Below are 55741 nucleotides of genomic sequence, written 5' to 3' on the forward strand. Positions count from 1 at the left end.
CGTAGAAGCCCTCGAAGACTCCGGGGTGGCCGAAGGACGACTCGGGCGCGCCGGGTGCCGGCTCGTCCAGGTCGGTCAGGATGTTCGTCATTCTCGGGCCTCTCGTCGAGGGACGTCAGGTGCTGGGGAACGCACGGACCGGGTCCGTGCGGTGTGCGACGAGCGCGGGCCGCCGAGCCCGTCGCACACCGGTTCAGAGCGTCAGGAGCTGCAGGGCGTCAGGAGTTGCACCGGCGTGTGCACGCGGACGTCGGGCAGCCTCCGGCGTTGGCCGTCACCGTGACGGCACCGATGATGCACGGCCAGCTCGACGGCGTGAGCGTCCCGCCATAGCGGTCCTCCTCGCCGGCGACGAGTTCTTCGAGCTCGTTCTCAGGGATAAAACCAGTGATGTCGTTCATGCAGATCTCTCCTCGAAAAGGTCGTGAGAATGCGCGTTCTTTGACTGGTCTTCCGGCCTAGCCGCCGTTGTTCGGGCGCCTCGGTCGCGCGTGCGTCCTCGCTTTTCACCGTCGAGTGCCGTCGAGAGTGCTGCGAGATACGCCGGGACCTGGTGTCGGCTCTTTTCTTTTCCTTTCCGATCGCGTTCTCGTGGAGATGGCTGGTCTCTATTCCAGCCACAAGACGGAGGGTGGGCGCACGGCGGAGACGTGCCGCAGGATCGCGTACCCGATCCCCGAGGTCCCCACCATGAGGCTGGTGCTCGCCGCGTACTTGCTCGGCGAGCTCTCGCCGTACCGCTCGAGCACCGTGTCGAACAGCCCGACGAAACCAGCGGTCACGCGGTCCGCGAGGTCGGCGTCGCCCAGCCTGTCGGCCGCGAGCCCGAGCACCTCGAGGTTGGCCAGGTCGCCGTGGCAGTACGTGACGTTGTGGCCGAACGAGCGCTCGACGGTGAGGTCGACGAGCTCGCGGACGACCGCGTCGAGCGAGCCGTGGTCGAGGTGGGGCGCGGCGAGGAGCAGCCCGAGGAGGATCCCGGTGGACCCGTGGCACCACGCGAAGGACTCCGCGTCGGAGACCGTGCTCCTGCGCCACGTGCCGTCGTGCGGGTCACGCATGCTGAGCAGACGCTCAAGGAGCCGGTCGGCCGTGGCGCGCACCCGCGCGTCCCCCGTCACGGCACCGAGCTCGGCGACGAACGGCACCATGCCCGCCAGCCCGTGCCCGAACCCGCTGTAGATCCCGGCTGCAGGTCCGTCGCCGCCCAGGACGTGCGGGCTCGCCTGGGCGATCCGCTCGTACGCGCGGACCGCGTGGTCCAGGGACGTGCCACGCTGCTCAGGTGTCGTGGCGGAACGGTAGAGGCTCAGGCACGTCGCCAGCGCGCCGGCCGACCCCGCCATGAAGTCGAAGCTCGGGTCCCGGTCGATCGCGTCGACGAGCAGCGGCAGCGCGTCGTACGTGGCGTCGACCATGTCCGCCGAGCCGAGCAGCCGGCCGCCGACCGCGGTCGCGTGGAACGCCCCCGCGAGGCCCGTCATCCCACCCAGCGTGATCATCGAGCTGTCCATGACTCCGGGGCGGAGCTGTGCCGAGAGCCGGGCGAGGACGCTCCGGGCGGCGGCTGACGTGCGCTCCTCGCCGGTCTCCGCCGCGAGCGCCGCGAGGTAGAGCCCGATCCCCGGGACACCCCCGTAGAGGTCGTAGCCGAGCGTGCCCGGGACCCACTGGCTGTGGTCGGACGTCGTGACGAGCGGCGCGAGCCACGTCGAGGGCTGGATGCCCGAGGAGCTCTCGACCATGGTCTCCTCGAGGCGGTCACCGAGCCGGCGGGCCTCGGCGAGCATCCGCCCGCGGGGCACGTCGACCGGCGGTGCACCGGCCGCCGGGAAGGAGAACCCGGTCGGGTCGCCGGACCGCGGGAGCCGGTGGACGAAGGTCATCGCGACGAGCCGCAGCTGCTCGGCGACGTCCTGCTCCGTGAGCGCGTCGAGCTTGGCGAGCACCGACCCGAGCGGGCTCCGCCGGAAGGCGGGTCCGGTCGGGGCGTCGCGCGAGTCGAGGAGCCGCCGACCGTCGGCGTCGTACTGGAAGTAGGGGACGTCGCCGTTGCACAGGTCCACGACCTCGGACCGGGCGATCCCCTCGCCGAGGTCCTGTCGGCGCAGGCCCACGCGGTGCATGAGGACCCAGAGATCCTCGTCGCGCACCATGAAGTCGGGGTGGGTGCCCATCCGTAGGAGCTGGGAGTAGAACATCGTGGGGTTGTGGACGTAGCGCGCCCTGACGTGCGCGAACGTCGCACCGAGCAGCTCGCCGAGCTCGTCCTTGTGCCCGAGCACCCAGTCGAACAACCGGCGGAAGCCCACCTGGATCGACGTCCGGTCGGCGATCGCCGTCTCGGCCTCGTCGTCCTGCGCGTTCTCGTTGCCGGTGCCCGCGACCTGCGTGTCGAAGCTGATCCGCATGTCGTCGCGACCGACGTCGACGAGTGCGAAGCCCTTGAACGGGGAGGCCTGGCCGCGTCGGAAGCCGACTCCACCGACGTCGATCCCCACGTCCTCGTGGGCCCGCTTGATGACCATGGGAAGGATGCCGATGGTGCACACGGACGTCTCGAGCTGCGTGACCGCGATCTGCGCGGCAGACCCGTCGGCGTAGCCCGGCGTGGCACGGAACTGCGGGCGCAGGAGCGTCTCGAGGTCGACGACGACCGGACGCCCCTCCACCGTGAGCAGGTTCTCGTGGTGGATGTCCCACCCGTTGAGGAGGTAGAGGATCCCGGTGAGGGAACCGACCTCCTCGTAGTACCGGCGCCGGTCCGGGACGTGCTCCGAGTGCTCGACGAACTCCGCCCACCCGAACTCCGTCGCAGACAGCGTCCTGATGGTCCTCAGGTCGATGCCCGCGCGGTCACGGAGTGCGCGCACGAGCGTGTTGAACGCGCCCTCGATCGTCATCGACCGCGGCTTGTAGACGAGCCGCGCACCGGACTCGAACGTGAGGATCGCGACGGAGCGGCCGTCCCGGTGGGTGTCTCCGTTGTTCGTGGAGACGCTCGCGACGAGCCCCTCTCCCACCACGTCCGGGAAGGTCGCGGCGAGCTCGGCGAGGTGGCCCTCGGTGTGACGCAGGACCTCGACGACGAACTCGAGGTGCCGCTGCGTGCGCTCCTGCAGGGTCCGGGCCAGCACCGGGTACCTCTGGCGCAGGTCCGCGCGCCCGTCCGGCGAGCTGATCCGTCGGACGAAGTCGGCGTACCGGTCCTCCGAGGTCTCGCCCTCGAGGAGGCCCGCGTCCCGCTGGCGGTGCAGCTCCGCGACGACCGTGCGCACCCCGAGCGCGGCGCACATCTGCGCGACCGCGACCACGGCGACGGCGACGACGTCGTGGGAGCTGCTCAGGACGGCGACCCGGGCGATCTCGGCCCGGAAGCGCTCGACGATCGGGGCGACCTCGTGGAGGAAGTACGCGCCGAGGTGGACGTGGTCGACGTCCGGCACGGCCTCGTCAGCGAGGTCGCGCTCGGGGTTGTCGCGCTCGGGGTTGTCGCGCACGGGCCTGTCGGTGCGCGCGGTGCCCGTCTCGGCGTCGTGGGCGTCGTGGTCGTGCGTGCGGTCCTGGTCGAGCCAGAGGTCGCAGGCTTCCCTGACGAGCCGCTCGTACTCGTCGTCCTCGGTGATCTCCGGAAAGAGGTCCCGCCATCGTGCGACGTCGTCGATCGTGCGCATCGTGCCCCCTCGAGCGTGTTCTCTCCTGCCGGACATGACCGGTCCCCGGCGGCCCGGGGACCGGTCATGCGGTGCAGCGGCAGCTAGCAGTTGGACTGGCACTCCGTCGTCGCAGTGCAGAAGTTGCCGTTGTTGCCCAGGACCCAGCTGACCCCGTAGCAGCTGAGGCTGGTGATGGTGGTGCCCCAGCCCTGGCCTCCGCCGCTCCGGTCCTCGAGGTTCTGGTCGACGATCTCGTCGAGGACGGAGACGCTGGGGTCGGATGTCCGGTTGCTGTTCATCGCAATTCCTCTCGTCAGCACACTGAATTGTTGGTCGGCGCCTTTTGTCGACACCGTTCTCTCGGCACTTTCGATCAGCATCTTCGACGAGCAGGCTAGTCCTCGCCCCCTTGTGACCGCAGTCACAGACGCTACGTGTGATTGCGCCGGATGTACAACGGAAGAGGTCCCCGTACCGCCCAGGTGTCGAACTCGCACGAGCCACCTATAATCAATTGAACCGGGGTATCTGAAATCCCACAGACTCGTGTTCGGTGAATGCTCGGTTGAATGTCGACATACCTTTGGTCGGCTCGCGCCGGACCGCCCAGCACGGTCGCCGGTCGCGACGGCAGCCCCTGCCGCTAGCCTGGATGCCATGCGCCTCACCACCTGGAACATCAACTCGATCCGCGCCCGTGCCGAGCGGGCGGTGGCCTTCCTCGAGCGGAGCGGCACGGACGTGCTCGCGCTGCAGGAGACCAAGTGCAAGGACGAGCAGTTCCCCTTCGACGTGTTCGAGGCGGCGGGCTACGAGGTCGCTCACTTCGGCCTGAGCCAGTGGAACGGCGTGGCGATCGTGAGCCGGGTGGGGCTCGAGGACGTCGAGCTCGGCTTCCCGGACCAGCCCTTCTTCGGCGAGGAGCCGGCGCTCGAGGCGCGGGCGATCGGGGCGACGTGCGGCGGCGTGCGCGTGTGGAGCCTCTACGTGCCGCACGGGCGCGCGCTCGACAACCCGCACTACGCGTACAAGCTCGACTGGCTGTCGACGCTCCAGGAGAAGGCCCAGGGCTGGGTGGAGGCGGACCCGGCGGCGAAGGTCGCGCTCGTCGGCGACTGGAACGTGGCTCCGCAGGACACGGACGTGTGGGACCTGGCCGTGTTCGAGGGGTCCACCCACGTGAGCCGGCCCGAGCGGGACGCGTTCGCGGCGTTCGAGGAGGCGGGCTTCACGGAGGTGACGCGCGTCCACGTGCCCGAGGACCGCAAGTACACGTATTGGGACTACCAGCAGCTGCGCTTCCCCAAGAACCAGGGCATGCGGATCGACTTCGCGTATTTCTCCCCGGCTCTCGCCCCGCTCGTGACGGGTGTCGAGATCGACCGGGACGAGCGCAAGGGCAAGGGCGCGTCCGACCATGTCCCCGTCATCGTCGACATCACCGGCTGAGGGAAGGGCACGGCGCGGAGGACGCCCGGCGCGACCGGTCGAACGCCCCGCCGAAGACCTACCGCGTGGTAGGTGTCCACGCTACGATCGGCGGAGACCGCGCCGAGCAGCGAGACCGCCGACCCGAGGAAGTGCCGCATGACCGTCCCCGAGCACGCCGGAACCACTCAGCACGCCGAGGCGAGCCTCGACATCGAGCAGATCGTCGCCACGCTCACCCTCGAGGAGAAGGCGTCGATGACGTCGGGTCGTGACTTCTGGACGACGCAGCCCGTCGAGCGGGCCGGCGTCCCGTCGATCATGGTGGCCGACGGACCCCACGGCCTGCGCAAGCAGCCGGAGTCGGCGGACAACCTCGGGATCGGGGGCAGCGTCCCCGCCACGTGCTTCCCCACCGCCACGGCACTCGCCTCGACGTGGGACACGACCCTCCTGCGCCGCGTCGGCGAGGCCCTCGGTCGCGAGACGCGCGCGAACGACGTCGCGGTGCTCCTCGGCCCCGGCATCAACATCAAGCGGTCACCCCTGTGCGGGCGCAACTTCGAGTACTTCTCCGAGGACCCGGTCGTCTCCGGCAACCTGGCGGCGGCGCTCGTCCAGGGCATCCAGAGCCAGGGCGTCGGCACCTCGCTCAAGCACTTCGCCGTGAACAACCAGGAGACGGACCGCATGCGCGTCTCCGCCGACGTCGACGAGCGCACCCTGCGCGAGATCTACCTCAGCGGCTTCGAGCGCGTCGTCACGCAGGCCGCGCCGTGGACCGTCATGTGCTCCTACAACAAGATCAACGGCACCTACGCGTCGCAGAACCGATGGCTGCTCACCGAGGTCCTCCGTGACGAGTGGGGCTTCGACGGCGTCGTCATGTCCGACTGGGGTGCGGTGAGCGACCGCGTCCCCGCCCTCGCCGCGGGGCTCGACCTCGAGATGCCGAGCTCCGGCAACCTCACCGACGCGGAGGTCGTCGCCGCGGTGCGCGCCGGCGAGCTCGACGAGGCCGTGCTCGACACGGCCGTCCGACGACTCCTCACGCTCGTCCGGCGCGCCCTCCCCGCCGTGCAGAGCACCGACGCGTACGACGTGGCCGCGCACCACGCCCTCGCCCGCGAGGCCGCCGCCGACGGTGCGGTGCTCCTCAAGAACGACGCCGTGCCCTCCCTCGTCGCAGGTCAGCCCGACGCGCCCCTCCTCCCCCTGCGTGCTGCCGACGCCGGCGGCGTCGCCGTCCTCGGCGAGTTCGCCCGCACGCCGCGCTACCAGGGAGCCGGCTCCTCGCAGGTCAACCCCACCCGCATCGACGAGGCCCTCGACGCCGTCCACGAGCTCACCGGCGCGGACATCGCCTTCGCGCCCGCGTTCACGATCGACGAGACCGCCGCCGACGAGGCCCGCGACCGTGCGCTCCTCGACGACGCCGTCGAGACCGCACGGACGGCACACACCGTGGTCCTCTTCCTCGGGCTGCCTGCCTCCGACGAGTCCGAGGGCTACGACCGCCAGCACCTCGACCTCCCCGCCAACCAGCTCGCCGTCCTCCGTGCGGTGGCCGCCGTCAACCCTCGCGTCGTCGTCGTCCTCGCCAACGGGTCCGCCGTCACCGTCGCCGGGTGGGAGCAGGACGCCCCCGCGATCCTCGAGGCGTGGCTCGGCGGCCAGGCCGGCGGCGGCGCCGTGGCCGACCTGCTCTTCGGCGCCCGCACGCCGTCGGGCCGGCTCACCGAGACCCTGCCGCTGCGCCTCGAGGACACCCCGTCCTTCGGGTCGTTCCCGGGCGAGCTCGGTACCGTGCGCTACGGCGAGGGCACCCTCGTCGGCTACCGCTACTACGACACCAAGGACGTCGCGGTGTCCTACCCGTTCGGCCACGGGCTGTCCTATACGACGTTCGACCACTCCACGCCCACCGCGACCGTCTCCGGCACCGGTGCGGACACGACGGTGGAGGTCACCGTGACCGTGACGAACACGGGAACCGTCGCAGGGGCGGAGGTCGTCCAGGTCTACGTCGGTGACCCGGCGGCCCAGGTCCAGCGACCGGTGCGCGAGCTCAAGGCGTTCAGGAAGGTCACCCTCCAGCCGGGCGAGTCCCAGGAACTGTGCTTCGACCTCGTCGCGCGCGACCTCTCCTACTGGCACACGGGTCTCGGCCGCTGGGTGCTCGAGGGCGGCGACTTCGTCGTCTCCGTCGGTGCCTCCTCCCGCGACCTCCGCGGCTCCGTGACCGTCGACGTCGTCGGTGAGAGCCTCGCCGGGACCCTCACGCACTCCTCGACGTTCGGCGAGTGGATGGCTCACCCGGTCGGCGGCCCGCTCATGGGAGCCGAGCTGGCCCGGCCCGAGACGATCGGCGCCGACGCGGACGGCACCCTCGCGCTCGACGAGACGATGACGAGGATGATCGTCGACATGCCCGCGCGGGTCATCGCCGGCTTCGAGGGGATGCTCTTCGGCCGCGACGCCCTCGACCGCCTCGTCGACGAGGCGGCAGCAGTGCGCGACTGACGGGCCCCATCAGTGCTTCCGCCAGAGCGCTCGGTCGCCTGGTCAGCCCAGGAGGGTCGCCACGTGGGCGCGCAGGACAGCAGCCATGTCGACCTGCGCACCCTCGTCACCGCTCTCGAAGAGCCACTGCACCTGCAGACCGTCCATGAGCGCGACGACCGTCCGCGCACCGTCCACCGGTGCCGTCCCGGGGGGCAGCGCCCCGGCAGCGGCGCGCTGCTCGAGCTCGCGCGTGAGCCGGCCCAGGAGGTCCGCGTAGCGCCTCCGGAAGTACTCGTGGGCCGGGTGGTCCGGGGACGTCGCCTCGGCCGAGAGCGCGGAGAACAGCTCGACGATCCCGGGCCGGGCGGCGTTGCGCTCCACCACCCGTGCGAGCGCCTCGAAGAAGTCCATGCCTGTCGCGAGGTCGGCGTCGATCGCTGCCTCGTCGACCTCGTCGCGGTGCGCGAGGACAGCGGCGAGGAGGGACTCCTTCGTCGGGAAGTGATGGAGCAGCCCTGGGTGGGAGATGCCGACGCGGGCCGAGATCTCGCGCAACGACGCGGAGCGGTAGCCGAGCTCACCGAAGAGCGTCGTCGCCGTCTCGAGGATCTCGAGCCGCGTGGCGCGCCCCTTCGCGTAGCCCCCGGACCGTGGCGATCGCGCCACGGGTGCGGGTTCGCTGGTCATCGTGTCCTCCCGGTCTGCCGGGCGCTCGTCGCCCGGTCGACTCTATCGCTCGACCGGGGCACAGGGAGGACCCTCGGTAGGGTGTGCCCATGACGCCCATCGGCTCCTCGGGGCCGCCGTACAGCGCCCCGGCGTACCCGCCAGACCCCGTGTCCCCGCAGGCCGGGGCCGCTGCACCCAGGACGCCCGGCACCGACCCCGCCCTGGGCACAGCTGCGCCCGCCTCGGCCGGCGCACGTCCCGGTACCCGCAACGGGCTGGCCGTGGCCGCTGCTGCCGTACCGGTCGCGACGCCCGTCGTCGGCGGGATCCTCGGCGTCGTCCTCGGGACGGTCGCGCTCCGCCAGGTCCGACGCGCACGGCGGACCGGCGCTCCCCAGCGCGGGACAGCCCTGGCGATCACAGGGATCGTCCTCGGCCTCCTCGTCACCGCCGCCTGGGTGGCCGGCACGTGGTACGTCGTCTGGGCCGTGCAGCTGAGCGACCGGGGCGAGGACAACGCCGACCCCGCCGACGTCACCGAGCCCGTCGAGATCCTCTTCGTCGACGTCAACCCCGGCCACTGCCTCGAGCTCCCGACGTTCGGGGCGGCCCGCGTGACGATCATGCCGTGCGACGTCCCGCACGACGCCGAGCTCCTCGCGATGCTCCCGGTCCAGCTGGGCCCCGACGGCGGCTACCCCGGGCAGAGCTCGATGCAGCGCGAGGGGAACGCCCGGTGCGAGGCCACCCTCGCAGCCCTCCCGCCGACGTCCGCCGGTCTCTTCAGGCCGTTCGCGCTCGCCCCGCCGGAGGGCATGTGGAACGACGACCACCGTGAGGTCTGGTGCTTCGTGACCTCCCGGCACGGACCTGTCACCGGACGGATCGCCGACGACGACGTCGCGCTGGCCGACTGACCCGGGCCCCGTACTAGTCTTGGGCTCGACCTGGCCGGTCCGCGCACCGACGGACACCGATCGAAGGCGGAAAGCGAAACGTGAGCTCAGTCCCCCCTCCCCCGCCCGGACCGTCCGACGAGCAGCCCGATCCCGGGACGCCCGACGAGCAGCCCGCACCTGCCGACCCGCCGGCTCCGGCCGTGCCACCGGCACCCGACACCCCTCCCGCGGCGCCTGCCCCGCACGTCCCCCTCGCTCCACCCACGCCACCCGGCCCGCCGGTGCCCCCCGCGCCCGACGCACAGCAGCCCGGGGCGTCCGAGCAGCCGCCGGGCGCACCGGCGCAGCCCGGGTACGACACGTCGACGTTCCACGCACCGGCGTGGGACGGTCACGCCGGCCCCCCGCCGTCCATCCCGTTGAGCAGCTACGGCGCTCCGACGACCGGCCCGGTCCCCACCGGACCCGCACCAGGACAGGGGTATCCGCAGGGCCAGGGGTACGCAGCGGGGCCGGGCTACGCACCGGGTCCCGGTCATGCGCCCGGTCAGGGCTACGCACCGGGTGCCGGCTACGCGCAGGGGCCTGGTCAGGCCGGGCCGATGCCGTCGTGGGGCGCCCCGCCGCCGGTCAAGGCGGGGTCGCGCGCGGTCCTGTTCAGCGTCCTCGGGGTCGTCGTCCTCGCTCTGGTCGCCGTGGGCGCCTACTTCGCGTTCTTCGCCGGAGACGGGGCTGAGCCGCTCGAGGCGGACGTCGAGGAGAGCGTCGAGGCCTACGCCCAGCAGGTCGTCGTGGGCAACTGTCTCGAGGAGCTGCCGGGAGACGGTGACGTGGACACGGTCGTCGTCGTGCCGTGCGACGAGGACCACGAGGCGCAGGTCATCGCCGCGAAGAAGTTCTCGTCGAGCAGCGACTTCCCGGGCGCGGCGGACGTCAAGGCCGACTCGGTGGAGAAGTGCACGGTGGACGCCATCGTGGCCGAGGACGTCGACCTCAGCCTCGTCGAGCTCAGCGTGTGGACTCCGACGGAGGAGTCGTGGGAGCAGGGTGACCGTCAGGGCCTGTGCATCGCGGCCGTGCCGGACGGGCTGGACTCGAGCCTCCTCGACTGAGCGGGTCGACCACCGGGAGAACTGGACATACGAGACCTCTTGCCACCGTTGTTGCTTTTTGCAACCATGGGTGTGGTGTCGCACCGCCGCGGCACCACACCACCCGAGAGGACCGATCATGACCACGAACATCTTCGTCAACCTGCCCACGAGCGACCTCGATCGAGCGAAGGCGTTCTACACAGGGCTGGGCTGGCGCATCGAACCGAACTTCACGGACGAGAACGCCGCCTGCATCGTCATCGACGACAACATCTTCCTCATGGTCCTCACCCGGGAGTTCTTCGCCACGTTCACCGACAAGCCGATCGCGGACCCTCACACCTCTGCCCAGGTCGAGACCGCTCTGAGCCGTGACTCCCGCGAAGAGGTCGACGCGCTCCTCGAGCGGGTGCTCGCCGCCGGGGGCGCCGAGCCGCGCCCCGCGCAGGACTACGGGTTCATGTACGCCCGCGACTTCGAGGACCCGGACGGGAACCACTTCAGCGCTCTCTACATGGACCCCGTCGCCGCGCAGAACGGCCCCGAGGCGTTCTTGGCCCAGCAGGAAGCGAGCGCCTGAGCCCCCATGGCCGCACGGAACTACGGGCAGCACTGCGGGATGGTCACCGCCCTCGAGCTGGTCGGCGAGCGGTGGGCGCTGCTCATCGTCCGCGACCTGCTCGTCGGCGCCCGGCGGTACACCGATCTCAAGACCGGCCTCCCGCGCGTGCCGTCCAACATCCTCAGCACGCGCCTCAAGGAGCTGCAGGAGGCGGGCGTCATCCGGCGCGTCCCGCTCGCCCGGTGCGGGATCGTCTACGAGCTCACCGCGCTCGGGCGCGGCCTCGAGGACGTGGTCCTCGCGCTCGGCAGGTGGGGCTTCCAGTCGATGGGCGACCCGGCCGAGGGCGACGTCGTGACGCCTGACTCGATGACGACCGCCTTCCGGACGGCTTTCCGCCCCGAGGTCGCCGCCCAGCACCCGACGACCCGCTACGCGGTGCGGATCGGCGAGATCGACCTCGTCCTGGACGTCAGCGGCGCAGCGCTCACCGTCACGCAGGGACGCCCGTCCGCGGACGACGACCGCCGCACCGACCTGGCCCTGACGACAGGGCCGGGCCTCCGCACCATCATCTCGGGCGAGACGAGCCCCGGCACCGCGCTGCGCGACGGGACGGTCGAGGTGGTGTCCGGCGACGCCGCTCTGCTGGAGCGCTTCGCCACGACCTTCCACCTCGACCCCGGGCCGGGTCGCGGTCCGGCGGTCGACCGCGACCCGGACGCGCCGAGCACGGCCCAGGGGCTGCTCGCTCAGACCGGCGCGACGGGCAGGTAGACGCGGGAGCCGTTGTCCTCGAACTCCTGGGACTTCTCCGCCATGCCTGCCTCGATGGCCTCGACCGACGTCAGGCCGTTCGCCTCGGCGTACGCGCGGACGTCTGCCGAGATCCGCATGGAGCAGAACTTGGGCCCGCACATCGAGCAGAAGTGCGCCGTCTTGGCGGGCTCGGCCGGGAGCGTCTCGTCGTGGAACTCGCGAGCGGTGTCCGGGTCGAGGGACAAGGCAAACTGGTCGTGCCACCGGAACTCGAAGCGCGCCCGCGACAGCGCGTCGTCACGCTCCTGCGCGCGGGGGTGCTCCTTGGCGAGGTCGGCGGCGTGCGCGGCGATCTTGTACGTGATGACCCCGGTCTTCACGTCGTCCCGGTTCGGCAGGCCCAGGTGCTCCTTGGGCGTGACATAGCAGAGCATCGCGGTGCCCGCCTGAGCGATCATCGCCGCCCCGATGGCCGAGGTGATGTGGTCGTAGGCGGGAGCGATGTCGGTGGCGAGCGGGCCGAGCGTGTAGAACGGCGCCTCCTCGCAGAGCTCCTCCTCGAGCCGGACGTTCTCGACGATCTTGTGCATGGGCACGTGCCCCGGACCTTCGATCATCACCTGGACGCCGTGGGCCTTGGCGATCCTCGTCAGCTCTCCGAGCGTCCGGAGCTCCGCGAACTGCGCGGCGTCGTTCGCGTCCGCGATGGAGCCGGGGCGGAGCCCGTCGCCGAGGGAGAACGTCACGTCGTAGCGGCGCAGGATCTCGCACAGCTCATGGAAGTGCGTGTAGAGGAACGACTCGCGGTGGTGCGCGAGGCACCACGCCGCCATGATCGACCCGCCGCGCGAGACGATCCCCGTGACACGACGTGCCGTGAGCGGGATGTAGCGCAGCAGGACGCCGGCGTGGACGGTCATGTAGTCGACACCCTGCTCGCACTGCTCGATCACCGTGTCGCGGTAGATCTCCCAGGTCAGCGCGGCCGGGTCGCCCTTGACCTTCTCGAGCGCCTGGTAGATCGGCACCGTGCCCACCGGGATCGGGGAGTTCCGCAGGATCCACTCGCGCGTCTCGTGGATGTCCTTGCCGGTGGAGAGGTCCATGAGGGTGTCGGCGCCCCAGCGCGCGGCCCACACCATCTTCTCGACCTCTTCCTCGATGCTCGACGTCACCGCGGAGTTGCCGATGTTCGCGTTGATCTTCACGGCGAAGGCCTTGCCGATGATCATCGGCTCCACCTCGGGGTGGTTCCGGTTCGCGGGGATGACGGCGCGACCGCGCGCCACCTCCGAGCGGACGAGCTCGACGTCCACACCCTCGCGGGCGGCGACGTACCGCATCTCGTGGGTGACGATCCCGGCCTTCGCCCAGGCCAGCTGGGTGCCGGCGCCCTCCACGGGCTCCGGCCGCGACCACGTCTCCCGTGCTCGCGGCAGGCCCGCGAGGAGGTCGATCGGCGCCGCGTCGGCCGAGTCGTCCGTGTACGGGCCGGACGTGTCGTAGAGATCGAGGTGCTCGCCGTTGCTGAGGTTCACACGGCGGACCGGGAACGCGAGACCGGGTGCGTCAGGGACCGGCGCGTAGTGCTTCGTGGACCCGGCGATGGGGCCCATCGTCACGGTGCTCGCCGACGTGACGGTGCTGCTGGTGGTGGCCGTGCTGCTGGTGGTGCTGGGTGCTGAGGACGCGCGTGCGTCGTCGACGATGCTCATCGATTCTCCCTACGCCGGCATGATCCGGACAGGTTCGAACGGTCGGCGGCGCGTGAGCCGCCCTCTCAGCTCGCTGCTGCGAGCTCCCGTGGGTATGTGGTTGTCGGGCCAGGCTACCCCACACGCACGACCTGCCCAATCGTGACAAAGCTCTCACTCTGCGGCGTGTCCACGGATCGGGTGCAGGTCCGCGACCCTACGGTCGTCCTGAGGCCCGACGACGTGCCTCGTCCGACGAGCAGGGGGAAGAGATGCAGAGAAGGAGCCTGATCGCAGCACTCACGGTCGTCCTCGTGGGGTTCTCGACAGTGGTGGCGTCGAGCGCGAGCGCAGCGGCCTGCACGGTGGCGGCGTCCCGGTCGTCGACCTGGACGAAGGTCCAGGCCGGCACCGGTTGCCTCGCCGTCCAGGCGCGGATCGACAAGTACGTCCAGGGCACGGGCATCCGCAGCACGCTCGGCTATGCCGGTCCGACGCTCTCGGTCGCCGTGGACAACTACGGCATCTGGTCCGGGGCGTACTACCGCACCCGCAGCTCGGCGGGCACCTGGAGCGGGTGGTCGCCGGTCTGACGACTCCCTCCCGGCCGCCCGCCGAGGCTGCAGGTCGGCGCTGCGCGGCTCAGCGCACGGTGAGCGTCAGCCGGGCCGTCCCGTCCTCGGACTCCGCGCCGAGGTCGGGGCGGTCCACGAGCACGGTCGCGCCGTCGACCACCTCGCCGGAGAGGATGGACCGCGCGAGGCGGTCCCCGATCTCACGCTGGACGAGCCGGCGCAGGGGCCGGGCACCGTAGGCGGGGTCGAAGCCCTCGATCGCGAGCCACTCGCGCGCCGGGAGCGTCACCTCGAGGGAGATCCGACGGTCCGTGAGCCGTGCCGCGAGCTCCTTGACCTGGATGTCGACGATCCGTCCGAGCTCGTCGAGGCCCAGGGGGTCGAAGAGCACGACCTCGTCGAGCCTGTTGAGGAACTCGGGCTTGAACGCTTCGCGGACGGTCGACATGACTGCGGCACGCTTCGCCCCGTCGTCGAGCAGCGGGTCGACGAGGAACTGCGAGCCGAGGTTCGACGTGAGGACGAGGATGACGTTGCGGAAGTCGACCGTGCGCCCCTGGCCGTCGGTGAGGCGGCCGTCGTCGAGCACCTGGAGGAGGATGTCGAAGACCTCCGGGTGTGCCTTCTCCACCTCGTCGAGCAGCAGCACCGAGTACGGACGCCGACGGACCGCCTCCGTGAGCTGGCCGCCCTCCTCGTAGCCGACATAGCCCGGAGGGGCTCCGACGAGGCGCGAGACGCTGTGCTTCTCCGAGTACTCCGACATGTCGATGCGCACCATGGCCCGCTCGTCGTCGAAGAGGAAGTCCGCGAGCGCCTTCGCGAGCTCGGTCTTGCCGACGCCGGTGGGGCCGAGGAAGAGGAACGATCCGGTGGGGCGGTTGGGGTCGGACACCCCGGCGCGGGCGCGACGGACGGCGTCGGACACGGCCGCGACGGCGGTCTTCTGGCCGATGAGCCGCTGACCGACGACGTCCTCCATGGAGAGGAGCTTCTGGCTCTCGCCCTGGAGGAGTCGGCCGGCGGGGATGCCGGTCCACGCGGAGACGACCTCGGCGATCTCGTCGGCGTCGACCTTGTCCCCGACGAGGCGTGGCGGGCGGCCCTCGGCGGAGGACTCGGCGTCCTCGTCGCGCTCTGCGCGCTCGGCGTCGGCGAGCTCGCGCTCGAGGGCGGGGAGCTCTCCGTACCGGATGCGCGACGCGGTCTCGAGGTCTCCCTCGCGCTCGGCGCGCTCCTGCTGGGACTGGAGCTCGTCCTTGCGCTTGCGCAGCTCACCGACGCGGTTGAAGCCGCCCTTCTCGGACTCCCACCGCGCGTTGAGGGCGGCGAGCTCCTCGCGGCGGTCGGCGAGGATGGCCCGGAGCTCGACGAGGCGCTGCTTCGAGGCCTCGTCGTCCGACTTGTCGAGCGCGAGCTCCTCCATCTCGAGGCGCGTGACCGCGCGCCGGAGCGTGTCGATCTCGACCGGCGAGGAGTCCATCTCCATGCGCAGGCGCGACGCGGCCTCGTCGACGAGGTCGATGGCCTTGTCCGGGAGCTGACGACCGGAGATGTACCGGTCGGAGAGCGTCGCGGCGGCCACGAGGGCCGCGTCGGAGATGGTCACGCGGTGGTGGGCCTCGTAGCGGGACTTCAGCCCGCGCAGGATGGCGACGGTGTCCTCGACGGACGGCTCGCCGACGTAGACCTGCTGGAACCGGCGCTCGAGTGCGGGGTCCTTCTCGATCCGCTCTCGGTACTCGTCGAGCGTCGTCGCGCCGACGAGGCGGAGCTCGCCGCGCGCGAGCATGGGCTTGAGCATGTTCCCGGCGTCCATCGAGCCGTCGCCGCCGCCACCTGCGCCGACGACGGTGTGCAGCTCGTCGATGAAGGTGACGACCTCGCCGTCGGACCCCTTGATCTCCTCGAGGACGGCCTTGAGGCGCTCCTCGAAGTCGCCGCGGTACTTCGCGCCGGCGACCATGGCTGCGAGGTCGAGGGAGATGAGGCGCTTGCCCTTGAGAGAGTCGGGGACGTCGCCGTCGACGATGCGCTGGGCGAGCCCCTCGACCACGGCGGTCTTGCCGACGCCGGGCTCTCCGATGAGGACGGGGTTGTTCTTGGTGCGGCGGGAGAGGACCTGCACGACGCGGCGGATCTCGGCGTCGCGGCCGATGACCGGGTCGAGCTTGCCGTCGCGCGCCGCCTCGGTGAGGTCGACGCCGTACTGGGTGAGCGCCTTGTACGTCCCTTCGGGGTTCGGCGAGGTGACCCGCTTGTCTCCGCGGACTGCGGGGATCGCGGCGGCGAGCGCGTCACGCGTCACGCCTGCGCGACGGAGGATGTCCGCCGCGGGGGACGGGGCTGCGGCGACACCGAGGAGGAGGTGCTCGGTCGAGAGGTACTCGTCGTCGAGCGTGGCGGCCTCGGTGCGGGCGCGCTGGAGGACTGAGGACAGCGAGGTCGAGACGGTCGGCTTGGTCACGGCGGTGCCGCTGACGGTCGGCAGCGCGACGAGGGCGCGGCGGACGTCGGCGCCGACGGCCTGGGCGTCCGCCCCGACCTCCGCGAGCAGGCCGGGGGTGGTGCCCTCGGCCTGGGAGACGAGGGCGGCGAGCAGGTGCAGGGGCTCGACCTGCGGGTTCCCGGCGGCGGTGGCTGACTGGATCGCGTCGCCGAGGGCCGCTTGGGAGAGGGTCGTCAGATTTCCGTCCATGGAACCTCCAGATGGCGTGCGGGTGATGTCGCGTCGGGGCTCCAGCACGCAAGCCCCGACGGTCTGTCCAAAGTTGAGTCTAGTCCACTCAACTCCGGATTTCTACGGATCAGATGTCCCGTTTGGCCGCCTTCACGGTGGGGACATGTCCCCGTTCACCCGTCGCGACGCACCACGCCGCGTCGTGCTGTGAAACAGTTCGGGGAGGGTCGCGCAGCCCGCCGGGCGCGCTGGAGGACCCACAGGTCACACCGAGGGAGAACCACTCGTATGAGCAGAAGACGACTGGCGCTGGCGGCAGGAGCAGCACTCCTTGTTGCAGCGCTCACCGGGTGCGGGAAGGTCACCGCCGAGTCCGTGGTCTACGACGACGCGACCTACGACATGACGCTCTACATGCTCGGCGAGGACGAGCAGATCGAGCTGTCCGGCGCCACCCCGACGGAGCTGTCCGAGACCCTCGTCTCGACCTTCGAAGGTGCACCCGGCACGGAGGACTGGACGTTCACCCCCTACTCGGCAGACGGCTACTCCGGCGTCGAGGCGGTCGGCACCGGCATCCCGGGCGACGACATCGCCATGTTCGGCACCGGGCTGTTCGAGTCCGACGACGAGACGATCACCTTCGACTTCCAGTACCCGATGAGCCTCGTCACCGAGCAGTCCGGCCTGCCCGCCGACCAGGCGGTCGAGGTCACCGTGAGCATGGTCGTCGAGTTCCCCGGAGACGTCATCGACCACAACGGCACGCTCGTCGACGACCGCACGGTCGAGTGGAGCTCCGCCGCGGACACCGATCCCGACTTCACCGCGACCTCCGCGACCTCGAGCGCCGAGCCGTCCGAGGAAGCGAGCGACGAGGCGACCGAGGAGAGCGACGAGCCGGCAGCTGCAGACGACGACTCCTCGGACGCCGACGAGGACGAAGGTGTCAACTGGCTCCTCTGGATCTCCGTGGCGGTCGGTGTCCTCGCCCTCGCCGGCCTGATCGCCTGGTTCGTCATGCGCGGGCGCGGCTCCAACGGACCCGGTGGACCCACCGGTCCTGGCGGACCCGGCGCCCCCGGCACGCAGCAGCAGTGGGGACAGCAGCCGCCCCCCGGCGGCGCCACCCCGCAGCAGTGGGGACAGCCGCAGGCGCCGCAGGGCGGTGCACCGCAGCAGCCCTGGGGACAGCAGCCCCCGCAGGGCGGTCAGCCGCCCCAGGCCGGTCAGCCGCCCCAGCCGTGGGGCCAGCAGCCGCCTCCGGCGTGACACGGTCCCGCTGAGCAGCCCGACGGCTGCTCAGCGGGGCGCTCACCCGAGCTCAGCAGGGCGCTCGAGCGTCCAGCACCACCGCGGACGACCAGGAGGATGCACCATGAGCGACGACTGGCAGCCTGACGTCCTCGGTCCTGACTGGGTGGCCCGGACGCTCGTCCTCGCGCCGGACGCCGAGGGCGAGGTCGTCGCGACCCTCGTCCGGCGCGCAGGCACCCCTGGCTCACGGCGCGCGGTGCTCTACGTGCACGGGTTCGTCGACTACTTCTTCCAGGCGCACATGGCTGACGAGCTCGCCGCGCACGGGTACGACTTCTACGCGCTCGACCTCCGCAAGTACGGCCGCTCGCTCCGGCCCCACCAGACGCCGAACTACGTCATGGAGCTCGCCTCGTACGCCGAGGAGCTCGACCGTGCGGCGCGGATCATCCGCACCGACGAGGGGCACACGGAGCTCGTCGTCCTCGGTCACTCGACCGGGGGGCTCGTCGCGAGCCTCTGGGCGGACGCCCGCACCCGCGACGGCGCACCGCCCCTCGTGGACGCGCTCGTCCTCAACAGCCCGTGGTTCGACCTCAACGAGCGATGGTTGCAGCGGGTCGTGGCGACGCGCCTGATCGACCTCGTCGCTCCGCTCGTACCGATGCTCCCGGTCGGCAGGCTCCAGCCCCACTACGGCCGAGCCCTGCACGCGGGCTCCGGAGGCGAGTGGGAGTACGACCTCGCATGGAAGCCGCACGAGGGCTTCCCGGTGCGCGCCGGGTGGTTCCGCACGATCCGCCGCGGCCATGCACGCATCGCGCGCGGCCTGAGCATCGGGTGTCCCGTCCTCGTCCTGACGTCGGCCGCGTCCGGCAGCGCGAAGACCCAGCACGATGCGCTCGTCACCACGGACAGCGTCCTGGACGTGGAGCAGATCGCGGCCCGCGCTCCTGGTCTCGGTGCCGACGTCACCCTGGTGCGGGTCCCCGGCGGTGCGCACGACCTGGCGCTGTCCCCGGAGCCCGCCCGGTCCACGTACTTCGCCGAGATGTTCGACTGGCTCGCCCGCCGTCGGGCGTGACGTGCTACGCCTGGCCGCGAGGCGTCAGGCGTAGCCGAAGACCTGCGTCCACGCGTCACCGGAGACACCGACGCCGATCGCGACCGACGAGCAGCTGAGGATGTTGGCACGGTGGCCCGGGCTGTTCATCCACCCGTCCATGACGGCAGCCGCCGAGCGGTATCCCTTCGCGACGTTCTCGCCGCTGAACGAGGTGTATCCCTGCGCCGTCGCACGGTCGGCCGCGGATCGGCCGTCGAGGCTCGTGTGGGACATGTAGTTGTTGGCGGACATGTCCTCGCTGTGCAGCTGGGCAGCTGCGGTCAGCCGGGCGTCCGGGCGGAGCTCGGCACAGCCCGCCTGCAGGCGCTGGACGTTCACGAGACGCAGGACCTCGGCGCTCTCGGCACTCATCCCCGCTGCCGGGCTCGGTGCCGCAGGCGCCGGCTGCGGGGCGGGTGCCGCGGGCTGGGCCGGCGCTGCCGGCTCGGGAACGGCGGGAGCAGCAGGAGCCGCGGCCTCAGGTGCAGCCTCGGCAGACGGCGCCTCGGCGGCGGCGTCCGGCGCTGCCGGAGCCGGCACCGCCGGGTCCACGACGGCGGGGGCGGCCGGGGCTGCAGGGACGCCGGACGCCACGAAGGGTTGCGTGCCGTCGACGAGGAAGGGGTTGAGACGCTTCGCCAGCCCGGCGGTCCGGGGGCCGCTGCCACGCGACGCCGCGGTCTCGGCACGGTCCGCCAGGTCCTCGACGGTGACCGCCTCCGCGGTCACCTGACCGAGTCCCCCAGGGCCGAGGAGGTCACCGACGACGGGGATGCGAACCTCTCCGCTCGCCACACGGGACGGCAGCGCCCGCCACTCGTCGCGGGTCTCGGGGCCGACCACGAAGACGGCGACCGTCACGGCGATCGCGAGCCCGAACACGCCGGCGGCGACGCTGCGCACCACGACGACCCAGGCTGACCGGAGACGACGGACGGCGTCGTCGAACAGGTGCGTCACACGGGCTCCTTCGCAGACGGTCTGGTGAGGTGGCCACCACAGTACCTGCCAACTGCGACGAAACAGAACTATCGCCTCAAGCAGGACGCGGGTCCTGTCCGTCCACGTCGGTCACGTCCCTCGTCGCGTCCACCACGGAGTCGTCGTCCGGGCGGACGGGCTGGGCGACGATCGCGCGCGAGACGCGGACCGCTCCACCGGCCACCTGGTCCTCGGTGAGCTCGTCGACCTCGAGCAGGTCGGAGCGGACCTTGCCGGTGCGGTACCCGGCGCGCCCCACCATGTGCGCAGCGACCGGAGCCGTCATGAGCTGGAAGACCGCGACGAGAACGAGCATGCCGAGCACCTGGAGGTTGCGCACACGCAGCGCCTCGCCCATGAGCAGCAGGATGAGCCCGAGGACCTGCGGCTTGGTCCCGGCGTGCATGCGGGAGAGCAGGTCGGGGAAGCGGACCACACCGACCCCGGCAGCGAACGCCAGGAAGGCCCCGGCGAGGAGGCAGAGCGCCGCCGCGACGTCCGCGACCGTCGTCCACGTCATGAGCGCTCCTCCTTCTCGTCCGGCAGCGGCTGCTCCAGCCGCGCCTCGTCCAGCAGCGCCTCGTCCTCTGCACGCCGCAGCGCCGCCTCTTCTGTCGCGATCTCCTCGACCGTCCGGACGCGACCCTCGCCTTCCGGCTCGACCGCGGCGAAGCGGGCGATCGTCACGGATCCCACGAACGCGACGAGCGAGAGCACCACGAGGAGCGGGAGCGTGTCGGTCCGCCCGGAGAACGCGGACTCGAGAACGACCGCCCCGACGATCGCGGTGACGAAGACGTCGAGCGCGATGGTGCGGTCCAGCATCGACGGGCCCCGCTCCGCACGGACGAGCGCGAGGATCGCGGCGCCCGAGAGGAGCGCCCCGCACACGATGGCGACGATGGTCATGAGCGGCCCCCGGTCGGTGGGAGGGTGCCGAACGGCACGGTCGAGCGCGGCGACCTGGCGATGCCTGCGCGGGACAGCTCCTCGTCCGACGCCAGGGCACGCATGATCCGTTCCTCGAGCGCATGGACGTCGTCGCGGACCTTCTCGGCCCCGCCGTACGCCTCGAGGTTGAGGATGTGGAAGTAGAGCATGCCGGTGAGCCGGTTCGCCTCGATGACGAGCGACCCGGGCACGAGCGAGCTCATCTCCGCGACGAGCGTGAGATAGAGGTCGGAGGAGCTGCGCAGCCGCACCCCGACGACACCGCCCCGTGGTGTCCGACCGAAGCGGAACGCCTCCATGCTCACCTGGACCGAGGCTCGCACGAGATCGATCCCGAAGCGCAGGACGAGGTGCGCCAGAGCGAGCGGGCGCAGGCGACCGTGGAAGTCGATCGCGGGCAGGGGCATCGCCGCCGTGACGAGGATGGCCACGAGGAGCCCGCTCGCGAGGTTGCCCCACGCGATCTCGCCCCACAGCATCATCCAGACCGCGGTGAGCCAGGCGACCGACGGCCAGTGGGCCCGGAGCGTGCGCCGACGACGATGGATGGTCATGATCCGCCCTCCTGCGTCGTGTCGGCGTCGGAGGTGCCGTCGGTCTCGTCGGACTCGTCGGCAGACTCTCCGGCACCGCGCCCGTCCGGCCGCAGCACCGCGTCGATGTACGTGCGGTTGTCGAGCAGCGTGTCGGCGGCACGGTCCGTGTAGGAGTAGAGCGGGCCGGCCACGACGGTGATGAGCAGGCCGAGCCCCACGAGCGCCGTGGTGGGGCCGACGAGCGTGCGCGGCAGCCGGGTCTCGGGGATCGCCTCGGGCGGGGTCTGCCAGAAGGCCTTGTTCCATGCCTTGACGATCGCGTAGAGCGTGAGGACCGAGGTGACGACGCTGCCGACCACGAGCGTGTAGGCGAGCGGCGTGCCCGCCGCGACGCCGGCCTGGAGGAGCCCGACCTTGCCGAGGAACCCGGACAGCGGCGGGATCCCCGCGAGGCTCATCGCCGGGACGAAGAAGAGGATCGCGAGGCCGGGCGCGATCTTCGCGAGCCCGCCGAGCCGGTCGAGCGAGGTCGACCCGCCCCGACGCTCGACGAGCCCGACGACGAGGAAGAGGGTCGTCTGCACCGTGATGTGGTGCGCGACGTAGAAGATCGACGCCCCGAAGCCGGCCTGGGAGGCCAGGGCGATGCCGAAGAGCATGTACCCGATGTGGCTCACGAGGGTGAAGGACAGGAGTCGTTTGATGTCGTTCTGGGCGACGGCACCGAGGATCCCGATGACCATCGTCGCGAGAGCGAGCCACATGAGCACCGTGTCGAGGCGCCCGTCGGGGAAGAGGAGGGTCTGCGTGCGGATGATCGCGTAGACACCCACCTTGGTGAGCAGGCCCGCGAACACCGCCGTGACCGGCGCCGGCGCCGTCGGGTAGGAGTCCGGGAGCCAGGCCGAGAGCGGGAAGATCGCCGCCTTGATCCCGAACGCGAGGAGGAGCAGGAGCTGGAGGACGAGCGCGACCCCCGGGTCGATCTCGGCCAGGCGCTGCGCGAGCTGGGCGAGGTTCACCGTGCCGGTGGCGGCGTAGGTCAGAGCGATCGCCACGAGGAAGATCAGCGACGAGAGCAGCGCGACGACCACGTAGATCGACCCGGCGCGGATCCGCTCGCCGGTGCCGCCGAGCGTGAGGAGCACGTAGCTCGCCGCGAGGAGGATCTCGAAGCCCACGTAGAGGTTGAAGAGGTCCCCGGCGAGGAAGGCGTTCGAGACGCCCGCAGCGAGGACGAGGTACGTCGGGTGGTAGATCGAGACCGGGGCGGCCTCGTCCCCGTCCGTGATGCCCTGCCCCAAGGAGTAGAGGAGGACGCAGAGCATGACGCTGCTCGAGACGGTGAGCATGAGGGCGGCGAGCCGGTCGGCCACGAGGTTGATCCCCACGGGGGCGGCCCAGCCACCGACGTCCACGACGACGGCTCCGCCGTCGGCGACGAAGAGCAGCGCCGTCCCGGCGCAGACCATGAGGGCGAGCGCGACGACGCTGATGATCCGCTGCGCGACGGGGTGCCGGTACAGCGCGAGCGTGAGCCCGGCGGCGAAGAGCGGCATGACGACGGGGAGCGGCACGAGCCACGAGTAGTCGCTCATGCATCACCCCGCTCGGTCTCGTCGCGGGCCTCTGCTGCTTGTTCGTCGATGCTCTCGGAGTCTTCCTGTGAGTCGAGGTCGTTGAAGGACGGGGCGTTCTTCGCCGCGAGGCGCACGATCCTGCGGTCCTCGAGGTCGTCCTGGACCTCGTCGTGACCGTGCAGCTGCCAGGATCGGTAGGCCATCGCGAGGATGAACGCGGTGAGCGCGAGCGTGATGACGATGGCGGTGAGCACCATCGCCTGCGGCAGGGGGTCGCTCATGTCCTCGGGGGCGGTCTCCCCCACGAGCGGCGGACCGCCGGCGGCGCCACCGGCGACGAGGAACAGGAGGTTCGCGCCGTTGCCGATGAGGATGAAGCCGATGAGGACGCGGGTGAGGCTGCGCTCGAGCAAGAGGTAGACGCCCGAGATGAAGAGCGCGCCGATCGCGGCGACGAGCACGAGGTTCGGGCTCATCTCGATCATGTCCGGGCCGCTCATGCGTCCACCTCCGTGCCGGACCGGCCGGACCGGTGGTCGCCTGCGGCGCCCGGCACGTTGACGTCGACGTGCCGGTCGATCTCTGCACCGAGGGTGCGCAGGATGTCGAGGATGAGTCCGAGGACCACGAGGAAGACGCCGAGGTCGAAGAAGACGGACGTGACGAGCTTGACGTGGCCGAAGACGGGGAGGGTGCCCTCGACGATGACGCTCTGGAGCACCTCGCCGCCGAAGATGAGGGCGAAGAGGCCGACGCCGGCGGACAGGAACAGCCCGAGACCGAGGAGCAGGCCCGGCTGGATGGGCAGCGCCTCGCCGAGCTCGTAGCGACCGCCCGCGAGGTACCGCACGATGAGCGCGATGCCGACGACGATCCCGGCGGCGAACCCGCCGCCCGGGGCGTTGTGCCCGGAGAGCAGCAGGAACGCGGCGAAGACGATCATGGAGTGGAAGAGGAGACGTGTGATGACCTCGAAGATCACCGATCGGCGCAGCGGAGCGAGCGTCCGTCCGCCGGGCAGCCAGACCCTCTGCCGGAGAGTGGTGGGCTGGGACGACGTCGAGGCCGCGGGGACGGGGAGGGCGCTGAGGCCCTCGGGGTCGAGCTGCGCACGGCGCAGGAGGCCCTGCTCGGACGCGGACGGACCGTCCTCACCCTTGGAGTAGCCGGCGGCATTCTCCTCCGTGACGTTCTGCGCGCGGAGGATCTCCCCGCCGCGCCGCCGCAGGAAGACAAGGGACGCCACGCCGGTCGCCGCGACGAGGAGCACGGAGATCTCGCCCATGGTGTCCCAGGCACGGATGTCGACGAGCGTCACGTTGACGATGTTCTTCCCGCCACCGAACTCGTACGCCTCCTCGGGGAACGCCACGGAGACCCGCTCGTGGATCCGCGCCCCGGGGATGACGAGCGCCATGCCCATGACGACGACGCCCACGGCGACGGCGATCGCCAGCCGCACCCAGCGGGTGGAGGCGAGCGGCCGGTCGGAGAAGTACGGCGGGAGACGGCGCAGCACGAGCACCATGACGACGAGGGTGACGGTCTCGACGAGCACCTGCGTGAGCGCGAGGTCGGGAGCGCCGTGCAGCAGGAAGATCAGCGCCACCCCGTAGCCGCAGAAGCCGACGAGCAGGACGGCCTTGAGCCGGCGGCGCGACCGGGCGACGAGGATCGAGGCCACGATGATGACGATGACCGGCACGAGCTGCGCGGAGGAGTCCCAGAGCCGCACGGACTCGGGCCAGGTGGTCTGGCCGAGGAGCACGCTCCCGGGCCCCACGACGAGGACGATGAGGATGATGCCGAGGTAGAACGGCAGCGAACCACGCTGGGTCAGTGCGGTGACGTCGGCCGCGAGGTCGTCGAGCGCGCGCATGAACCGGCGGTAGGCCCGGTCGGCCTCGACGACGTGCGGCATGGCAGCCTGGAACCACTCGACGGTCTTGCGGCCGACGAAGAGCAGGAGACCGACGCCGAGGATCGCCAGCGTGAGGAAGAACGCCGGCCCGGCCCCGGCCCACAGGGCGAGGTGCCCGGCCTCGCCGACACCATAGGTGTCGGCGTGCGGCTGCAGGAGGGACTCCCCCGTGCTGGGGACGAGACCGGCGGCGAGGCCGAGCACACCGAGGACGAGCGCCGGCCCGACGAGCAGGAGCGACTGGCGCTTGATGGTCGACGGGTCGATCATCCCCGTCTCGGCCTCGGCGCCCTCGGGCGTGACGCCCGCGACCGGGATCGCCGGCCTCGAGCGCTTCGTGGCGAACGCCCCCCAGAGGAAGCGCAGGCCGTACGCGACCGTGAGCATCGAGCCGAGCACGATCGCCGTGATGACGAGCGGACCGGTCCAGGACGGCCCGGCGGCGACCCCGTCGTGCACGATGGACTCGAGCGCCGCCTCCTTGGCGACGTACCCGGCGAAGGGCGGCAGGCCGATCATCGACACGGTCGCGAGACCGCCGGCGACCGCGGTCATCGGCAGCGCACGGCCGACACCGGTGAGACGCCGCAGGTCGCGGGTGCCGGTCGCGGCGTCGACCACACCGACGGTGAGGAAGAGCGCGGCCTTGAACATGGCGTGCGCGCCGATCATCGCGAGGCCGGCGAGGGCCGCGGAGCGGTTCCCGAGGCCGACGAGCAGGATGATGAGCCCGAGCTGGGAGACGGTGCCGAAGGCGAGGACGAGCTTGAGGTCGTTCTGCCGGAGCGCCCGGTAGCCACCGAGCAGGAGCGTGCCGCAGCCGAGGACGATGATGATCGTCACCCAGACGGTGAGGTGGGAGTACGCCGGGGCGAACCGGGCCACGAGGTACACACCGGCCTTGACCATCGCGGCCGCGTGGAGGTAGGCGCTCACCGGGGTGGGGGCCGCCATCGCGGCGGGGAGCCAGAAGTGGGTGGGGACGAGCGCCGACTTCGTCGCCGCGCCGGCGAGGATGCACACGACGCCCGCGGTGACCGCGGTGCCCGACGGCGGGTTCGCCAGGAGGCCCGAGAGGCTGTACCCGGTCTCGGCGGCGGTGCCGAGGATGACGATGCCGCAGAGCATCGCGAGCCCTCCGGCGGTGGTGACGATGATCGCCTGCATGGCCGCCCGGCGGCTGGCCTTGCGGTCGTGGTAGTGCCCGATGAGCAGGTAGGAGAAGACGGTCGTCAGCTCCCAGAACATGAACAGCAGCATCATGTCGTCGGCGGTGACGAGACCGACCATCGCGCCGGCGAAGGCCACGAGCACCCCGCCGAACCGGCCCAGCCCGGAGGCGGCGGCGGCGAAGTAGGCCGAGCAGTACACGAGGACGAGGGCGCCCACCGCGCCGACGAGCAGGAGCATGAGCCACGAGAGGGTGTCCATGCGGAAGGAGAGGTTCACGCCGAGGACGGGGATCCACGAGACGACCTCGGTCGGCTCGTCCCCGCTCATGACGCGAGAGGTCCAGCTCAGGGCGTACACGGCAGCGGCCGCCGGGGCGAGCGCCATGACGAGGAACGCGCGCCGTCCCAACCAGGAGACCAGTGCGGGCGCGGCTAGTGCCAAGAGGGCATGGGCAACGAGCAGCAGCAGCACGTCCGCTCCGTCCTGTTGTGGGCGGGTGGTCGGTTCAGTTGTGAGGGATCTGGTGAGAACTTTACCAAGGACCGAGGTCCCGGGCGGACCGAGAGCGGTCGGTTCAGACGTCCTCGGGGTCGACGAGGAAGTCGTCCTGGTCGGCGACCTCACCGCCCACGGCCTCGAACAACGCGCGCGCGAGCCGCGCGACGACGCCAGAAGCGCGGGTCCGCGAGATCTTGAGGTCGAAGGAGGGACGCTCCCGCTGCCAGTCCTCGAGGTTCTCCGGGGTCCACCGGACGACGTACGTCACAGCCCCGTCTTTCGCCCACTCGACGTCCTTGAGCGTGAGGGGTACCTGCTCCACGCCTCCGACCTCGACCGAGACGATGCCGTCCTTGCCGAGGTCGACGTGGACGCCGTACCCCGTGAGCGGGGGCGGCGACGTGAGCGCTGCGATGTCGAAGGCGTCGGCGCGCTCGTGGAGCGCCCGGAGCTGCTCGGGGGTGAGCGGGCTGTCCTCGAGTGCCGGGACCGTCCCGGTCGTGGAGGGCGGGCCCTCCCAGGGGACACCGGTCGTCGCGAGCTCGGACCGCCGGTCCGCGGTGCGGCACACGGCGAGCGCCGCCTCCGGGTCGAGCCACACGTCGGAGTAGACGGTGACGTCGACGGCGACCGCGGGGTCGGGCGTGACGATGCTCGGCTCGCCGTCGCCGACCTCGAAGCGGACCGAGCCGCCGAGGCGACGACCGACCGCGACCAGCCAGAGTGCAACACGCCACTCCTCGCGCACCGGCGACCCGGCGGCGAAGATCCGCGCGAGACCGTCCCGATCCCCTCCTCCGCGGAACGGTGCCGGTCCTCGCTCGCGCGGGCACAGGACGTCGAAGACCATCGCGACCGTGTGGTCGAAGCCGAGGGCGCTGCCGTCGTCGACCGTCGGTGCGTAGGGACCCGAGACGACCGTGTGCCGCGAGAGTCGCAGGACGCCGGGGACGAGACGGACGCCCTCGGGGGTGGGCTCTTCCGTGGGCGCGATCTCCCACCGGGCGGCGGGGAACCGCGAGAGCGCGAGCGTCTCCACCTCGGACGGGTCGACGTCGTCGCCCACGCCGAGCAGGTGCCGGACGTAGAGGTCGGCGATCGGGTGAGCAGAGGTGGCGGGCATCGGGGAGAGCTGCGGCACCGCGGAGAGGTTGTCCATGCTCAGACGTCGGTCCGGTGGAAGTTCTGGGAGGATCGCGACGCGGTCGGGCCCCGCTGTCCCTGGTACCGCGAGCCGTACCGCGCGGACCCGTAGGGGTGCTCTGCGGGCGACGAGAGTCGGAAGAAGCAGAGCTGGCCGATCTTCATCCCGGGCCAGAGCATGATGGGCAGCGTGGCGACGTTGCTCAGCTCGAGCGTCACGTGACCCGAGAACCCGGGGTCGATGAACCCGGCGGTCGAGTGGGTCAGGAGGCCGAGCCGGCCGAGCGAGGACTTGCCCTCGAGACGCGCGGCGACGTCGTCCGGGAGGGTCACCGCCTCGTACGTGGAACCGAGGACGAACTCCCCAGGGTGCAGGACGAACGGCTCCCCCGGCTCCGCCTCGACGAGCCGCGTGAGGTCCGGCTGGTCCTGCGACGGGTCGATGAACGGGTACTTGTGGTTGTCGAACAACCTGAAGTACCTGTCGAGCCGCACGTCGATGCTGGACGGCTGGATCATCTCCGGCTCGAACGGGTCGAGACCGATGCGGCCGGTGTTCAGTTCATCGCGGATGTCGCGGTCGGAGAGGAGCACGGTGCAACGGTAGCGGATGGGACATCCCGCCCCGCGGGGGCGCGGGTCAGTCGCGCAGCGGGCGTCCGGACGCGTCGCGCGAGTAGCTCCCGGTCTTGTCCGTGAGGTAGAGGATCCCCTCGATGAGGCCCCAGATGCCGCTCACCCACGAGAGCAGCCCGAAGGACAGCACGGTGATGAGGAGCATGACGACGCCGATGCCCGTGTACCCGAGGTAGAAGCGGTGCACGCCGAGGGAGCCGAGGAAGATGCCGAGGAGGCCGGCCGCCATGCGGGACTTCGCGGTCGGGTCCTGCTGCGCCCAGGGGCCGCCGGGACCGCCCGGGTAGCCCTGCGGCCCGCCGGCGTAGCCCGGCTGGTAGGGCTGCTGCTGGTATGTCTGCCCGGCACCGTACGGCGACTGGGTGTCCGGTGCGGACCCTGCGGGGGTCGGGGCCTGGGGTGCGCCGTAGGGCTCCTGCATCCATGCCGGCCGGTCGGCCGGGGGGAGCTTGTCGTGGTCGGGCTGGCTCTCGCTCGGTGTGGTGCTCACGTTCGGCGCTCCTGTTGGGTATGATCTTCTTTGCGCGCACCACCTGCTGGACGAACATGCAGGCCGGAGCGTCGTGCGGATGTAGTTCAATGGTAGAACTTCAGCTTCCCAAGCTGATAGCGCGGGTTCGATTCCCGTCATCCGCTCCACCCGTCCGACGGCCTTGAGTCGTCGCGGCCTCCTCGCTCGCCCCCTCCCCTCCCCTCGTGCGCACGTCGTGCACGTCTGCGCGCCTTCTCGCGCCTCGAACGAGTCCTCCGACATCTCGCAGGTCAAAGATTCTTGACACGTCCCGGGACTGCGCCTAGCGTGATCCGTGTCAAAGATCTTTAACACCCGGAGTCATCATGGACGAAGGCACGACCTCACCTCTCGAGGACGACGAGCGCGTCCCCATGACGATGAACGAACGCACCGCGTGGGCCTACCTCGTCACCGTGGTCGTCACCTCCGGGGCGTACCTCACGCTCATGGGCACCCGGCTCACCAGCACACCGGTCAGCCAGATCGACTGGGTCGTCCCCATGCTCTGGACCATCGGCGCGTCGGTGGTCTGCACCGTCCTGCTCACCATCCTCCTGACGATCACGGGCACGCTCGTCCGCACGATCTGGTCGGCGTGCTTCGGCCCGCGAGAGGCGTCGACACCTCTCGTGGACGTCGACACGTCCACCGACGCCCGTGACACCGACATCGACGCGATCGGTGACCGCGCCGGCCTCGGCATCCTCGGCGCCGGCTTCCTCGGCGCGCTGGTGCTGGCGATGCTCGACGCCGACACGTTCTGGATCGGCAACACCCTGTTCGCGTTCGGCACCCTCGGCGCGATCGTGGAGTCCACGACGAAGCTCCGCATCTACCGACGCGGCTTCTGATGGGACCCCGACCCACGCAGGTCACCAACTCGATCCGGACGCTCCGCACAGAAGCGGGAGGGATGACCCAGGCCGACCTGGCCCGACGGATCGGCGTGACCCGCCAGACCGTCATCGCCATCGAGCACGGGCGGTACTCCCCCTCGCTGGAGCTGGCGTTCCAGATCGCACACGTCTTCGGCCGGCCGCTCGACGACGTCTTCCAGTACGTGGCCCCCGCCACCGGTCCCTGAGACACACCCGCTGCTGCTCCACCGGGTCGCCGAGAACGGCGACGCGTCATCCCTGCCTGCCCGCACACCATCGAAGGAGCTCTCATGACCACAGTGAAAGGCACGGCTCGACTCACGGGCCTGGCCTACCTCGGACTCGCCGTCTCCGGCATGCTCGCCTTCCTGCTCATCCGCGAGCAGCTCTACGTGCCGGACGACGCGGCCGCGACCCTCGCCAACCTCGAGTCGCGTGCCGGGCTCGCTCGCGTCGGTGTCGCCGCCGACCTCACCGTCGTGCTCACCCAGTCGCTGGCAGCCCTGGGCTTCTTCCGGCTGTTCCGACCCGCGGGGTCCTTCGCGGCGGGCGCGATCGCGGCGTTCGGTCTCGTCAACGCCGTGATCATCCTCGTCGCGACAGCGTTCTCCGCCACAGCGCTGGACGTCGCGCTCTCCGACACGCTCTCGGTCGACGACCGTGCCGCGTCGGCACAGCTCTTGTACGACCTCAGCGGCGCTGCGTGGGACGTCGGCGGGCTGTTCTTCGGGCTCTGGCTCCTGCCGATGGGATGGCTGGCCTGGCGCTCGGGCTCCATGCCACGGCTGCTCGGCTGGGCCCTTCTCGTCGGGGGCGTCGGGTACATCCTGAGCACCTACGTCCACGCTCTCGTGCCCGACATCGGGTCGTGGTCCGCCGCCCTCACCGTCCCCGCGTCCGTCGGCGAGTTCTGGATGATCGGGTACCTGCTCTGGAAGGGGGTCCGCCCACCGGCAGAGGTCCGCACGGCTGCTGAGGCCACGGTCGGACGGTAGAGCGGGCAGAGGTCCCTCGGCGCATGCACCGAGGGACCTCCTGATGGCCGCTGGTCACCACGGGTGCGGTGACGTCCAGACCAACACCCTCGACACCGCGCAACGCTGCAGCTCGGTACCGTCGTCGATCCTCGGCTGAGCCGGTCACCCCGGTGGTGCGTCGTCTCGAGCGCGGTACCTCTCACGGCCGTGCGACCGTCCGGTCCGGACGCGCCCTGCGTCGTTGCCCACAGCCCGCCGGCACCGACGGACCTAGCCGCGGGGCCGAAGAGAAGACGCGCCGTTCTCCGGAGGATCCGGACATCGCCGGCGGTCGCTCACGGGTTTCCCCCCGCTCCCGAGCCCGCCGGGTCTGTCTCTCCCACAGTTGTAGACCTGCGTCACCGCTGCCGCAAGGGGATCTTGTCCCCCTTCTGGCGCGAGATCCTTCCCACAGCGTTGTCCACAGGTTGTGCACCGGGAACGTCCACAGACACACACCCCTGTGGACAAGATCTGTGGATAACTTGGGTGAGAAAAAGGAGCCGTCAGGCGTCGGCGCCGTCCAGGTCGTGCACGTCACGCACGCCCTCGACCACGTCGTGCACGTGGTGCACCACGTCGTGCAAGAAGTACTGCCCGAAGGTCAGCACGGTGAACTCCGACCCGTTGGACCGGAGCCCGGTCCGCGAGACCTGGCTCGGCTGGACCGCGTCGAAGAGGCCGGCCACCGCGCGCCCGGACTCCTCGAGCTCGACGGCGACGGTCATCGGGTCCAGCGACGGGTAGTCCGCCGCCTCGGCGGCCGCGTCCTGGTCCCAGTCGTCGAACGTGGGGTGGTCCTCGCGGAGCATGAGCGCGAGCCGCTCGGCGAAGAGCCGGAACACGTCCCGGACGTGCGCCGCGTACTCGAGCGTCGACCAGGTGGTCGCGTCGGGCCGCACGCGCGCTCCGGGGCTCATGAGCGCGACCGTCCACTGAGGAATGCCGGCCCGGACCGCCGGGCCGATCTGGCCGATGGTCACGTCGGCGGCGACGAAGCCGCACTCGGGGCACGGCGTGCCGAGCACCCAGGTCCAGTCCTTGGTGTCGGGAGGAATGCGATTACCAGCCATGACTCTTATGGTAACTACGGCGATCGATCCCTACCCGAGATATGAGGCGTCCCTCATGAATCCACCCTCGTCCACGACGATCCCGGCGACCGCGGTGTGCAGCGCCTGAGTCACCTTGTTCACGAGCGGTGCCATGCGGGTGCGTGCGATCGAGTACAGCTGCGACGGCAGCTCGAGGCCGTACTCCTCCTCGGTGCCCGGGTCCCACCGCACGCGGTACGCGAACGGCCCTGAGTCTCGCCACGGGACCGTGCTCAGCACGAGCGGGAGCGAGTCCGTCCGGTGGAACCCGACCGTGACCGAGCCGTCGTACGGCGTGTCGGCGCGGAGCCAGTACTCCTGCGGCCCGTCGAGCGTCGCCGTCGTCGCAGCGAGCTGCGCCTGGACAGCGACCGTGCGGACGAGGGCGAGGGCCTTCTCCGCAGTGAGCGCGTAGGGGCTGAAGAGCGAGAGGTTGACGGCAGCCTGGGGGTCGGGGACGACGGGCACGCCGTCGCCGTCGACGAGCACGGCTCCCCGGGCGTGGCGGGCTGCAGCGACGAGCCAGCGTGCGACGAGGAGCTCGTCGCCCACAGGCTTGCCCCGCGGGAAGGCACGAGCGATCTCGTCCTGCGGGTCGACGTCACGCGTCGGGGCCGCACGGCCGGGACCGCCCTCGACGTGGACCGCATAGGCGCTCGAGCGTCGCGACGGAAGGTCGAGGGCCTGCGTCTGGGCGGCCGTGAGCGGGTAGGGCCCACGGAGCGTCACGCCCGGAGCGAGGACCATCTCGCCCGGCTGGGCGACCGGGGCCTCCTGGACCATTCCGCGGAAGCGAGCGCCGCCCAAGGGCTTCGGACGTGCGGCCCGAACTTCACCCACCGGCTCACGGACCCACCGTGCCTCGGCGAACCAGGCGCGGGCGAGCACAGCGACGTCGATCGTCGACGGCAGCGCGAGGACGTGGTCGGACGCGTGCTGTGCGGGGACCACCGCGCTCAGGAGTGCCGTCATCTTCCTGACGCTACGGCGTGAAGAATGCCGTCGTGTTTCGTCCAGGAAAACACCAGAGGACACGAAGGAAGGTCAGCCTTCCATGCGTGTGCTGACACAAGGTGGAACACTGTCACAATGCCGAAGATCATTGGCGGTTCCCTCCACGAGCACCGCGAGCAGACTCGCCAGCGACTCTTCGCCGCCCTCTCCGCGCTCATGGCCGAGCGCGGCTTCGACGCGATCACGTTCGCCGAGATCGCGGCCGCCGCAGGTGTCGGGCGCACAGCCGTCTACAACCACTTCTCGGACAAGGAAGCCCTGCTCATGGGCTTCATCACCTTCGAGACGACACGCTACGTCGAGACGTTGCACCGCTCGCTCGAGGGAGTGGACGACCCGGTGCAGCGGCTGCGCACGTACGTCCAGGCCCAGGCCCGGCTCACCCGCGTCTTCCACGTCGCCCCTGGACCCGACCTGCGGACGGTGCTCTCCCGCGGCACCCAGCAGCGCCTCCGCGAGCACGCCGTCCTCGTCGAGGACATCCTGCGAGACATCCTCGCCGAGGGCATCCGGCGCGGCGAGCTCCCGGACCAGGACATCGCGACGTCCGTCGCCCTCGTCAACGCGTGCCTCTCCGGCCGCGCGCTCCCCGAGGAACCGGTCGCCCGGGCCCGCGCGATCTCCGCGACGGAGGCGTTCGTGCTGCGCGCCGTGGGCGCACTGTCCGTCGCCGCCTGAGCGCAGACCGCTCTCCACCGCGGCCCGACGACCGGCGCTCCGCTCAGAGATCGGTCTCGGCGAGCACGAGCATCGCGTCCCGCACGAGGACCGCCGTCCCTGTCCCGTTGCGGTCGTACGTCGCGGTGAACCGTGGGTCGTCCACGTACATGTGCGCGAGACCCACGAAGTACTCCTTCGTCATCGGCGCCCCGGTCGTCGCCTCGGCCGAGGTCGCGAGCCACGCGAGCTGACGGCGCGCGACGGCCTGGACCTCCGGGCTCTCGGGCGCGAGACCAGCAGCCCGCGCCCGGCCGAAGTCGGTCCCGATGTCGTGCTGGGTCTGGAGGAACGCGTCCTTGTCCGCCTGGCTCAGCGAGCGCCACCAGCCCGCGCTCCGCTCGGCCGCCTCCGCCCCCCAGCGCTCCTGGACCTCTCCTGCGTACTGCGTGTGGTCGAACCCGTCGAACATGTCCTGCGCCATGGGTGTCTTTCCCTTCTCGAGTGCGGTGATGGTGGCCTGGACGGCGGCCACCTGCCGAGCGACGCGATCCTGCTCCGTGCGCAGCCACCCGAGGTGGGCACCGAGCGCACGGACCTCGTCACGCTCGGAGTCGAGCGCCTCGGCGATCGCCGGCAGGCCCAGGCCCAGCTCCCGGAGCAGCAGGATGCGCTGCAGCCGGACGAGAGCACGGCCGTCGTAGTAGCGGTAGCCGTTGGTGCCTGTGCGGCTGGGAGCCAGGAGCCCCACGTCGTCGTAGTGACGCAGCGTGCGGCTCGTGGTCCCGACCATCCGGGCGATCTCCTGGATGGACCAGTCCTTCGTCGTCATGACTGCCACGCTAGAGGTTGACGCAGCGTCAAGGTCAAGGGGTTCGTCCATCGACGTCCGCCGGCTTCCTGACCACGCACATCACGGTTCGGTGCAGCGCGCGAGCGGACGGAGTTTTTTCACCCGCGACTTTGGGGGCAAACTGTGCTCATGAACGCGTCCGAAGAGATCCTCACCGGCGGCAACGTCGCCGACGTCGTGGTTCTCGTGCGTGACGACGTCCTCGGAGCGACGGTGCGCAAGCCCGCCACCCCCGCGACCCCCTCCGTGCACGCCTTCCTCGTCCACCTGGCGAACGTCGGCTTCCGCGGCGCACCGCGCTCCTTCGGGATCGACGAGCGCGGACGGCACGTCGTCGAGTACATCCCCGGCGTCATGGCCGACACCATGGGCCCCATGTCCCACGACGAGCTCGAGCGCCTCGGTGTCCTCGTCCGCGACCTCCACGACGCGTCCGCCACCTTCGAGATGCCCGAGGACGCGCACTGGGAGGTCGGCATCCCCGCCCCCACCGACGAGCTCGTGTGCCACCACGACCTCGCCCCGTGGAACCTCGTCCGCGACGGCGACCGATGGGTCTTCATCGACTGGGACGGTGCCGGCCCGGGCTCACGCCTCTGGGACCTCGCCTACGTCGCCCACGGCTTCCTGCCGCTGAGCCCCGGCGGCGACCCCGCGGTCGACGGTCCGCGCCTGCGCACCCTCGTCGACGGGTACGGCCTCAGCGCCGCACAACGTCCGGACCTCGTCCAGCAGACCGCCGACCACACGCGGGGCATGTACGACCTCCTCGTGGACGGCGCACGCACCGGCACCGAGCCGTGGGCGACGCTCCATGCAGCCGGGCACGCCGACCACTGGGGACCGGCCGCCGACTACATCAGCCGCCACCGCGGGGACCTGCGAGCGGCACTCCGGTGAGCGCGACCACCCTGGACCCGGACCGTCGGCACCGAGCCCGTCCCTCAGCCGCAGACCCGGGAGACGAGCTCCGCCGGGGTCCGGACGACTGCGGCCGGTGCGGCCTCGGCCAGCTCGTTGGGCGCCGCATAGCCCCACCCCACCGCGATCGTCTCGATGCCGTGGACCCGTGCCCCGAGGACGTCGTGCTCACGGTCGCCGACCATCGTCACCCGCGCGAGGTCAGGCAGCCCGCCCTCCGAACCGTCGACGGTCTCCAGCGCGTAGCCGACGACGTCCGCCTTCGTGCTGCGGACACCGTCGAGCGACGCGCCGCAGATGTGCTCGAAGAGGTGGTCCAGACCGAAGTGCTCGAGGATCTGGCGCGCGAACACCTCCGGCTTCGAGGTCGCCAGCACGCACCGCACGCCAGCCGCCCGCAGCTCTGCGAGCGCGTCGGCCATGCCCGCGTACACGCTGTTGTCGAACAGCCCGGTCACGGCGTAGACGCTGCGGTAGGCGGTCACGAACTCGGCCACGCGGCCCGGCTCGATCCCGTGGCGCAGGACGTTCTCCTCGATCGGTGGCCCGACGAACCGGCGGAGGTCCTCGTCGCTCGGGCGCGGCACCCCGAGGGTGTCGTACGCGTGCTCGATGGACGCGACGATCCCGGGGGCCGAGTCCGTCACGGTGCCGTCGAGGTCGATGAGTGCAAGGTCGAAGAGAGGGTCGGAAGACATGTCGCGATCCTCTCACCGGCTCGAGACGTTATGCTTTCGTGATCATTCACCCGGCCCCGGCCGGGAGAGACCGCTCCACCTGTCACAGCACGACCGGACAACGCTCTATCAGACACCGCTCCACCAGACACCGAGGTCACGGACCGAGTCGTCGATCAAGAGAACGAGGAAGCACATGACCCACCTGCCCGACTGGACGATCCGCGACATGAGCGACGGGTCCGCACTGGAGTTCGGCGAGGGGATGGCCGTGCTCGAGCTCACCCTCGAAGGCCTGGAGTCGCTCCGGACCTGAGAAAGTCCTCGACAGGTGCATCCAGAGAGGTGCCTTCGAGAGAAGTACGGGGTGTCAGCTCAGCTCGGCCCGGTGTGTCACCACCGGGCCCACACACCCTGGAGAAGTCATGCGAACCTCGAAGCGCGCAGCAGGAATCCTCGCCACCGGTGCAGCGACAGCGATGGTCGGGCTCGGCGCACTCGCCGTCCCCGCCCAGGCGGACAACCACGTCGCCCTGCTCTCGGTCCTCCACGCGGTACCGGACCTCACCGTCGACGTCTGGGTCAACGACGAGCTCACACTCGACGACTTCGCGCCCGGCGACCTCGCCGGCCCGCTGGAGCTCCCGGCAGGCACGTACTCCGTGGCGATCACCGCGTCCGACGCGGTCGACGCGAGCGCGCCGGCGATCGGTCCGGTCGACCTCGCCCTCGAGGCCGGGATGAACTACACCGCGGCGGCCCACCTCGACGCGGCCGGTGCACCGACCGCGACGCTCTTCACCAACGACATCTCGACGACCGCGCCCGGCGAGGGCCGGCTGACCGTCCGTCACGTCGCGGCCGCACCGGCCGTGGACGTCCTCGCAGGTGGCACCGCTGTCATCTCGGGGCTCACGAACCCCGCGGAGAACGTCCTCAACCTCCCGGCGGGCACCGTCTCGGCCTCCGTCGCGGCGGCAGGCACCACCGCACCCGTGATCGGCCCGGCCGACGTCAACGTGGCGGAGGGCGTCAACACGATCGTCTACGCCTGGGGCAGCCTCGAGGCAGGCAACCTCGCGCTCGCCACACAGACCATCGAGGGCCTGCACTCCAGCCCGTCGGGCGTCCCCGCCGGTGAGGTCGGCCTCGCCGACACCTCCGGCTCCTCGGTGAGCCCTCTCGGCGTGGGCATCGGCGGCGCCATCCTCGCCACCGTCCTCGGTGGTGCGCTCCTCGCTCGTCGGGGGACGCGCGAGACCGTCCGCGCCGACCAGCGCTGACCCGCTCCGACACGTCAGGTCACAGGTCATGAGAGCTGTCCCACCTGACGAGCCGCTCGGTGCAGCGGGCCCGGCGCCTCGACCCCTCTCCGGAGCGGGTCGGGGCGCCGGGCCTGTGCCCGCCGTCCGCCGGCTCGTCCTCGCAGGACTCGTCGCCGTGCTCACGGTCGCCGCGTGCTCCGCCCCCACGGACCCCGCACAGACCGGGGACGCCACCGTCTCGGCGACGGACGAGACGACCACCGCGTTGCCGGACGCCACCCCGCCTCCGGCCTCCGTACCGGACGTCCCGGTCCGTCCCGCGACCGGGCAGCCCGCACCCGCGGCACCGCCGCCCGTGTCCCTCGCGATCGCCGACCTCGGCATCGCGATGCCGGTCGACCCCGTAGGCGTCGAGCCCGACGGCGCCATGTCGCTGCCCGAGACCGGGGAGCGCGCCGGCTGGTACCGGTACGGCCCGGCACCCGGCGGAGAGACCGGCGCGGTCGTCGTGGCCGCGCACGTCGACACCCGGGCGACCGGGCTCGGCGAGTTCGCCAAGCTCGTCGACATCCAGCCCGGTGCCCAGATCGTCCTCGTCGACTCGGCAGGGACGAGCTTCACGTACACCGTCAGCACGACCGAACGCATCGCCAAGGCCGACGTCCCGCTCGACCAGGTCTTCGACCGGGCCGGGGACCGCCGGCTCGTCCTCGTGACCTGTGGTGGAAACTTCGACCGCGAGACAGGACACTATGTGGACAACGTCATCGTCACAGCACTTCCGGCGGCATGACGATGACCGCGCGGACGACGAGGACACCACCCCGCACCCAGAGGAGAGCATGTGAGCGTCCCCCCGGGGGTCGACGTGGACACCCAGCACGAGCTGGGCGCCGCCTTCGCGAGCGGCGACGAGAACGCGCTCGCCGAGGCGTACCGGCGGTGGTCCACGCTGGTCCACACGGTGGCGCTGCGCTCGCTCGGGAGCACCGCCGACGCCGAGGACGTCACCCAGCAGGTGTTCGTCGCGGCCTGGCGCGGGAGGGACGGGTTCGACCCGGACCGGGCACGGCTCTCCACCTGGCTCATGGGGATCTGCCGCAACAAGATCGCCGACACCCATGAGGCACGGTCCCGGTCCCGCAAGTCCGAGGCCGCTGCTGCGGTCCTGGCCCCCGACCTCGTCGGGGCCCGGGAGTCGGACGCCGACACCGTCGCGAACCGCGTGCTCATCGCCGACGAGCTCGACCGGCTCGGGGACCCGGGCCGGACCATCCTGCGGCTCGCGTTCTTCCGTGACCTGACGCACGTCGAGATCGCCGAGGAGCTGTCGCTCCCGCTCGGTACGGTGAAGAGTCACGTCAGGCGAAGTCTGACCCGCTTGCGAACACGATTGGAGGTGGATGGTGCAGCACGTCGATCCTGAGACCCTCGCGCTCCTCGCCCTCGGCGAGACCGAGGAGACCGCTGCGAGCGCCGACGAGCGCGACCACCTCTCCGCGTGCCCGCAGTGCACCGAGGAGATGGCGGAGCTCGCCGTCGTCGCGCAGACCGGTCGCGCCCTGACGCCCGAGGACACGATGGTGCCACCCGCACCAGCCGTCTGGGACCGCATCAGCGCGGAGCTCGGTCTCGGCCAGGCGGCAGCCGCGGAGCAGCCGGCCGCTCCTGCGCCCGACCCAGGACCGGTCGCAGCAGCCGTTCCCAGCCTGACGGAGCGCCGCGAGCGGCGACGCGGTGGCCTCGCCCAGGTCCTCGTCGCCGCGTGCGTCGCGCTCGTCCTCGGCGTGACCGCGGGCGTGCTCTGGGAGCGCCGTGACACCACGCCCGAGGAGGTGCCTCTCGCGAGCGCGCGGCTCGACGCGCTCCCGGGCTGGACGGACGCGAGCGGTGGGGCCCGCATCGAGCAGACGGAGACCGGTGCCCGGCAGCTCGTCCTCGACGTCACCGCCCCCTCGTCCGAGGGCGGGTACCGCGAGGTGTGGCTCATCGCCGACGACCTCAGCGGGCTCGTGAGCCTCGGCATCCTCGAGGGCTCGGAAGGACGTTTCGACATCCCGGCAGGGCTGGACCTCGCCGAGTTCTCGCTCGTCGACGTCTCCGAGGAGCACTTCGACGGTGACCCGACCCACTCGGGCGACTCGGTCGTGCGTGGTGCCCTGGAGGGTCAGCAGGCCTGAACCGTCTGGCTGGCTCTGCTGGGCTGGCCGGCCTGGCTGGGCTAGCCGGCCCGGCCTGGCCCGGCCCGGCTCACCAGGGTGCATCATGGGGGCCATGACCGGGAGCTCATGGATCGGCCTAGCGCGCCGCGCGGCAGCACGCTTCGACCTCAGCGACGAGGTGACCCCGCTCGGCGGGGCGACCGGGCAGGTGTTCGCCTGCGGCGGGCACGTGCTGCGCACCGGGTGGTCGGCAGTCCTCGACGTCGAGCTCGTGGCAGCCCAGGCTGCGGCGTCGGTCGTCCCGGTCCCCTCGCTGCTCGACCGGGTGGACGATCCCGCGACCGGGAGGTCGGTGGTCCTCCAGCGGATGGTCGCCGGGACGACGGCCTACGTGGACGAGAGCTCCGGCACACGTCGAGCGCGTCGTCGAGGCGAGGCCTGCGGACAGGTGCACCGCGCCCTCGCTCAGCTGGCCGCGCCCTCGGGCCTCCCGGTGGCCCACGAGCAGATCGGCGCTGCGAACCTCCTGCACCTCGACCTCCACCCCTTGAACATCCTGCTCGACGAGGACGACGAGGTCACCGCCGTCCTCGACTGGACGAACACTGCCTCCGGCCCACCCGACCTCGACCGCGCCCGCACGGTGACCGTCCTGCACCTCGACCCGCACGCCCGGCCGCTCGTGGGCGCCCCCTCGTGGGAGGCTTTCGTGGACGGCTGGACGCGGTCGGCCGGCCTCGGAGACGTCTCCCCCGACGCGCTCGCCTGGGCCTGCCGGTACATGCTCGACGACCTCAGCGCCCGGCATGACGCCGCAGAGTTCGCGCACGTCGCGGCCGTGCACGCGCGAGCCGTCGCGGGCGAGGTCGTGCTCACCGGTTGACCTGGGGGGCTTGTGCACCTCACCTACCGCTGTTATGTTTTTCGAAGCGCTTCGACGTCGAAGCGTTTCGACATACACCGCGGTATGGACGGAGGCTCTCCCGATGACGACCATCCACGACGTCGCGCGCATCGCGGGCGTCTCCATCAGCACCGTCTCCTACGCCCTGAGCGGCAAACGCTCGATCGCGGAGTCCACCCGGCGCCGCGTCGAAGAAGCAGCCCGCCAGCTCGACTACCGGCCGAACGCCGGTGCCCGCATGCTCGCCGGGAACCGCACCTACATCCTCGCCGTGACCGAGCCGCTGCGCGCCGACACCTACGCGCCCGCCCACATGGCCTTCTTCCTCGCCGTCGCCACCGCCGCCCGCCGGTACGACTACGACATCCTCCTGCTCACCCAGGAAGAGGCCGCCGCCGGCCTGCGCCGCGTGACGGCGAGCCGGCTGGTGGACGGGTTCATCGTCCTCGACGTCGCCTCGCGGGACGAGCGCACCGAGCTGGCGCGCACCCTCGGCATCCCCTCCGTGTTCGTCGGCGTCCCCGACGACACCGAGGGCCTCGTGTGCGTCGACCTCGACTTCGAGGCGGCCGGCGCGCTCGCGGTCGACACCCTCGCCGACGCCGGGCACCGCGTCGTCGGCCTCCTCGGCCACCCCCAGGGCGTGTACGAGCACGGCTCGAACTTTCCGCCGCGACTGCGCGACGGGTTCCTCCGGCGGGCGGCCGAGCGCGGCCTCGAGGCCCGGTTCGCGATGCCCGACGCCGACGCCGTGCGCACCGGGGAAGCCCTGGACGCCCTGCTCGGACCGGAGGAGAACCTCACCGGCCTGGTGATGCACTGCCAGGAGAGCGTCCAGTCGGCCGCTCTCGACAGCCTGCGCGAGCGTGGGATCCGGATACCGGACGACCTCTCCGTGATCGTCGCGGCGACGACGCTCGACACCAGCCGGCTCGATCCCCCGATCGACGCCGTCCCTCTCGTCCCGGCGCACAGCTGCGACCGGGCCGTCGAGCTCGCCATCGAGCAGCTCACCGAGGTGGTCGAGCCGCGCGTCGAGCTCATCGCCCCCACCTACACGCCGTTCGGCTCGGTCTCCCCGCGCCCCACGGCCTGACACCCCCGGCACGAGGAAAGGACCTTCTCGCACCCACTTTCGAAACGCTTCGACAGTTCTGGTCGCGGAGCGAGCACGCCAGCACGACCGACGTGGGCAGGACGCCCGCGTCCTACAAGGAGGTAGGACATGAGGAACACCAAGGCACTCTTCCCCGCCGCTGTCATCGCAGCCGGCACCCTGCTGCTCAGCAGCTGCTCGAGCGACGGCGACGGCGACGGTTCCGCCGACGGCCCCATCACCCTCGAGTACTGGGCGTGGGGAACGTCCCAGCAGCCGCTCGTCGACGCGTGGAACGCCAACAACCCCGACGTCCAGGTGACCCGGACCGACGCGGGCGGCGGCACCGACTCCTCCGCGAAGCTCCTCACCGCCACACGTGCCGGGAACGCCCCGGACCTCGCGCTCATCGAGTTCAACACGCTCCCCGCGATGATCGTCGGCGACGTCGCGGCAGACATCACCGAGCACACCCAGGACGCCGGCGACGCGTTCACCGAGAGCGTGTGGGGGCTGACGTCCTTCAACGGCGCCACCTACGGCGTCCCGCAGGACGTCGGGCCGATGGCCCTCGTCTACAACCAGGCGCGCTTCACCGAGCTCGGCATCGAGGTGCCGACCACCTGGGCCGAGTTCGCCGACGCAGCCGTCGCCGTCCGCGCCGCCGATCCCGACACGTACCTCACGACCTTCGCGCCCGGAGAGTTCGGTGGCTTCGCCGGCTACGCCCAGCAGGCCGGCGCAGAGTGGTGGAGCGTCGACGGCGACACCTGGACGGTCGGCATCGACAGCGAGGAGTCCCTCGAGGTCGCCGACTACTGGCAGGACCTCATCGACCAGGACGCCGTCCTCGCCGAGCCGCTCCTCACCCCCGAGTGGAACTCCAAGCTCAACGACGGCCAGATCCTCTCCTGGCCCGCCGCGCTCTGGGCGCCCGGAGTCATCTACGGCGTCGCCGAGTCGCAAGCTGGCGACTGGGCCATCGCACCGCTCCCCCAGTGGGAGGAAGGGAACTCCGACGTCGCGTTCCAGGGTGGTTCTGCCATCGCCGTGACCACCTCGTCCGAGCACCAGGAAGCAGCTGCCGAGTTCGCCCTGTGGATGAACACGAGCGACGAGGCCGCCGCGATCCAGATCGAGGCCGGCCAGTACCCCGCGTCGATCGCCGGCCAGGAGCTCACCCTCGAGTCCGACCCGCCGCTGCTCATGCCGCAGCAGACGGACTACTGGGAGGTCGCAGCCGAGATCGCGGCCAACACCATCCCGGACATCAGCTGGGGACCGAACGTCAACGTCGCGTCGAGCGCCTTCCAGGACGCCGTCGCCTCCGCGATCACCAACGGCACACCGCTGCGTGACGCCCTCGTCGAGACGCAGCAGATCGTCGTCGACGACATGACCACCACCGGCTTCGACGTCGCCGAGAACTGACCGCCCGGCTCCCGCGGCCGACCTCATCAGGAGCTCCATGATGTCCACCGAGACACCACAGACCGACGCCGCGAGCATGCTCGTGACGGGCACCGCCCCGCCCCAGAACCGTCGTCGGCGCCGCCGGCTGGCCCCCTACGTCTTCCTCGCGCCGTCGATGCTGCTGTTCGTGGCCTTCCTCGCGGTGCCCATCGTCTACGCCGTCTACCTCAGCCTGCGCGGCTTCCGCCTCACCGGTGGCGGTGCGTTCGGCCAGCGCCGCGAGGTGTTCGTCGGCTTCGCCAACTACGTCTCGACCTTCACGGACCCCGAGTTCTTCGCCGGGTTCACGCGGCTGGCGGTCTACGGCGCCATCGCCATCCCCCTCACCCTCGGGCTGGCGCTGCTCTTCGCGCTGCTCCTCGACCTCCCCCGGGCCAAGGCGACGCGCTTCTCACGCACCGCGATCTTCATCCCGTACGCCGTACCCGGCGTCGTGGCCTCCCTGCTCTGGGGATTCCTCTACCTGCCGTCCACCAGCCCGTTCAGCTACATCACGGAGCAGCTCGGGTGGGGCACGATCGGTTTCCTCGACGGCACGATGCTCTTCTCCTCGGTCGCGAACATCGCGATCTGGAGCGGCGTCGGCTTCAACATGATCATCATCTACACGTCGCTGCGCGGGATCCCGTCCGACGTCTACGAGGCGGCCCGGCTCGACGGCGCCACCGAGTGGCAGATCGCCCGCAAGATCAAGATCCCCCTCGTCGCCCCCGCTCTCGTCCTCACCGGCATCTTCTCCCTCATCGGCACGCTCCAGCTCTACGGCGAGCCGACGACCCTGCGGCCCATGACCTCCGAGATCTCGCAGACCTGGGTGCCGCTCATGAAGATCTACCGCGACGCGTTCGTCCGCGACGACCTCCCGCTGGCGGCCGCCTCCTCCGTGGTCCTCGCCGTGGGGACCCTCCTCGTATCACTCCTCGTCCTGCGCCTCGTGCAGAAGCGCGCCTTCGGAGACGACTCATGACGACGACCACGCCCACCACGCCCATGCCCGTGGACAAGCGACCACGCCTGCAGCACGAGATGCGCACCACCGGCCGACGCCGCGGGCGGGCCATCCCGACCGCGATCCTCCTGCTCGGCGCGTTCTACACCCTCCTGCCCGTCGCCTGGGTGATCATCGCGGCCTCGAAGTCGCGGTCCGAGCTCTTCTCGACCTTCACCTTCGCGCCCGGCACCGGGTTGTGGGAGAACCTGCAGAACCTCTTCGCGTACGGCGACGGCCAGTACGGCCAGTGGGCTCTCAACAGCCTCTTCTACGCCGGGCTCGGCTCCGTGCTCTCGACGCTCATCTCGACGATGGCCGGGTTCGCTCTCGCCAAGTACGAGTTCCCCGGCCGCCAGGCGATCTTCTATGCGATCCTCGGCGGGGTCCTCCTGCCGGGCATCACGCTGGCGATCCCGCAGTACCTCCTCATGTCGAAGATGGGTATGGCGGGGAGCTACTGGTCGGTGCTTCTACCGACGCTCATCTCGCCGTTCAGCATCTACCTCGCCCGGGTCTACGCCATGTCCTCCGTCCCGACCGAGATGATGGAAGCGGCCCGGATCGACGGCGCGTCGGAGGCGCGGATGTTCGTCTCGCTCGTGCTGCCGATGATGGTGCCCGGCATGGTCACCGTCTTCATGCTCCAGTTCGTCGGCACGTGGAACAACTTCCTCCTGCCCTACGTCATGCTCTCGAACGAGCGCATGTACCCCCTGACCGTCGGCCTCTACACGCTCCTGTCCAAGGGCTCGGGCGAGCCGGCGCTCTACAGCCTCGCCATCACCGGCGCTGCGCTCTCGATCATCCCGCTCGTGCTGCTCATGCTCTTCCTGCAGCGCTTCTGGCGGCTCGACCTCATCAGCGGAGGACTCAAAGGATGAACGACTCGACCACTCTCGGCCGGACGGACCTCGTCGTCGGCCCGCTCACCCTCGGCACGTCCCGCCTCGGGCAGGGCGACGACTCTGCGGCCAAGCGCGACGTCCTCGCTCTCGCCCTCGGCGGCGCCGTCCGTGCCATCGACTCGGGGAACAACTACGGCGAGAGCGAGGCGCGCGTCGGGGCCGCACTCCGGGCCGCGCGCGGTACCGGCGCCCCGTCGACCGGCACCCTCGTCATCACCAAGGCCGACCCCGCGCACGGCTCGACGGACTTCTCCGGCGAGCGCATGCGGGCCTCGGTCCGGGAGAGCCAGGAACGCCTCGGCCTCGACCAGCTGCCCCTCGTGCACCTGCACGACCCGGAGCGCATCACCTTCGAGGAGGCCATGGCACCGGACGGTCCCGTCCGGGCGCTGCTCGACCTTCGCGACGCGGGTGTCGTCCGCTTCGTCGGCGTCGCGGGCGGCCCTGCCGCGATGATGGAGCGCTACGTCCGCACCGGGCTCTTCGACGCAGCCGTCACGCACAACCGGTGGACGCTCCTCGACCGCTCCGCGCGCGGGATCCTCGAGGCGTGCGCCGAGCACCAGGTGGGGCTCTTCAACGCCGCACCCTTCGGCGGCGGGCTCCTCGCCACCCGGCCCGGGCCTGGCGGGTCCTACGCCTACCGGCCGGCGTCGCCCGCCGTCCTGCAGGCTGCGACCGCGATGCACGACGCCTGCGAGCGCCACGGCGTCCCCCTCGCCGCGGCCGCCCTGCAGCTCGGCGCCCGGGACGAGCGGATCGCGTCGACGATCGTCGGCGCGTCCAGCCCCGAGCACCTCGCACGCGCCGTCGAGCACGCGTCCGTGCACGTGCCGCAGGACCTGTGGGACGAGCTCGACGCGCTCCGCCCGCCTGAGCACGAGTGGCTCGGGCCCGACGGGCGCTGAACCACCACGCACGCGGTACGGCCGCGAGCACGCCCCGGCTCCGGGCCGTGAACGCAATCACGGCCCAGCCGAACCGATCTGAGACGAGGAATCCCCGATGACCGTTCCCGCACGCGCCTTCTCCACCGACAGGTTCCTGTTCGGCGGCGACTACAACCCCGAGCAGTGGACCGAGGACGTGTGGCTCGAGGACATCGAGCTCATGCGCGCGGCAGGGGTGAACGCCGTGACGATCGGGGTGTTCTCCTGGTCGGTCCTCGAGCCACGCGAGGGCGAGTACACGTTCGGGTGGATGGACCGGATCATCGAGCTGCTCGACGCGGCGGGGATCGGTGTCATCCTCGCGACGCCGACGGCTTCTCCTCCGCCGTGGTTCTCCGTCGCGCACCCGGACGCCATGCCGGTGCGGCCGGACGGGACGCGACTGACCCACGGGAGCCGCGACACGTACGCGATGAGCGCGCCCGCATACCGGGAGGCGTGCCGGCGGATCGCCAGAGCGCTGGCGGAACGGTACGGCGCGCACCCGGCCCTGCGGGCCTGGCACGTGCACAACGAGTACGGGACGTTCGACCACTCCGAGCACGCTGCGGTCGCGTTCCGCGCGTGGCTGCGCCGCAGGTACGGGACCCTCGAGGCGCTCAACGCGGCCTGGTACTCGGCGTTCTGGTCGCAGAGCTACACCGCGTGGGAGCAGGTGCAGCCCCCGCGCGCGACCCAGTACCTGCACAACCCGACGCAGAGCGTCGACTTCAAGCGGTTCTGCTCGGACGAGATGCTCGACGCGCTCCGCGAGCAGAGCGCCGAGATCCGGGCGGCCGGCTCGACCGCGCCGATCACGACGAACTTCATGCTGCCCACGTGGAACCACCTGGAGCAGTGGAGCTGGTCCGCCGAGCTCGACATCGTGTCGATCGACCACTACCTCGACACGCTGACGCTCGACGGCGAGACGCACGCCGCGTACGCCTCGGACCTCACGCGGTCGTGGGCGGGCCAGCACCCGTGGCTGCTCATGGAGCAGTCGACGATCAGCTCGACCATGCCCGGGTGGCGCGCACACAAGGAGCCGGACCGCATGATCCGCAACTCCCTCTCCTACGTCGCACGCGGCTCCCAGGGCGCCCTGTTCTTCCAGTGGCGGGCGCCCGCTGCCGGCGCCGAGGCATGGCACGGCGGGCTCGTCTCCCACGTCGGCCCCGACTCCCCCAGCCACCGCGGCGTCCAGGAGCTAGGACGGATCCTCGCGAGCATCGCCGAGGTCGCTGCCCCTCCCGCCGAGGGGCCGATCCTCGACGCCGACGTCGCGATCCTCTGGCACGCCGAGGGGTGGTGGGCGCTCGAGAACACGCACCTGCCGTCCGACCACCTCGACTACTCCGACGCCGTGCGCTCGACGCACCGCGCGCTGTGGCAGGCTGGGCTCCCGGTCGACTTCGTCGCACCCGACGGCGACCTCGGGCGCTACCGGCTGCTGCTCGTGCCGAGCATGTTCGCCGTCTCGGCAGAGCTGGCCGCGGCGCTCGCTGCGTACGTCGAGGCAGGCGGCACCCTGGTGACCTGGTACTTCTCCGGGATCGCCGACGAGAACCTCCACGTGGTGCCCGGCGGCTACCCCGGCGTCCTGCGGGACCTGCTCGGCGTGCGGGTGACCGACCTGCACCCGCTCGACCCCGAGGCGACCGTCCGGCTCAGCGACGGTTCCGAGGCAGGCACGTGGTCCGAGCAGGTCGAGCTCGCCGGCGCCGAGGTGGTCGCCACGTACGCCGACGGCGAGGTGGCCGGCTCGCCCGCGGTCACGCGGCACCCCGTGGGCGAGGGCGACGCCTGGTACGTCTCGACGCGCCTCGACCAGGACTCCCTCGACCGCTTCCTCGCCGACCTCACGTACGACCTCGGCATCGAGCCGACCGTCGCCGGTGGGGACCCCGAGCTCGAGACGGTGCGCCGGCACGGCCGCGACGGGACCTACCTCTTCGTCCTCAACCACGGCGACGCGCCGCGGACGCTGCGCGCAGCCGGTGCCGCCGGCACCGCAGGCGAGGGGGCAGCCGGACCGGCCGGCGTCGAGCTTGTGAGCGGCACGACCGTCGAGGACGCGCTCACGGTCGCGCCCCGCGGGGTAGCCGTCGTGCGCGAGTCCGGTTCTCCGTCCTGGAGCGTCGACGCCACCTGACCGTCCGCTGGCGGGCACCGTCCCGGCCACGCGACCCACCCGCCCGTCCCGAGCCCGGGGCACCACAGCAGGAGCACGCACATGAAGTTCACCGACGGTTTCTGGCACACCCGCCCCGGGGTCGACGCGCGGTACGCGCAGGAGGCCTACGACATCGAGGCCGTGCCGTCGTCGCGCGGCGACAGCCTCGTCGTCGTCGCACCCACCGGGGTGATCACCCGTCGTGGGGACACGCTCAACCGTCCGGTGCTCACCGTGACGCTCTCGAGCCCGATGGAGGGGGTCGTCTCGGTGCGGAGCCAGCACCACCGGGGCGACCCGTCCGCGGATGGCTTCGACCTGCTCGGGTCCGAGCCCGGTCACGGCCGGGCGACCGCCGACGCGTCCGGCGGGGTCCTCGAGTCCGGTCCGCTGCGTGCCCGCATCACACCCGGCGCCCCGTGGAACCTCACGTTCGAGGCGGCCGGGACGGTCCTTACCCGCAGCGGGCACAAGTCCCTCGCGCACGTCGGCCTCGCCCCGGGTGCGCCGGTGCCGTCCGGCCCGGCGGGCGTCTCAGGAGTGACGACCACCGGCCTCGCCGACGCAGCGGCCTACATGCACGCCCAGCTCTCGCTGGGCGTCGGCGAGAGCGTCTACGGCCTCGGCGAACGGTTCGGACCGCTCGTCAAGAACGGTCAGAGTGTCGACATCTGGAACGCCGACGGCGGCACGTCGAGCGAGCAGGCCTACAAGAACATCCCCTTCTACCTCACCAACCGCGGCTACGGCGTGCTCGTCAACCACCCCGAGCACGTGTCGTTCGAGGTGGGCAGCGAGGCCGTCGAGCAGGTCCAGTTCTCCGTGCCCGGCGAGACGCTCGAGTACCTCGTGATCTACGGCCCGACGCCCGCGGACATCCTCGAGCGGTACACCCGCCTCACGGGCCGGCCCGCGCAGGTCCCTGCCTGGTCCTACGGCCTGTGGCTCTCGACGTCGTTCACGACCGACTACGACGAGGCGACCGTCAACCGCTTCATCGACGGCATGGCCGAGCGGGACCTCCCCCTGAGCGTGTTCCACTTCGACTGCTTCTGGATGCGCGAGTTCAGCTGGACCGACTTCGAGTGGGACCCGCGCGTGTTCCCCGACCCTGTGGGCATGCTCGCGCGGCTCCACGAGCGTGGCCTGCGGGTGAGCGCCTGGATCAACCCGTACATCGGCCAGCGCTCGGCGCTGTTCGACGAGGGCGCCGAGGCCGGCTTCCTCGTGCGGCGGGCCGACGGAAGCGTGTGGCAGTGGGACATGTGGCAGGCGGGCATGGCGCTCGTGGACTTCACCAACCCCGCCGCGACCCACTGGTTCCAGGACAAGCTCCGCGGGCTCCTCGCGCAAGGGGTCGACGCCATCAAGACGGACTTCGGCGAACGCATCCCCACGGACGTCGTGTGGCACGACGGCTCCGACCCGCACGCCATGCACAACTGGTACGCGCAGCTCTACAACGAGGCCGTCTTCTCCGTCCTCGAGGAGGTCCGCGGTGCCGGCGACGCTGTCGTCTTCGCACGGTCCGCCACGACCGGCGGGCAGCAGATGCCGGTGCACTGGGGCGGCGACAGCTCGTCGTCGTTCGAGTCCATGGCGGAGAGCCTGCGTGGCGGGCTGTCCCTGTCGATGAGCGGCTTCGGGTACTGGAGCCACGACATCGGCGGCTTCGAGGGCTCACCCGACCCGGCTGTCTTCAAGCGCTGGGTCGCGTTCGGCCTCCTCTCGAGCCACTCCCGCCTGCACGGCTCGCAGAGCTACCGGGTGCCGTGGGCGTTCGACGACGAGTCGGCGCCCGACGCTCCCGGCCAGAGCGCCGTCGACGTCACGCGCCGGTTCACCCGCCTCAAGCTCGAGCTCATGCCGTACCTCTACGAGGCGGGGCTGCAGGCGCACGAGCGCGGGCTGCCGGTCATGCGCCCCATGCAGCTCGCGTTCCCGGGCGACCCGGCGGTCGACCACCTCGACCGGCAGTACATGCTCGGCGGCGACCTCCTCGTCGCGCCCGTCTTCAGCGCTGCGGGCGACGTCCAGTACTACCTGCCCGCCGGCACGTGGACGAACCTCCTCACGGACGAGGTGGCGAGCGGCGGCGTGTGGCGCACCGAGCGGCACGACTTCGCGAGCGTGCCGGTGTGGGTCCGCGAGGACGCGGTGCTCGTCACCGGGCCGGGTGCCGACCGCCCCGACTACGACTACGCGGCCGACGCCCTCGTGACCGTCTACCCGGGCACGGCGGACCGGAGCGTGCGCGTGGTGCACCCGGGGACCGGCGGGGTGACGACCTTCGCGGTCGAGCGCCACGAGGACTCCGTCACCGTGAGGGCTGACGGGCCGGTCGCCTTCCGTGCCCGGCTCGCCGGCGGCGACGAGGTCGGGTCGGTCGACGGGGTGGTCCGGCTCGGGCGCTGAGGCCCCTACCGCTCAGCCGTGCAGCGGCAGCACGAGGCTCGTCGGTGCGCCCGTGACGACCCGGACCGGGACGCCCCAGTCCTGCTGAGCCAGGTGGCAGGCGGGGTACTCGTTGTCCGGGTCGTCGTCGCACGAGGCCGCCTGGGCGGTGACGTGGAGGACCCCCTCGGTGACGTCCGGGTTGATCCGCAGGGTGCGGGTGAGCTCGACCGCGTCGCCCGTCCCGTCGAGCAGCAGCTCGGGCGGGGTCGACGACACCTGGAGCCGGGTCGAGGGGCCGTAGCGGTCGTCGTACTTCTGGCCCGCCGCGGGCGTGAAGACGACGTCGAGGGCCAGCTCGCCCGGCGCCACCTCGGTGACCGGACGCTGCGTCCGGTGCGCACCCGTGTCGAGCACCTGCCCCGCGAGCCGGGCGGGCAGCGCGATGCGCGTGAGGCGGTGCGCGGCCGACTCGACGACGGTGAGGGTGATCGCGTCACCGTCCACGTGGACGAGGACGCCGCTCGGCTCGGCGAGGTCGGTCGCGAGGGTCGTCACCTCGTCCGTAGCCAGGTCGAGGCGTCGGAGCGCGCCGTTGTACGTGTCCGCGACGACCACCGAGCCGTCGGGGAGCGTCGCGACACCGAGCGGGTGCTGGAGCAGAGCCTGCGCGGCCGGCCCGTCGCGGTGGCCGAAGTCGAAGAGGCCCTCGCCGATCGCCGTCGTGACGAACCCGCGGGAGGTGCCCGGCTCGATCTCGACGCGACGCAGCGACGACGTCTCGGAGTCCGCGAGCCACACGGCGTGATCCGGCCCGACGGCGAGGCCGGACGTCTGCGCGAACCACGCCTCCGAGAGCGGACCGTCGAGCAGACCCTCGTTCATCGTGCCCGCGACCTGCGCGATCGTGCCTTCCTCGCCGTCGAAGGCCCAGAGCGAGTGGTTGCCCGCCATCGCGACGAGGAACGTGCCGAGCGGCTCCACCCACACGACGTCCCACGGCGACGAGAGCTTGTGGAGCTGAGCGGGGTTGGTGAAGGGCACACCGCCGACGAGCGGGCGCGTCGCGCCCGTCTCCTCGGGAAGGTCGGGGAGCTCGAAGGTCAGCGTGAGGGTCGACGTGAACGCCTCCCCCGCTCGCTCAGGCTGCTCTGGCTCGCCGGCCTCTCCCGGCTGTGTGGTCCCCGGCGCGCTCGCCGCGGGCTCGGCCTGAGGATCGGGCAGGACGTTGTCGCTCGCCCCGACCATGAGCTGCGAGCCGTTGCCCGCGACGGTGACGACGGTCCCGTCCTCGAGGTCCACCGCGCGCAGGGCGTGGTTGACGGTGTCGGCGACGAGGACGTCGTAGCCGAGGAAGGACCGCAGCTCGTCGGGCACGAGGCACAGGCCGTTCGGCTCGCTGAACCGTGCCTCCTCGGGCGGTCCGTCGACGAGGCCGCGCTCGCCGGAGCCGATCCGCCGCACGAGGGTCTCGCCGTCGGGGAGGAGCTCGGCGAGGGAGTGGTGACCGGCGTCGGCGACGAGGAGGTTGCCGTTCGGCAGCGCGATCGCCTTCGCGGGGAAGCGCAGGGTGCCCGCGGTCGGCTCCGGGGCGACGTAGGGTCCGTCGCCGCGGTGCAGGGTGCCCTTCGCGTCGTGCTCGGCGACGAGGTCACGCACGAGGATCTCGAGGTTGTGCGCGTGTCCCTCCCCCGCCATCTGCGCCACGATGTAGCCCTCGGGGTCGATGACGACGAGCGTCGGCCACGCCCGCGCGGTGTACGCGGACCACGTGACGAGCTCGGGGTCGTCGAGGACGGGGTGGTGCACCTCGTACCGCTCGACAGCGGCGGCGAGCGCCACCGGGTCGGCCTCGTGGACGAACTTCGGCGAGTGCACTCCGATGATGACGAGCTCGTCCCGGTGCGCGGCCTCGAGCTCACGGAGCTCGTCGAGGACGTGCAGGCAGTTGATGCAGCAGAAGGTCCAGAAGTCGAGGACCACGATCTTGCCGCGCAGGTCCGCGAGGCTGACGTCCTTGCCACCGGTGTTGAGCCACCCCCGGCCGACGAGCTCGGAAGCGCGGACACGGGCGAGGCGAGGGCTTGTCGACGTCACGGGACCAGTGAACACGATGGAGCGCGGTCCGCACAGCGTCCGGTGCCACCCGGGCACGGCGTGGCCCGGTCACGCACGCGGATCAGCCGCCGGCGTGGATGCGCCCGCTGATGCGGACGAGCACGGGGACGCCCTCGACGGTCGTCGGGAGCCCTCGGCGGTCCGACTCGCTCAGCACGTTGACCTGCACGCGGTAGCCGTCGTCGCCCCGGGAGATGCCGACGCCGCGGATGCCGTCACGGCCCGCGAGCTCGGAGCGCAGCAGGAGCTTCGCGTGCCGCGCCTTGTCCAGGTCCGCCATGTGCACCTCGCGTCGGAGCCCCCGGTCGGATCTCGGCCGGGAGGCCGCCTCAGCCCGCCAACGTGGCCCCCAGCTCGCGGAGGACGGTGTTGATCGGGTTGATGTAGGTCAGCCCAGTCCCATTGTCGCCCCCTGTCTCGCTCCCTGCAAAGAGCAGACCGAGTGCGACGCCGTCTGCCCGGTAGACGACCGAGCCGCTGTCGCCGCCGCGGGAGAACGGTCCGGCACCCGTGCTCTCGACCTCGATCTGGTCGTCGAAGCGCAGCTCGCCGAGCTCGTCGCCGTATCCGACGACGACGTCGTCGAGCTCGATCGCCGTGATGCGGCCGCGGGTCAGCCCCGTGGTGCGGCCCACCTTGAGGACCTGCTCGTCGCCGACGGCCTCGGCCGTCGTCGTGATCGCACTGACCTCGGGGTAGTCGAGGTCGACCGACGGGTCCTCGAGAAGGGCCGTCGCGGCGTCGACCATCGCGACCGCGCCGCGGCGCAGCGCGACGAAGCCCGCGAGCGTCCCGACACGGTCCCGCGGGTCCGTCCCGCCGTCCGCGGGACCGGGCTGGAGCACCGGGTCACCGACGGAGGCCGAGGGCGAGCCGACGAGCACGTGATAGTTCGACAGGGCGTGGAGCGCGCCGTCGACGCGGACGAAAGCCCCGAGCGTCCCCGCGGTGACGTCCCGGTGCGCGATCGACACCCCCGGGCGCAACGGCCGGGCGCGGCCCGTCTCGCCGACCGCGAGCGCCGTCGCGACCGGTGTCCGCAGCCCGACGGCGCGACGCGGTCCGGCGTAGATCCGGCCGGTCCGCCGCACGTCGACCGCCGGACCGACCTGCTCCGCGACCTTGCGGGCGACCATCCGGGCCCTCGGCACACCGAGCCGGTACCGCACGGCGAGGCCGTAACCACCGTCGGGCAACGGCGAGAGGCCCAGCGCCACCCCGGCGCCCGCGACGCCGACGCCGCTCGCGGTCACGCTCTCCCCGTACTTCTCCGCGACGTAGTCCGCCAGCTGCCTCTTGATCTCTCGCGCTTCCTCGTGATCCATCCGACGCCCCCGCATCTGCCGTCACCGGCATCCTGTCTGACTCTCGCGCTCTGCTCGTTGTCGTCCGAGTATGGCCGCCGCCCCCGACACCAGCCCGTCGGAAGGGACCGGCAGCCGGGTCGATCCGGCCCGGGCGGGACCCGCCGCAGAAACGTTTAGGCGCGTTGACCGGCAGAGCACCCCGACGGACGCTGAGGGCTCGCGCAGTCGACATCTCGCCCGTCCCGGGTGCCCGTCCAGGTTGGCAGGAGACCGACGATCATGACTACCTCCCGATCCCGCACGAGCCGGTTCGTCCTCGGTCTGGCCGCAGCCGGCCTCCTCGCCGGCGGAACGGTGGTGGCCGGAGCGCCGCAGACCGCCGACGCCCACGGCGGGCTGACGTTCCCCGCGACCCGCACCTACCAGTGCTACCTCGACGGCCTCGCCGGCGGTCAGGCGGCGGGACAGGGCGGGAACATGCTGCCGACGAACGCGATCTGCCAGGACGCGCTCGCGTACAGCTCGTACCCGTTCTACACCTGGTACGGCAACCTGCTCTCGCTCGTCGACGGCAAGCACGAGGAGACCATCCCGGACGGCGAGCTCTGCGGGCCGGGCGAGCAGTTCCAGGCGTTCAACACGCCGAGCGACCTCTGGCCGACGACCGCCCTGGCGTCCGGCGCCGAGATCACCTTCCAGTACGCCGCGACGGTGCAGCACCCCGGTTCGTGGACGCAGTACATCACCAAGGACGGGTGGGACCCGTCGCAGCCGCTCGGGTGGGACGACATCGAGGAGTTCGACCGCGTCGTCGACCCGCCCGTGCGCTCCGGCGGCGCGACCGGGCCGGAGTACTACTGGGACGCGACGCTGCCCGAGAAGAGCGGTCGGCACGTCATCTTCTCGATCTGGGAGCGCTCGGACAGCCCCGAGTCCTTCTACAACTGCTCCGACGTCGTGTTCGGCGGGGGCACCGGGGAGCCGACCGACCCGCCCACGGACCCGCCCGTCGACACGACCGCGCCCACCGCGCCGGGCACGCCGAGCCTCGTCACCGCCTCGGGGACGAGCGCGGGCATCGCCTTCGCCGCGTCGACCGACGCCGTCGGTGTCACGAAGCACACCGTGCACGACGCCGAAACGGACGACGTCCTCGCCTCCGTGCCGTACTCGGGGAGCGGCCCGGGGAGCGCCGCGCTCACGGGGCTGGAGCCCGGGACGAGCTACGCGGTCTACGTGGTGGGGCACGACGCCGCGGGGAACGCGTCACCGCCGTCGTCGATCCTGACGTTCTCCTCCGGCGACGCACCCGTCGCGACGTGCTCCGTCGACTACGACGCGTCGAACTCCTGGGGAGCAGGGTTCCAGGGCAACGTGACCATCGCGAACGAGTCCATGACCCCGATCTCCGGGTGGGCGCTCACGTGGTCGTTCGCGAACGGCGAGACCATCACGCAGTCGTGGAGCTCCACGCTCACCCAGACCGGGAGCAGCGTCACCGCCCGGGGTGCGGCGTGGAACTCGACCATCGGCCACCACGGCACGGTGACGTTCGGGTTCCTCGGCGCCGGGACGCCGGGCGCGGAGCCGACGTTCACCCTCGACGGCACGGAGTGCACGAGCGTCTGACGCTCGACATGGGTACCTCGACCCGGGGACCTGACACCACCCTGGAGGCGCGTGCGGCGGTCGCTCCACGGCTACGTTGGAGGTCCACCAGCTCAGGAGATGCACATGTCTGTCACCACCTTCCGCTCTCGCCGCACGACCGTCCTCGTCAGCGCTGCGTTCCTCGCGGCAGCGCTCGTCGGCTGCTCGTCGGAGGACACCGAGCCGAAAGCGCAGGACAGCGTCTCGACCGAGTCGTCGGACGACGAGTCGTCCGACGCAGAGGAGACCGAGGAACCAGAAGAGACGGACGACGCGGACGAGGCCGAGGACGCCGGCACGGTGTCCGAGGACGCTCTCGCCGAGGCCGTCGCCGGAGCGATGGACGAGGAGACCGGGACGACGTTCCCCGTCGAGTGCGACGGCGGGATCGACGGGATCGTCGGCGCAGAGCAGCGCTGCTGGCGCATCATCACCGGTCTCGAGG

At 71.3% G+C, this 55741-nt stretch carries 52 protein-coding genes, 1 tRNA gene and 1 riboswitch (2 of these 54 cut by a window edge); of the genes, 29 read left to right on the forward strand and 24 right to left on the reverse strand.

Annotated elements, in window-relative coordinates; all coding sequences use genetic code 11:
- The 4 genes from lanM (ABKW26_RS00285) to ABKW26_RS00300 form a co-directional block, all read right to left on the reverse strand.
- Nucleotides 1-91, reverse strand: partial view of a type 2 lanthipeptide synthetase LanM gene (lanM, locus tag ABKW26_RS00285; protein WP_348590389.1) — the 5' end (the start) only. 2828 nt of this gene lie to the left of the window's left edge; 91 of the gene's 2919 nt are visible here — the first part of the coding sequence; it begins with the start codon at nt 89-91; its stop codon lies beyond the left edge, outside the window.
- Between the two features lie 127 nt (nt 92-218).
- Complete coding sequence (locus tag ABKW26_RS00290) at nt 219-401, reverse strand: class II lanthipeptide, LchA2/BrtA2 family (protein ID WP_348590390.1); 183 nt, start codon at nt 399-401, stop codon at nt 219-221.
- Nucleotides 402-608: 207 nt separating this feature from the next.
- Nucleotides 609-3674, reverse strand: a complete 3066-nt coding sequence (gene lanM, locus ABKW26_RS00295; RefSeq protein WP_348590391.1) for a type 2 lanthipeptide synthetase LanM — start codon at nt 3672-3674, stop codon at nt 609-611.
- A gap of 83 nt (nt 3675-3757) precedes the next feature.
- On the reverse strand, nt 3758-3955 hold the full coding sequence (locus ABKW26_RS00300) for a plantaricin C family lantibiotic (RefSeq protein ID WP_348590392.1): 198 nt from the start codon (nt 3953-3955) through the stop codon (nt 3758-3760).
- 358 nt (nt 3956-4313) lie between these two features.
- On the opposite strand from ABKW26_RS00300, the gene ABKW26_RS00305 reads away from it, so the two are divergent.
- Nucleotides 4314-5105, forward strand: coding sequence for an exodeoxyribonuclease III (locus ABKW26_RS00305; RefSeq protein WP_348590393.1), 792 nt, complete (start codon nt 4314-4316; stop codon nt 5103-5105).
- Between the two features lie 138 nt (nt 5106-5243).
- The gene (locus tag ABKW26_RS00310; RefSeq protein ID WP_348590394.1) at nt 5244-7607 is read left to right on the forward strand and encodes a glycoside hydrolase family 3 C-terminal domain-containing protein; all 2364 of its coding nucleotides are present in this window, start codon (nt 5244-5246) and stop codon (nt 7605-7607) included.
- Between the two features lie 42 nt (nt 7608-7649).
- Here the strand turns inward: ABKW26_RS00310 and ABKW26_RS00315 are convergent, their stop codons facing one another.
- The gene (locus ABKW26_RS00315) at nt 7650-8276 is read right to left on the reverse strand and encodes a TetR/AcrR family transcriptional regulator (protein ID WP_348590395.1); all 627 of its coding nucleotides are present in this window, start codon (nt 8274-8276) and stop codon (nt 7650-7652) included.
- A gap of 89 nt (nt 8277-8365) precedes the next feature.
- Here ABKW26_RS00315 and ABKW26_RS00320 point away from each other — a divergent pair, with 89 nt between their 5' ends.
- The 4 genes from ABKW26_RS00320 (at nt 8366) to ABKW26_RS00335 (ending at nt 11590) form a co-directional block, all read left to right on the forward strand.
- Nucleotides 8366-9175 carry a DUF4190 domain-containing protein gene (locus ABKW26_RS00320; RefSeq protein WP_348590396.1) on the forward strand — a complete coding sequence of 270 codons (810 nt, stop codon included), beginning with the start codon at nt 8366-8368 and terminating at the stop codon, nt 9173-9175.
- Between the two features lie 80 nt (nt 9176-9255).
- Nucleotides 9256-10269 (forward strand): septum formation family protein, encoded by a 1014-nt coding sequence (locus ABKW26_RS00325; RefSeq protein WP_348590397.1) that lies wholly within the window; start codon nt 9256-9258, stop codon nt 10267-10269.
- A gap of 118 nt (nt 10270-10387) precedes the next feature.
- Nucleotides 10388-10831: a VOC family protein gene (locus ABKW26_RS00330; protein WP_348590398.1), complete on the forward strand. Its 444-nt coding sequence runs from the start codon at nt 10388-10390 to the stop codon at nt 10829-10831.
- Nucleotides 10832-10837: 6 nt separating this feature from the next.
- On the forward strand, nt 10838-11590 hold the full coding sequence (locus ABKW26_RS00335) for a helix-turn-helix domain-containing protein (protein ID WP_348590399.1): 753 nt from the start codon (nt 10838-10840) through the stop codon (nt 11588-11590).
- Here ABKW26_RS00335 and thiC read toward each other — a convergent pair.
- Nucleotides 11566-13287 (reverse strand): phosphomethylpyrimidine synthase ThiC, encoded by a 1722-nt coding sequence (thiC, locus tag ABKW26_RS00340; protein WP_348590400.1) that lies wholly within the window; start codon nt 13285-13287, stop codon nt 11566-11568. The two genes, ABKW26_RS00335 and thiC, sit on opposite strands and share 25 nt — an antisense overlap.
- Nucleotides 13277-13387: riboswitch (TPP riboswitch) on the reverse strand. Its footprint overlaps the gene before it by 11 nt.
- Before the next feature lie 151 nt (nt 13388-13538).
- On the opposite strand from thiC, the gene ABKW26_RS00345 reads away from it, so the two are divergent.
- Nucleotides 13539-13859, forward strand: a complete 321-nt coding sequence (locus tag ABKW26_RS00345; protein WP_348590401.1) for a hypothetical protein — start codon at nt 13539-13541, stop codon at nt 13857-13859.
- Between the two features lie 49 nt (nt 13860-13908).
- On the opposite strand, the gene clpB is transcribed toward ABKW26_RS00345, so the two are convergent.
- The gene (gene clpB, locus ABKW26_RS00350) at nt 13909-16539 is read right to left on the reverse strand and encodes an ATP-dependent chaperone ClpB (protein ID WP_348590402.1); all 2631 of its coding nucleotides are present in this window, start codon (nt 16537-16539) and stop codon (nt 13909-13911) included.
- A 270-nt stretch (nt 16540-16809) separates the two neighbouring features.
- On the opposite strand from clpB, the gene ABKW26_RS00355 reads away from it, so the two are divergent.
- On the forward strand, nt 16810-17793 hold the full coding sequence (locus ABKW26_RS00355) for a hypothetical protein (protein WP_348590403.1): 984 nt from the start codon (nt 16810-16812) through the stop codon (nt 17791-17793).
- Nucleotides 17794-17899: 106 nt separating this feature from the next.
- The gene (locus ABKW26_RS00360) at nt 17900-18862 is read left to right on the forward strand and encodes an alpha/beta hydrolase (RefSeq protein WP_348590404.1); all 963 of its coding nucleotides are present in this window, start codon (nt 17900-17902) and stop codon (nt 18860-18862) included.
- Nucleotides 18863-18886: 24 nt separating this feature from the next.
- Here ABKW26_RS00360 and ABKW26_RS00365 read toward each other — a convergent pair whose 3' ends face one another.
- The 10 genes from ABKW26_RS00365 to ABKW26_RS00410 form a co-directional block, all read right to left on the reverse strand.
- Nucleotides 18887-19843, reverse strand: coding sequence for a CAP domain-containing protein (locus ABKW26_RS00365; protein ID WP_348590405.1), 957 nt, complete (start codon nt 19841-19843; stop codon nt 18887-18889).
- A gap of 76 nt (nt 19844-19919) precedes the next feature.
- Entirely contained in the window at nt 19920-20384 is a 465-nt protein-coding gene (gene mnhG / locus ABKW26_RS00370) for a monovalent cation/H(+) antiporter subunit G (RefSeq protein WP_348590406.1), read from the reverse strand.
- Nucleotides 20381-20773 (reverse strand): monovalent cation/H+ antiporter complex subunit F, encoded by a 393-nt coding sequence (locus tag ABKW26_RS00375; RefSeq protein WP_348590407.1) that lies wholly within the window; start codon nt 20771-20773, stop codon nt 20381-20383. Before ABKW26_RS00375 ends, mnhG begins: the two co-directional genes overlap by 4 nt.
- Nucleotides 20770-21369 carry a Na+/H+ antiporter subunit E gene (locus tag ABKW26_RS00380; protein WP_348590408.1) on the reverse strand — a complete coding sequence of 200 codons (600 nt, stop codon included), beginning with the start codon at nt 21367-21369 and terminating at the stop codon, nt 20770-20772. The genes ABKW26_RS00375 and ABKW26_RS00380 overlap by 4 nt, the downstream gene beginning before the upstream one ends.
- Nucleotides 21366-22949: a Na+/H+ antiporter subunit D gene (locus tag ABKW26_RS00385; RefSeq protein ID WP_348590409.1), complete on the reverse strand. Its 1584-nt coding sequence runs from the start codon at nt 22947-22949 to the stop codon at nt 21366-21368. Before ABKW26_RS00385 ends, ABKW26_RS00380 begins: the two co-directional genes overlap by 4 nt.
- Entirely contained in the window at nt 22946-23416 is a 471-nt protein-coding gene (locus ABKW26_RS00390) for a Na(+)/H(+) antiporter subunit C (RefSeq protein ID WP_348590622.1), read from the reverse strand. Before ABKW26_RS00390 ends, ABKW26_RS00385 begins: the two co-directional genes overlap by 4 nt.
- Before the next feature lie 11 nt (nt 23417-23427).
- A complete protein-coding gene (locus ABKW26_RS00395) occupies nt 23428-26496 on the reverse strand; it encodes a Na+/H+ antiporter subunit A (RefSeq protein WP_348590410.1) in 3069 nt (1022 codons plus the stop codon).
- A 103-nt stretch (nt 26497-26599) separates the two neighbouring features.
- Nucleotides 26600-27682, reverse strand: a complete 1083-nt coding sequence (locus ABKW26_RS00400; protein ID WP_348590411.1) for a hypothetical protein — start codon at nt 27680-27682, stop codon at nt 26600-26602.
- Nucleotides 27683-27684: 2 nt separating this feature from the next.
- Nucleotides 27685-28260 carry a dCTP deaminase gene (gene dcd / locus ABKW26_RS00405; protein WP_348590412.1) on the reverse strand — a complete coding sequence of 192 codons (576 nt, stop codon included), beginning with the start codon at nt 28258-28260 and terminating at the stop codon, nt 27685-27687.
- 46 nt (nt 28261-28306) lie between these two features.
- A complete protein-coding gene (locus tag ABKW26_RS00410) occupies nt 28307-28792 on the reverse strand; it encodes a TM2 domain-containing protein (protein ID WP_348590413.1) in 486 nt (161 codons plus the stop codon).
- 75 nt (nt 28793-28867) lie between these two features.
- Here ABKW26_RS00410 and ABKW26_RS00415 point away from each other — a divergent pair.
- The 4 genes from ABKW26_RS00415 to ABKW26_RS00430 all read left to right on the forward strand — a co-directional run bounded on the left by ABKW26_RS00415 (nt 28868) and on the right by ABKW26_RS00430 (nt 30689).
- A tRNA-Gly gene (locus tag ABKW26_RS00415) sits at nt 28868-28941 on the forward strand.
- A 198-nt stretch (nt 28942-29139) separates the two neighbouring features.
- Nucleotides 29140-29667, forward strand: a complete 528-nt coding sequence (locus tag ABKW26_RS00420; RefSeq protein ID WP_348590414.1) for a hypothetical protein — start codon at nt 29140-29142, stop codon at nt 29665-29667.
- Nucleotides 29667-29900: a helix-turn-helix transcriptional regulator gene (locus tag ABKW26_RS00425; RefSeq protein ID WP_348590415.1), complete on the forward strand. Its 234-nt coding sequence runs from the start codon at nt 29667-29669 to the stop codon at nt 29898-29900. The genes ABKW26_RS00420 and ABKW26_RS00425 overlap by 1 nt, the downstream gene beginning before the upstream one ends.
- 84 nt (nt 29901-29984) lie before the next feature.
- Nucleotides 29985-30689 (forward strand): DUF4386 domain-containing protein, encoded by a 705-nt coding sequence (locus tag ABKW26_RS00430; protein WP_348590416.1) that lies wholly within the window; start codon nt 29985-29987, stop codon nt 30687-30689.
- Nucleotides 30690-31216: 527 nt separating this feature from the next.
- Here ABKW26_RS00430 and ABKW26_RS00435 read toward each other — a convergent pair.
- A complete protein-coding gene (locus ABKW26_RS00435; RefSeq protein WP_348590417.1) occupies nt 31217-31783 on the reverse strand; it encodes a DinB family protein in 567 nt (188 codons plus the stop codon).
- Nucleotides 31784-31813: 30 nt separating this feature from the next.
- Nucleotides 31814-32776, reverse strand: a complete 963-nt coding sequence (locus tag ABKW26_RS00440; RefSeq protein WP_348590418.1) for a hypothetical protein — start codon at nt 32774-32776, stop codon at nt 31814-31816.
- Nucleotides 32777-32893: 117 nt separating this feature from the next.
- Here ABKW26_RS00440 and ABKW26_RS00445 point away from each other — a divergent pair, with 117 nt between their 5' ends.
- Nucleotides 32894-33496, forward strand: coding sequence for a TetR/AcrR family transcriptional regulator (locus ABKW26_RS00445; protein WP_348590419.1), 603 nt, complete (start codon nt 32894-32896; stop codon nt 33494-33496).
- 43 nt (nt 33497-33539) lie between these two features.
- Here ABKW26_RS00445 and ABKW26_RS00450 read toward each other — a convergent pair whose 3' ends face one another.
- Nucleotides 33540-34307, reverse strand: a complete 768-nt coding sequence (locus ABKW26_RS00450; RefSeq protein WP_348590420.1) for a MerR family transcriptional regulator — start codon at nt 34305-34307, stop codon at nt 33540-33542.
- Between the two features lie 150 nt (nt 34308-34457).
- Here ABKW26_RS00450 and ABKW26_RS00455 point away from each other — a divergent pair, with 150 nt between their 5' ends.
- Nucleotides 34458-35228 (forward strand): phosphotransferase, encoded by a 771-nt coding sequence (locus tag ABKW26_RS00455; protein WP_348590421.1) that lies wholly within the window; start codon nt 34458-34460, stop codon nt 35226-35228.
- 44 nt (nt 35229-35272) lie between these two features.
- Here ABKW26_RS00455 and ABKW26_RS00460 read toward each other — a convergent pair whose 3' ends face one another.
- Entirely contained in the window at nt 35273-35947 is a 675-nt protein-coding gene (locus ABKW26_RS00460) for an HAD hydrolase-like protein (RefSeq protein ID WP_348590422.1), read from the reverse strand.
- Nucleotides 35948-36405: 458 nt separating this feature from the next.
- Here ABKW26_RS00460 and ABKW26_RS00465 point away from each other — a divergent pair, with 458 nt between their 5' ends.
- From ABKW26_RS00465 to yicI, 12 genes are all read left to right on the forward strand, one after another.
- A complete protein-coding gene (locus ABKW26_RS00465; protein WP_348590623.1) occupies nt 36406-37209 on the forward strand; it encodes a DUF4397 domain-containing protein in 804 nt (267 codons plus the stop codon).
- 28 nt (nt 37210-37237) lie between these two features.
- A complete protein-coding gene (locus ABKW26_RS00470) occupies nt 37238-37984 on the forward strand; it encodes a class F sortase (RefSeq protein ID WP_348590423.1) in 747 nt (248 codons plus the stop codon).
- Nucleotides 37985-38035: 51 nt separating this feature from the next.
- Nucleotides 38036-38617, forward strand: coding sequence for a sigma-70 family RNA polymerase sigma factor (locus ABKW26_RS00475; RefSeq protein ID WP_348590424.1), 582 nt, complete (start codon nt 38036-38038; stop codon nt 38615-38617).
- Nucleotides 38595-39371, forward strand: a complete 777-nt coding sequence (locus ABKW26_RS00480) for an anti-sigma factor (RefSeq protein WP_348590425.1) — start codon at nt 38595-38597, stop codon at nt 39369-39371. The genes ABKW26_RS00475 and ABKW26_RS00480 overlap by 23 nt, the downstream gene beginning before the upstream one ends.
- A gap of 94 nt (nt 39372-39465) precedes the next feature.
- A complete protein-coding gene (locus tag ABKW26_RS00485; protein WP_348590426.1) occupies nt 39466-40236 on the forward strand; it encodes a phosphotransferase in 771 nt (256 codons plus the stop codon).
- 103 nt (nt 40237-40339) lie between these two features.
- On the forward strand, nt 40340-41353 hold the full coding sequence (locus ABKW26_RS00490; RefSeq protein ID WP_348590427.1) for a LacI family DNA-binding transcriptional regulator: 1014 nt from the start codon (nt 40340-40342) through the stop codon (nt 41351-41353).
- Between the two features lie 129 nt (nt 41354-41482).
- Nucleotides 41483-42784 carry a sugar ABC transporter substrate-binding protein gene (locus ABKW26_RS00495; RefSeq protein ID WP_348590428.1) on the forward strand — a complete coding sequence of 434 codons (1302 nt, stop codon included), beginning with the start codon at nt 41483-41485 and terminating at the stop codon, nt 42782-42784.
- A gap of 76 nt (nt 42785-42860) precedes the next feature.
- Nucleotides 42861-43793 carry a sugar ABC transporter permease gene (locus tag ABKW26_RS00500; protein ID WP_348590624.1) on the forward strand — a complete coding sequence of 311 codons (933 nt, stop codon included), beginning with the start codon at nt 42861-42863 and terminating at the stop codon, nt 43791-43793.
- Nucleotides 43790-44698 (forward strand): carbohydrate ABC transporter permease, encoded by a 909-nt coding sequence (locus tag ABKW26_RS00505; protein ID WP_348590429.1) that lies wholly within the window; start codon nt 43790-43792, stop codon nt 44696-44698. Before ABKW26_RS00500 ends, ABKW26_RS00505 begins: the two co-directional genes overlap by 4 nt.
- Nucleotides 44695-45630, forward strand: a complete 936-nt coding sequence (locus tag ABKW26_RS00510) for an aldo/keto reductase (RefSeq protein WP_348590430.1) — start codon at nt 44695-44697, stop codon at nt 45628-45630. The genes ABKW26_RS00505 and ABKW26_RS00510 overlap by 4 nt, the downstream gene beginning before the upstream one ends.
- Nucleotides 45631-45727: 97 nt before the next feature.
- On the forward strand, nt 45728-47806 hold the full coding sequence (locus tag ABKW26_RS00515) for a beta-galactosidase (RefSeq protein WP_348590431.1): 2079 nt from the start codon (nt 45728-45730) through the stop codon (nt 47804-47806).
- 81 nt (nt 47807-47887) lie between these two features.
- Entirely contained in the window at nt 47888-50242 is a 2355-nt protein-coding gene (gene yicI / locus ABKW26_RS00520; protein WP_348590432.1) for an alpha-xylosidase, read from the forward strand.
- 12 nt (nt 50243-50254) lie between these two features.
- On the opposite strand, the gene ABKW26_RS00525 is transcribed toward yicI, so the two are convergent.
- The 3 genes from ABKW26_RS00525 to ABKW26_RS00535 form a co-directional block, all read right to left on the reverse strand.
- On the reverse strand, nt 50255-52318 hold the full coding sequence (locus tag ABKW26_RS00525; RefSeq protein ID WP_348590433.1) for an NHL domain-containing thioredoxin family protein: 2064 nt from the start codon (nt 52316-52318) through the stop codon (nt 50255-50257).
- Nucleotides 52319-52400: 82 nt separating this feature from the next.
- On the reverse strand, nt 52401-52619 hold the full coding sequence (locus tag ABKW26_RS00530) for a hypothetical protein (protein WP_348590434.1): 219 nt from the start codon (nt 52617-52619) through the stop codon (nt 52401-52403).
- A 49-nt stretch (nt 52620-52668) separates the two neighbouring features.
- A complete protein-coding gene (locus ABKW26_RS00535) occupies nt 52669-53664 on the reverse strand; it encodes a hypothetical protein (protein ID WP_348590435.1) in 996 nt (331 codons plus the stop codon).
- A 261-nt stretch (nt 53665-53925) separates the two neighbouring features.
- Between ABKW26_RS00535 and ABKW26_RS00540 the strand changes: the two genes are divergently transcribed.
- Both ABKW26_RS00540 and ABKW26_RS00545 read left to right on the forward strand, forming a co-directional pair.
- A complete protein-coding gene (locus ABKW26_RS00540; RefSeq protein ID WP_348590436.1) occupies nt 53926-55275 on the forward strand; it encodes a lytic polysaccharide monooxygenase in 1350 nt (449 codons plus the stop codon).
- A 105-nt stretch (nt 55276-55380) separates the two neighbouring features.
- Nucleotides 55381-55741: the 5' portion of a hypothetical protein gene (locus tag ABKW26_RS00545; protein WP_348590437.1), read on the forward strand. The gene runs 119 nt beyond the window's last position; 361 of the gene's 480 nt are visible here — the first part of the coding sequence; its start codon is at nt 55381-55383; its stop codon lies beyond the right edge, outside the window.

It is taken from the genome of Sanguibacter sp. 25GB23B1, from assembly GCF_040012415.1.
GTDB lineage: Bacteria > Actinomycetota > Actinomycetes > Actinomycetales > Cellulomonadaceae > Sanguibacter.

What these genes read in the sequence shown, in the direction of transcription:
- ABKW26_RS00290 (WP_348590390.1), bottom strand. Translation starts at nt 401, where the DNA reads ATGAACGACATCACTGGTTTTATCCCTGAGAACGAGCTCGAAGAACTC.
- lanM (WP_348590391.1), bottom strand. Translation starts at nt 3,674, where the DNA reads ATGCGCACGATCGACGACGTCGCACGATGGCGGGACCTCTTTCCGGAG.
- ABKW26_RS00300 (WP_348590392.1), bottom strand. Translation starts at nt 3,955, where the DNA reads ATGAACAGCAACCGGACATCCGACCCCAGCGTCTCCGTCCTCGACGAG.
- ABKW26_RS00305 (WP_348590393.1), top strand. Translation starts at nt 4,314, where the DNA reads ATGCGCCTCACCACCTGGAACATCAACTCGATCCGCGCCCGTGCCGAG.
- ABKW26_RS00310 (WP_348590394.1), top strand. Translation starts at nt 5,244, where the DNA reads ATGACCGTCCCCGAGCACGCCGGAACCACTCAGCACGCCGAGGCGAGC.
- ABKW26_RS00315 (WP_348590395.1), bottom strand. Translation starts at nt 8,276, where the DNA reads ATGACCAGCGAACCCGCACCCGTGGCGCGATCGCCACGGTCCGGGGGC.
- ABKW26_RS00320 (WP_348590396.1), top strand. Translation starts at nt 8,366, where the DNA reads ATGACGCCCATCGGCTCCTCGGGGCCGCCGTACAGCGCCCCGGCGTAC.
- ABKW26_RS00330 (WP_348590398.1), top strand. Translation starts at nt 10,388, where the DNA reads ATGACCACGAACATCTTCGTCAACCTGCCCACGAGCGACCTCGATCGA.
- ABKW26_RS00335 (WP_348590399.1), top strand. Translation starts at nt 10,838, where the DNA reads ATGGCCGCACGGAACTACGGGCAGCACTGCGGGATGGTCACCGCCCTC.
- thiC (WP_348590400.1), bottom strand. Translation starts at nt 13,287, where the DNA reads ATGAGCATCGTCGACGACGCACGCGCGTCCTCAGCACCCAGCACCACC.
- ABKW26_RS00345 (WP_348590401.1), top strand. Translation starts at nt 13,539, where the DNA reads ATGCAGAGAAGGAGCCTGATCGCAGCACTCACGGTCGTCCTCGTGGGG.
- clpB (WP_348590402.1), bottom strand. Translation starts at nt 16,539, where the DNA reads ATGGACGGAAATCTGACGACCCTCTCCCAAGCGGCCCTCGGCGACGCG.
- ABKW26_RS00355 (WP_348590403.1), top strand. Translation starts at nt 16,810, where the DNA reads ATGAGCAGAAGACGACTGGCGCTGGCGGCAGGAGCAGCACTCCTTGTT.
- ABKW26_RS00360 (WP_348590404.1), top strand. Translation starts at nt 17,900, where the DNA reads ATGAGCGACGACTGGCAGCCTGACGTCCTCGGTCCTGACTGGGTGGCC.
- mnhG (WP_348590406.1), bottom strand. Translation starts at nt 20,384, where the DNA reads ATGACGTGGACGACGGTCGCGGACGTCGCGGCGGCGCTCTGCCTCCTC.
- ABKW26_RS00375 (WP_348590407.1), bottom strand. Translation starts at nt 20,773, where the DNA reads ATGACCATCGTCGCCATCGTGTGCGGGGCGCTCCTCTCGGGCGCCGCG.
- ABKW26_RS00380 (WP_348590408.1), bottom strand. Translation starts at nt 21,369, where the DNA reads ATGACCATCCATCGTCGTCGGCGCACGCTCCGGGCCCACTGGCCGTCG.
- ABKW26_RS00385 (WP_348590409.1), bottom strand. Translation starts at nt 22,949, where the DNA reads ATGAGCGACTACTCGTGGCTCGTGCCGCTCCCCGTCGTCATGCCGCTC.
- ABKW26_RS00390 (WP_348590622.1), bottom strand. Translation starts at nt 23,416, where the DNA reads ATGATCGAGATGAGCCCGAACCTCGTGCTCGTCGCCGCGATCGGCGCG.
- ABKW26_RS00400 (WP_348590411.1), bottom strand. Translation starts at nt 27,682, where the DNA reads ATGGACAACCTCTCCGCGGTGCCGCAGCTCTCCCCGATGCCCGCCACC.
- ABKW26_RS00420 (WP_348590414.1), top strand. Translation starts at nt 29,140, where the DNA reads ATGGACGAAGGCACGACCTCACCTCTCGAGGACGACGAGCGCGTCCCC.
- ABKW26_RS00425 (WP_348590415.1), top strand. Translation starts at nt 29,667, where the DNA reads ATGGGACCCCGACCCACGCAGGTCACCAACTCGATCCGGACGCTCCGC.
- ABKW26_RS00430 (WP_348590416.1), top strand. Translation starts at nt 29,985, where the DNA reads ATGACCACAGTGAAAGGCACGGCTCGACTCACGGGCCTGGCCTACCTC.
- ABKW26_RS00435 (WP_348590417.1), bottom strand. Translation starts at nt 31,783, where the DNA reads ATGGCTGGTAATCGCATTCCTCCCGACACCAAGGACTGGACCTGGGTG.
- ABKW26_RS00440 (WP_348590418.1), bottom strand. Translation starts at nt 32,776, where the DNA reads ATGACGGCACTCCTGAGCGCGGTGGTCCCCGCACAGCACGCGTCCGAC.
- ABKW26_RS00445 (WP_348590419.1), top strand. Translation starts at nt 32,894, where the DNA reads ATGCCGAAGATCATTGGCGGTTCCCTCCACGAGCACCGCGAGCAGACT.
- ABKW26_RS00450 (WP_348590420.1), bottom strand. Translation starts at nt 34,307, where the DNA reads ATGACGACGAAGGACTGGTCCATCCAGGAGATCGCCCGGATGGTCGGG.
- ABKW26_RS00455 (WP_348590421.1), top strand. Translation starts at nt 34,458, where the DNA reads ATGAACGCGTCCGAAGAGATCCTCACCGGCGGCAACGTCGCCGACGTC.
- ABKW26_RS00460 (WP_348590422.1), bottom strand. Translation starts at nt 35,947, where the DNA reads ATGTCTTCCGACCCTCTCTTCGACCTTGCACTCATCGACCTCGACGGC.
- ABKW26_RS00465 (WP_348590623.1), top strand. Translation starts at nt 36,406, where the DNA reads ATGGTCGGGCTCGGCGCACTCGCCGTCCCCGCCCAGGCGGACAACCAC.
- ABKW26_RS00470 (WP_348590423.1), top strand. Translation starts at nt 37,238, where the DNA reads ATGAGAGCTGTCCCACCTGACGAGCCGCTCGGTGCAGCGGGCCCGGCG.
- ABKW26_RS00480 (WP_348590425.1), top strand. Translation starts at nt 38,595, where the DNA reads ATGGTGCAGCACGTCGATCCTGAGACCCTCGCGCTCCTCGCCCTCGGC.
- ABKW26_RS00485 (WP_348590426.1), top strand. Translation starts at nt 39,466, where the DNA reads ATGACCGGGAGCTCATGGATCGGCCTAGCGCGCCGCGCGGCAGCACGC.
- ABKW26_RS00490 (WP_348590427.1), top strand. Translation starts at nt 40,340, where the DNA reads ATGACGACCATCCACGACGTCGCGCGCATCGCGGGCGTCTCCATCAGC.
- ABKW26_RS00495 (WP_348590428.1), top strand. Translation starts at nt 41,483, where the DNA reads ATGAGGAACACCAAGGCACTCTTCCCCGCCGCTGTCATCGCAGCCGGC.
- ABKW26_RS00500 (WP_348590624.1), top strand. Translation starts at nt 42,861, where the DNA reads ATGCTCGTGACGGGCACCGCCCCGCCCCAGAACCGTCGTCGGCGCCGC.
- ABKW26_RS00505 (WP_348590429.1), top strand. Translation starts at nt 43,790, where the DNA reads ATGACGACGACCACGCCCACCACGCCCATGCCCGTGGACAAGCGACCA.
- ABKW26_RS00510 (WP_348590430.1), top strand. Translation starts at nt 44,695, where the DNA reads ATGAACGACTCGACCACTCTCGGCCGGACGGACCTCGTCGTCGGCCCG.
- ABKW26_RS00515 (WP_348590431.1), top strand. Translation starts at nt 45,728, where the DNA reads ATGACCGTTCCCGCACGCGCCTTCTCCACCGACAGGTTCCTGTTCGGC.
- yicI (WP_348590432.1), top strand. Translation starts at nt 47,888, where the DNA reads ATGAAGTTCACCGACGGTTTCTGGCACACCCGCCCCGGGGTCGACGCG.
- ABKW26_RS00530 (WP_348590434.1), bottom strand. Translation starts at nt 52,619, where the DNA reads ATGGCGGACCTGGACAAGGCGCGGCACGCGAAGCTCCTGCTGCGCTCC.
- ABKW26_RS00535 (WP_348590435.1), bottom strand. Translation starts at nt 53,664, where the DNA reads ATGGATCACGAGGAAGCGCGAGAGATCAAGAGGCAGCTGGCGGACTAC.
- ABKW26_RS00540 (WP_348590436.1), top strand. Translation starts at nt 53,926, where the DNA reads ATGACTACCTCCCGATCCCGCACGAGCCGGTTCGTCCTCGGTCTGGCC.